Annotated in this window: 55 protein-coding genes, 2 tRNA genes, 1 rRNA gene and 1 pseudogene; 45 read left to right on the top strand and 14 right to left on the bottom strand. The window is 71.0% G+C overall.

Going from position 1 to position 55,236, the window contains the following annotated elements; translation table 11 throughout:
• Positions 1–87, top strand: a 5S ribosomal RNA gene (gene rrf, locus ACIA8R_RS35955); the annotation flags it as partial.
• Between the two features lie 126 nt (positions 88–213).
• On the opposite strand, the gene ACIA8R_RS35960 is transcribed toward rrf, so the two are convergent.
• Positions 214–1,047, bottom strand: coding sequence for a carbohydrate-binding protein (locus ACIA8R_RS35960; protein ID WP_357698935.1), 834 nt, complete (start codon positions 1,045–1,047; stop codon positions 214–216).
• A gap of 155 nt (positions 1,048–1,202) precedes the next feature.
• Between ACIA8R_RS35960 and ACIA8R_RS35965 the strand changes: the two genes are divergently transcribed.
• The 19 genes from ACIA8R_RS35965 (at position 1,203) to ACIA8R_RS36055 (ending at position 24,544) form a co-directional block, all read left to right on the top strand.
• The gene (locus ACIA8R_RS35965) at positions 1,203–2,528 is read left to right on the top strand and encodes a bifunctional folylpolyglutamate synthase/dihydrofolate synthase (RefSeq protein WP_397042240.1); all 1,326 of its coding nucleotides are present in this window, start codon (positions 1,203–1,205) and stop codon (positions 2,526–2,528) included.
• Positions 2,525–2,866, top strand: a complete 342-nt coding sequence (locus ACIA8R_RS35970; RefSeq protein WP_357698931.1) for a DUF4233 domain-containing protein — start codon at positions 2,525–2,527, stop codon at positions 2,864–2,866. Before ACIA8R_RS35965 ends, ACIA8R_RS35970 begins: the two co-directional genes overlap by 4 nt.
• Before the next feature lie 77 nt (positions 2,867–2,943).
• A complete protein-coding gene (locus ACIA8R_RS35975) occupies positions 2,944–4,449 on the top strand; it encodes a hypothetical protein (RefSeq protein ID WP_397042241.1) in 1,506 nt (501 codons plus the stop codon).
• Positions 4,450–4,676: 227 nt separating this feature from the next.
• Entirely contained in the window at positions 4,677–5,087 is a 411-nt protein-coding gene (gene ndk / locus ACIA8R_RS35980) for a nucleoside-diphosphate kinase (protein WP_364091034.1), read from the top strand.
• Positions 5,088–5,358: 271 nt separating this feature from the next.
• A complete protein-coding gene (locus ACIA8R_RS35985) occupies positions 5,359–6,390 on the top strand; it encodes a rod shape-determining protein (protein WP_352358052.1) in 1,032 nt (343 codons plus the stop codon).
• Positions 6,390–7,268: a rod shape-determining protein MreC gene (gene mreC / locus ACIA8R_RS35990; RefSeq protein WP_357698926.1), complete on the top strand. Its 879-nt coding sequence runs from the start codon at positions 6,390–6,392 to the stop codon at positions 7,266–7,268. The genes ACIA8R_RS35985 and mreC overlap by 1 nt, the downstream gene beginning before the upstream one ends.
• Positions 7,269–7,358: 90 nt before the next feature.
• The gene (gene mreD, locus ACIA8R_RS35995; protein ID WP_397042242.1) at positions 7,359–7,823 is read left to right on the top strand and encodes a rod shape-determining protein MreD; all 465 of its coding nucleotides are present in this window, start codon (positions 7,359–7,361) and stop codon (positions 7,821–7,823) included.
• A complete protein-coding gene (mrdA, locus tag ACIA8R_RS36000) occupies positions 7,820–9,868 on the top strand; it encodes a penicillin-binding protein 2 (RefSeq protein WP_357698922.1) in 2,049 nt (682 codons plus the stop codon). Before mreD ends, mrdA begins: the two co-directional genes overlap by 4 nt.
• The gene (gene rodA, locus ACIA8R_RS36005; protein ID WP_397042243.1) at positions 9,865–11,028 is read left to right on the top strand and encodes a rod shape-determining protein RodA; all 1,164 of its coding nucleotides are present in this window, start codon (positions 9,865–9,867) and stop codon (positions 11,026–11,028) included. Before mrdA ends, rodA begins: the two co-directional genes overlap by 4 nt.
• 80 nt (positions 11,029–11,108) lie before the next feature.
• Complete coding sequence (locus tag ACIA8R_RS36010) at positions 11,109–13,019, top strand: TIGR03960 family B12-binding radical SAM protein (RefSeq protein WP_357698919.1); 1,911 nt, start codon at positions 11,109–11,111, stop codon at positions 13,017–13,019.
• A gap of 152 nt (positions 13,020–13,171) precedes the next feature.
• Positions 13,172–13,924: a TIGR03936 family radical SAM-associated protein gene (locus ACIA8R_RS36015; protein WP_357698917.1), complete on the top strand. Its 753-nt coding sequence runs from the start codon at positions 13,172–13,174 to the stop codon at positions 13,922–13,924.
• 144 nt (positions 13,925–14,068) lie between these two features.
• Complete coding sequence (locus ACIA8R_RS36020; RefSeq protein WP_397042244.1) at positions 14,069–17,203, top strand: Rne/Rng family ribonuclease; 3,135 nt, start codon at positions 14,069–14,071, stop codon at positions 17,201–17,203.
• A 208-nt stretch (positions 17,204–17,411) separates the two neighbouring features.
• Positions 17,412–17,714: a 50S ribosomal protein L21 gene (gene rplU / locus ACIA8R_RS36025; RefSeq protein ID WP_357698913.1), complete on the top strand. Its 303-nt coding sequence runs from the start codon at positions 17,412–17,414 to the stop codon at positions 17,712–17,714.
• Between the two features lie 15 nt (positions 17,715–17,729).
• A complete protein-coding gene (rpmA, locus tag ACIA8R_RS36030; RefSeq protein WP_012893687.1) occupies positions 17,730–17,987 on the top strand; it encodes a 50S ribosomal protein L27 in 258 nt (85 codons plus the stop codon).
• A gap of 135 nt (positions 17,988–18,122) precedes the next feature.
• Positions 18,123–19,475 carry a GTPase ObgE gene (gene obgE, locus ACIA8R_RS36035; RefSeq protein ID WP_397042245.1) on the top strand — a complete coding sequence of 451 codons (1,353 nt, stop codon included), beginning with the start codon at positions 18,123–18,125 and terminating at the stop codon, positions 19,473–19,475.
• Between the two features lie 295 nt (positions 19,476–19,770).
• Positions 19,771–20,892: a glutamate 5-kinase gene (gene proB / locus ACIA8R_RS36040; RefSeq protein ID WP_357698909.1), complete on the top strand. Its 1,122-nt coding sequence runs from the start codon at positions 19,771–19,773 to the stop codon at positions 20,890–20,892.
• A 10-nt stretch (positions 20,893–20,902) separates the two neighbouring features.
• The gene (locus ACIA8R_RS36045; RefSeq protein WP_397042246.1) at positions 20,903–22,186 is read left to right on the top strand and encodes a glutamate-5-semialdehyde dehydrogenase; all 1,284 of its coding nucleotides are present in this window, start codon (positions 20,903–20,905) and stop codon (positions 22,184–22,186) included.
• A gap of 50 nt (positions 22,187–22,236) precedes the next feature.
• Positions 22,237–22,413: a hypothetical protein gene (locus ACIA8R_RS36050; protein WP_357698905.1), complete on the top strand. Its 177-nt coding sequence runs from the start codon at positions 22,237–22,239 to the stop codon at positions 22,411–22,413.
• A 91-nt stretch (positions 22,414–22,504) separates the two neighbouring features.
• Complete coding sequence (locus ACIA8R_RS36055) at positions 22,505–24,544, top strand: serine/threonine protein kinase (protein WP_397042247.1); 2,040 nt, start codon at positions 22,505–22,507, stop codon at positions 24,542–24,544.
• 21 nt (positions 24,545–24,565) lie between these two features.
• Here the strand turns inward: ACIA8R_RS36055 and ACIA8R_RS36060 are convergent, their stop codons facing one another.
• Positions 24,566–25,597: a M48 family metallopeptidase gene (locus tag ACIA8R_RS36060; protein ID WP_357698901.1), complete on the bottom strand. Its 1,032-nt coding sequence runs from the start codon at positions 25,595–25,597 to the stop codon at positions 24,566–24,568.
• Between the two features lie 87 nt (positions 25,598–25,684).
• Here ACIA8R_RS36060 and nadD point away from each other — a divergent pair, with 87 nt between their 5' ends.
• The 3 genes from nadD to ACIA8R_RS36075 all read left to right on the top strand — a co-directional run bounded on the left by nadD (position 25,685) and on the right by ACIA8R_RS36075 (position 27,415).
• Positions 25,685–26,302, top strand: coding sequence for a nicotinate-nucleotide adenylyltransferase (gene nadD / locus ACIA8R_RS36065; protein ID WP_357698899.1), 618 nt, complete (start codon positions 25,685–25,687; stop codon positions 26,300–26,302).
• A 91-nt stretch (positions 26,303–26,393) separates the two neighbouring features.
• Positions 26,394–26,789 (top strand): ribosome silencing factor, encoded by a 396-nt coding sequence (gene rsfS, locus ACIA8R_RS36070; protein WP_357698897.1) that lies wholly within the window; start codon positions 26,394–26,396, stop codon positions 26,787–26,789.
• A complete protein-coding gene (locus ACIA8R_RS36075) occupies positions 26,786–27,415 on the top strand; it encodes a histidine phosphatase family protein (RefSeq protein ID WP_357698895.1) in 630 nt (209 codons plus the stop codon). The genes rsfS and ACIA8R_RS36075 overlap by 4 nt, the downstream gene beginning before the upstream one ends.
• 9 nt (positions 27,416–27,424) lie before the next feature.
• Here ACIA8R_RS36075 and ACIA8R_RS36080 read toward each other — a convergent pair whose 3' ends face one another.
• Complete coding sequence (locus tag ACIA8R_RS36080; RefSeq protein ID WP_397042248.1) at positions 27,425–28,612, bottom strand: FAD-dependent monooxygenase; 1,188 nt, start codon at positions 28,610–28,612, stop codon at positions 27,425–27,427.
• Between the two features lie 154 nt (positions 28,613–28,766).
• Here ACIA8R_RS36080 and ACIA8R_RS36085 point away from each other — a divergent pair, with 154 nt between their 5' ends.
• Entirely contained in the window at positions 28,767–29,678 is a 912-nt protein-coding gene (locus ACIA8R_RS36085; protein WP_364091000.1) for a TetR/AcrR family transcriptional regulator C-terminal domain-containing protein, read from the top strand.
• Positions 29,679–29,744: 66 nt separating this feature from the next.
• Positions 29,745–29,817 (top strand) — tRNA-Ala (locus ACIA8R_RS36090).
• Positions 29,818–29,901: 84 nt separating this feature from the next.
• Here the strand turns inward: ACIA8R_RS36090 and ACIA8R_RS36095 are convergent.
• Together ACIA8R_RS36095 and ACIA8R_RS36100 are read right to left on the bottom strand one after the other, a co-directional pair.
• Entirely contained in the window at positions 29,902–31,200 is a 1,299-nt protein-coding gene (locus tag ACIA8R_RS36095) for a PHB depolymerase family esterase (protein ID WP_397042249.1), read from the bottom strand.
• Positions 31,201–31,322: 122 nt separating this feature from the next.
• Complete coding sequence (locus ACIA8R_RS36100; protein ID WP_364090994.1) at positions 31,323–32,294, bottom strand: YafY family protein; 972 nt, start codon at positions 32,292–32,294, stop codon at positions 31,323–31,325.
• A gap of 46 nt (positions 32,295–32,340) precedes the next feature.
• Between ACIA8R_RS36100 and ACIA8R_RS36105 the strand changes: the two genes are divergently transcribed.
• Entirely contained in the window at positions 32,341–32,796 is a 456-nt protein-coding gene (locus ACIA8R_RS36105) for a hypothetical protein (RefSeq protein ID WP_357698885.1), read from the top strand.
• A gap of 20 nt (positions 32,797–32,816) precedes the next feature.
• Here the strand turns inward: ACIA8R_RS36105 and ACIA8R_RS36110 are convergent, their stop codons facing one another.
• From ACIA8R_RS36110 to ACIA8R_RS36125, 4 genes are all read right to left on the bottom strand, one after another.
• Complete coding sequence (locus ACIA8R_RS36110) at positions 32,817–33,095, bottom strand: hypothetical protein (RefSeq protein WP_357698882.1); 279 nt, start codon at positions 33,093–33,095, stop codon at positions 32,817–32,819.
• 84 nt (positions 33,096–33,179) lie between these two features.
• On the bottom strand, positions 33,180–33,653 hold the full coding sequence (locus tag ACIA8R_RS36115) for a hypothetical protein (RefSeq protein ID WP_397042250.1): 474 nt from the start codon (positions 33,651–33,653) through the stop codon (positions 33,180–33,182).
• 50 nt (positions 33,654–33,703) lie between these two features.
• Complete coding sequence (gene nhaA, locus ACIA8R_RS36120) at positions 33,704–35,500, bottom strand: Na+/H+ antiporter NhaA (protein ID WP_397042251.1); 1,797 nt, start codon at positions 35,498–35,500, stop codon at positions 33,704–33,706.
• 102 nt (positions 35,501–35,602) lie between these two features.
• The gene (locus tag ACIA8R_RS36125) at positions 35,603–36,973 is read right to left on the bottom strand and encodes a Dyp-type peroxidase (protein WP_364090984.1); all 1,371 of its coding nucleotides are present in this window, start codon (positions 36,971–36,973) and stop codon (positions 35,603–35,605) included.
• Between the two features lie 141 nt (positions 36,974–37,114).
• Here ACIA8R_RS36125 and ACIA8R_RS36130 point away from each other — a divergent pair, with 141 nt between their 5' ends.
• Together ACIA8R_RS36130 and ACIA8R_RS36135 are read left to right on the top strand one after the other, a co-directional pair.
• A complete protein-coding gene (locus tag ACIA8R_RS36130; RefSeq protein ID WP_397042252.1) occupies positions 37,115–37,714 on the top strand; it encodes a TetR/AcrR family transcriptional regulator in 600 nt (199 codons plus the stop codon).
• A gap of 41 nt (positions 37,715–37,755) precedes the next feature.
• A complete protein-coding gene (locus tag ACIA8R_RS36135; protein WP_357698870.1) occupies positions 37,756–38,136 on the top strand; it encodes a hypothetical protein in 381 nt (126 codons plus the stop codon).
• On the opposite strand, the gene ACIA8R_RS36140 is transcribed toward ACIA8R_RS36135, so the two are convergent.
• Complete coding sequence (locus ACIA8R_RS36140) at positions 38,112–38,606, bottom strand: DUF523 domain-containing protein (protein ID WP_357698868.1); 495 nt, start codon at positions 38,604–38,606, stop codon at positions 38,112–38,114. The two genes, ACIA8R_RS36135 and ACIA8R_RS36140, sit on opposite strands and share 25 nt — an antisense overlap.
• A complete protein-coding gene (locus ACIA8R_RS36145; protein WP_397042253.1) occupies positions 38,576–39,931 on the bottom strand; it encodes a DHA2 family efflux MFS transporter permease subunit in 1,356 nt (451 codons plus the stop codon). Before ACIA8R_RS36145 ends, ACIA8R_RS36140 begins: the two co-directional genes overlap by 31 nt.
• 42 nt (positions 39,932–39,973) lie before the next feature.
• Here ACIA8R_RS36145 and ACIA8R_RS36150 point away from each other — a divergent pair, with 42 nt between their 5' ends.
• From ACIA8R_RS36150 to ACIA8R_RS36175, 6 genes are all read left to right on the top strand, one after another.
• The gene (locus ACIA8R_RS36150; protein ID WP_364090971.1) at positions 39,974–40,663 is read left to right on the top strand and encodes a TetR/AcrR family transcriptional regulator C-terminal domain-containing protein; all 690 of its coding nucleotides are present in this window, start codon (positions 39,974–39,976) and stop codon (positions 40,661–40,663) included.
• Positions 40,664–40,674: 11 nt separating this feature from the next.
• Positions 40,675–41,037, top strand: coding sequence for a hypothetical protein (locus tag ACIA8R_RS36155; protein ID WP_364090968.1), 363 nt, complete (start codon positions 40,675–40,677; stop codon positions 41,035–41,037).
• Complete coding sequence (locus ACIA8R_RS36160) at positions 41,034–41,411, top strand: hypothetical protein (RefSeq protein ID WP_397042254.1); 378 nt, start codon at positions 41,034–41,036, stop codon at positions 41,409–41,411. Before ACIA8R_RS36155 ends, ACIA8R_RS36160 begins: the two co-directional genes overlap by 4 nt.
• Positions 41,412–41,442: 31 nt before the next feature.
• Positions 41,443–42,060, top strand: coding sequence for an SRPBCC family protein (locus tag ACIA8R_RS36165; RefSeq protein WP_364090962.1), 618 nt, complete (start codon positions 41,443–41,445; stop codon positions 42,058–42,060).
• 111 nt (positions 42,061–42,171) lie between these two features.
• A complete protein-coding gene (locus ACIA8R_RS36170; protein WP_397042255.1) occupies positions 42,172–43,422 on the top strand; it encodes a CynX/NimT family MFS transporter in 1,251 nt (416 codons plus the stop codon).
• Positions 43,419–44,240, top strand: a complete 822-nt coding sequence (locus tag ACIA8R_RS36175; RefSeq protein WP_397042256.1) for a metal-dependent hydrolase — start codon at positions 43,419–43,421, stop codon at positions 44,238–44,240. Before ACIA8R_RS36170 ends, ACIA8R_RS36175 begins: the two co-directional genes overlap by 4 nt.
• A gap of 40 nt (positions 44,241–44,280) precedes the next feature.
• Here the strand turns inward: ACIA8R_RS36175 and ACIA8R_RS36180 are convergent, their stop codons facing one another.
• Positions 44,281–45,021, bottom strand: a complete 741-nt coding sequence (locus tag ACIA8R_RS36180; protein WP_364090959.1) for a dienelactone hydrolase family protein — start codon at positions 45,019–45,021, stop codon at positions 44,281–44,283.
• Positions 45,022–45,070: 49 nt separating this feature from the next.
• On the opposite strand from ACIA8R_RS36180, the gene ACIA8R_RS36185 reads away from it, so the two are divergent.
• The 6 genes and pseudogenes from ACIA8R_RS36185 (at position 45,071) to ACIA8R_RS36210 (ending at position 47,454) form a co-directional block, all read left to right on the top strand.
• The gene (locus ACIA8R_RS36185) at positions 45,071–45,490 is read left to right on the top strand and encodes a MarR family transcriptional regulator (RefSeq protein ID WP_364090956.1); all 420 of its coding nucleotides are present in this window, start codon (positions 45,071–45,073) and stop codon (positions 45,488–45,490) included.
• 50 nt (positions 45,491–45,540) lie between these two features.
• Positions 45,541–45,756 carry a helix-turn-helix domain-containing protein gene (locus tag ACIA8R_RS36190; protein WP_357698841.1) on the top strand — a complete coding sequence of 72 codons (216 nt, stop codon included), beginning with the start codon at positions 45,541–45,543 and terminating at the stop codon, positions 45,754–45,756.
• Positions 45,757–45,759: 3 nt separating this feature from the next.
• Entirely contained in the window at positions 45,760–46,290 is a 531-nt protein-coding gene (locus tag ACIA8R_RS36195) for a Clp protease N-terminal domain-containing protein (RefSeq protein WP_364090951.1), read from the top strand.
• Positions 46,291–46,395: 105 nt separating this feature from the next.
• A tRNA-Ala gene (locus ACIA8R_RS36200) sits at positions 46,396–46,468 on the top strand.
• A gap of 49 nt (positions 46,469–46,517) precedes the next feature.
• Positions 46,518–46,979 (top strand): annotated as a pseudogene (locus ACIA8R_RS36205) (LuxR C-terminal-related transcriptional regulator); the annotation flags it as partial.
• Positions 46,980–47,007: 28 nt separating this feature from the next.
• Positions 47,008–47,454 carry a MarR family winged helix-turn-helix transcriptional regulator gene (locus ACIA8R_RS36210; protein WP_397042257.1) on the top strand — a complete coding sequence of 149 codons (447 nt, stop codon included), beginning with the start codon at positions 47,008–47,010 and terminating at the stop codon, positions 47,452–47,454.
• Here the strand turns inward: ACIA8R_RS36210 and ACIA8R_RS36215 are convergent.
• Together ACIA8R_RS36215 and ACIA8R_RS36220 are read right to left on the bottom strand one after the other, a co-directional pair.
• Entirely contained in the window at positions 47,451–48,923 is a 1,473-nt protein-coding gene (locus ACIA8R_RS36215; RefSeq protein ID WP_397042258.1) for a pyridoxal-dependent decarboxylase, read from the bottom strand. The two genes, ACIA8R_RS36210 and ACIA8R_RS36215, sit on opposite strands and share 4 nt — an antisense overlap.
• Before the next feature lie 88 nt (positions 48,924–49,011).
• Entirely contained in the window at positions 49,012–49,197 is a 186-nt protein-coding gene (locus ACIA8R_RS36220; protein ID WP_352326433.1) for a DUF4236 domain-containing protein, read from the bottom strand.
• Between the two features lie 218 nt (positions 49,198–49,415).
• Between ACIA8R_RS36220 and ACIA8R_RS36225 the strand changes: the two genes are divergently transcribed.
• From ACIA8R_RS36225 to yjfF, 5 genes are all read left to right on the top strand, one after another.
• Complete coding sequence (locus ACIA8R_RS36225) at positions 49,416–50,165, top strand: metallophosphoesterase (protein ID WP_397042259.1); 750 nt, start codon at positions 49,416–49,418, stop codon at positions 50,163–50,165.
• 440 nt (positions 50,166–50,605) lie between these two features.
• Entirely contained in the window at positions 50,606–51,577 is a 972-nt protein-coding gene (locus ACIA8R_RS36230) for an ABC transporter substrate-binding protein (RefSeq protein ID WP_364090938.1), read from the top strand.
• A gap of 52 nt (positions 51,578–51,629) precedes the next feature.
• Positions 51,630–53,138, top strand: a complete 1,509-nt coding sequence (locus tag ACIA8R_RS36235) for a sugar ABC transporter ATP-binding protein (protein WP_397042260.1) — start codon at positions 51,630–51,632, stop codon at positions 53,136–53,138.
• Positions 53,138–54,151, top strand: coding sequence for an ABC transporter permease (locus ACIA8R_RS36240; RefSeq protein ID WP_397042261.1), 1,014 nt, complete (start codon positions 53,138–53,140; stop codon positions 54,149–54,151). Before ACIA8R_RS36235 ends, ACIA8R_RS36240 begins: the two co-directional genes overlap by 1 nt.
• Positions 54,151–55,131 carry a galactofuranose ABC transporter, permease protein YjfF gene (yjfF, locus tag ACIA8R_RS36245; RefSeq protein WP_397042262.1) on the top strand — a complete coding sequence of 327 codons (981 nt, stop codon included), beginning with the start codon at positions 54,151–54,153 and terminating at the stop codon, positions 55,129–55,131. Before ACIA8R_RS36240 ends, yjfF begins: the two co-directional genes overlap by 1 nt.
• Positions 55,132–55,236 lie beyond the last annotated feature (105 nt).

Raw genomic sequence — 55,236 nt, forward strand, 5'->3', positions numbered from 1 at the left:
GGTTACATTCCGAACCCGGAAGTTAAGCTTCTCTGCGCCGATGGTACTGCACTCGGGAGGGTGTGGGAGAGTAGGTCACCGCCGGACAATCTTTCGAAGAAGGCCCCACACGGTTGTGTGGGGCCTTCTTTGCGTTCTCTGGCATGGAAGCACGAACGAGGGCCACCCCCAGCAGCCGGGGTGGCCCTTTTTTGCGTTCGGGGACCAGTGGGGTCAGACGCGCTGCCACAGGGCCGGGACGTTGGACGGCTCCCAGCCGGCCTGTGACGTGTGCCCCTGCAGGCACCGGTACGTCTGCCCGCCGTACGTCACCTGGTCACCCGCCTGGTAGGTCACCCCAACCTTCCAGGTTCCGCCGCCCGGAGGCGGGCTCGTCGTGGGCGTGGGAGTAGGCGTCTGCGTGGGGGGCACGCCCTGGACGTTCAGCACGAAGTCGAACGTCGCCTCCTTCCCCGTGCCGACTGGACGGACGTTCATGAGGAGTCTCGGGTCGTAGATCGAGTCGGTGTTGTTGCGCGGCTCGCCGGGGAAGTAGAGCTGCGTGGTGAGGATCCCTCGGCCAGGAGCCTGCGCCTTGACGTGGATGTGCCTGGTACGACCGGGGTAGAGGCCGGGCACGATGGTGGTGAGCTTGTAGGCGCCCTGGGCGTTCGTGTACTGGTGCCCACGGAAGTTGTACGTGACGTTGTCGTAGTTGCCGTTGGTGTCCGCCTGCCAGAAGTCGAGCAGCACGTTCGCCAGCGGCTGACAGGAGGTGCCGAACACGTATCCGCTCACCGTCAGCGGGGTCCCCGAGCCGGGGAGGGTCGAGCGCTGGGGGGAGTTCGGCTTGAAGTAGGGGCCCTCGGTCTGCGAGATCGTCAGATCGTCGCCGTCGTCGCAGAACGGGGTGGGCTCAAGCTCCTGGCCGCTCCCGACCATGGTGCGGGCCAGGGCCGGCACCTCGCCGATCAGGAACGGGACCGGTGTCGCTATGAGAGCCGCTTTGAACAGCGCTTTTCTGGTGATTCCGCGCTGCCTTTCCTCGCGAGTGTTCTCGCCTTCCACGATGGCCTCCTTGAAAGCGCCTGCTGGGGGGTAGAGCAGGCTGTTCTCCAAGGTGGCACCCGCCGGGAGAGGTGAGTACCCTCCAATTTTCTATACGATTCACGATATGTTTGCCCCGCGTCCAGAGCGCTTCGCGTGGTCAGTAGGGTTGAGGGGTGGATTATCGTGCGGTTGAACGCGCCATCCTGGAGCGGGGCGTCGAGTGGGATTTCGAGCCGACGCTCGACAGGGTCGCCGCCCTCCTGGACCTGCTCGGCTCGCCTCAGCGGGCGTACCCGGTCATACACATCGCCGGCACCAACGGCAAGACGAGCACGGCGCGGCTGACCGAGGCGCTGCTGCGGGAGCGCAACCTGAGGGTGGGGCGGTTCACCAGCCCGCACCTCGTCACCGTGCGCGAGCGCATCACGGTCGACGGTGAGCCGCTGAGCGAGGAGCGCTTCGCCGAGGTCTACGAGGAGATCCTGCCCTACGTCGAGCTGGCCGACGCGCAGGGGCACCGGCGCATCCAGTTCTTCGAGCTGCTGACGGCCATGGCGTTCGCGGCGTTCGCCGACACGCCGGTCGACGTCGCGGTGATCGAGGCGGGCATGGGCGGGTCGTGGGACGCGACGAACGTCGCGGACGGGCTGGTGTCGGTCATCACGCCCATCTCCCTCGATCACATGGATCGTCTGGGGCCTGACATCCCGAGCATCGCCGGGGAGAAGGCCGGGATCATCAAGCCGGGTGCCACGACCGTGCTCGCTCAGCAGGAGCTGGGCGCGGCCGAGGTGCTGATGCGGCGTGCGGCCGAGGTCGGCGCGGTCGTGGCGCGCGAGGGGCTGGAGTTCGGCGTGCTCGGCCGAGAGATGGCGATGGGCGGGCAGCTGCTCACGCTGCGCGGGCTCAAGGGCGTCTACGACGAGGTCTACCTGCCGCTCTACGGCAGTTACCAGGCCAGCAACGCGGTCTGCGCGCTGGCCGCCGTCGAGGCGCTGACCGGCGGCGACGACCCCCTCGACGTCGATCTGGTACGCCAGGCGTTCGCTCAGGCGGCCTCGCCCGGCCGGTTGGAGGTCGTGCGGCGCACCCCCACGGTGGTGATCGACGCCGCGCACAACCCCGGCGGGCTGGAGGCGAGTCTGGAGGCGCTGCACGAGGCGTTCGACTTCGCCAAGGTGATCGGCGTGGTCGCGGTCATGCGTGACAAGGATATCGAGACCCTGCTGGACCTGCTGGAGCCGATGGTCGACGAGATCGTGGTGACGACCAACTCATCGCCCAGGTCGTTGTCGGCGCAGGAGCTCGCCGCGCTGGCTGTGCCGCTGTTCGGTGAGGACCGCGTGCACGTCGTCGAGCGGCTCGACGAGGCCATCGACAGGGGCATCGGCATCGCGGACGCCGAAGGGGAGTTCAGCGGGACCGGGGTGCTCATCACCGGTTCGGTGGTTACGGCGGGAGATGCCCGGCATCTGCTGAAGGCGGATGGTGTGAGATGAATTTCGAGGTTACGCCGGGCATGCGCAGGCTCGGCGCGAGCGTGCTCGGCATGGAGGCCATCGTGGCCGGGCTCGTCACGCCGGTCGCGATCACCGTGGGCGGTGTCGCCCCCGCGCTCGCCGTCACCGTGGGCATCGGGCTCGCGGTGCTGTGCGTGGTCGCCGCGGGCCTGCTCAAACGGCCCTTCGGGTACGTCATGGGCAGTGTCGTCCAGGTGCTGGCGATCGCCACGGGCTTCGTCGTGTCCACCATGTTCTTCCTCGGCGCGATCTTCGCCGCACTGTGGATCACCGCGATTATCGTCGCTCGCCGTGTCGAGGGCGTGACTTCCCGCTAAAGTCGGCCTACATGGCCGTCCCCCCAAATCAACGGTCGCCGCATTCGGCTGGCCTCAGACGTTCATGGCTGCTCGACGTGGTGCTCGGGCTGCTCGTCCTCGTGGCGCTGCCGTTGGCGATCGTCGCGATCCCCAACACGTTGTCCGTGGTCGCCGACCTGCTGCCGGGTGAGTTCGACCAGATCGGGCTGAGTCGTACGCACGGGCTGGCGCTGCCCGCCCTGATGCTGACCGTGCCGCTCGCGGCCGTCGCGTTACGGCGGATGAAGGTGGCCCACGTGCTGGTCGCGGGGCTCGCGCTGGTGGCGGTGGCCGACGCGGCGGGCGGATACGCGGCTTCCGAACTGGTCGTCGGTGTCGTACGCGTGCTGCGCGGCATTGGTGGCGGCCTGATCGTCCCGGCCACGCTGGTGGCGGTCTGGGACCGTACACCCGCGTTGCGGGGCCTGTGGGCCGGGGTGTTCGGCGTCAGCCTGCTGGAGGCTCAGGCGTTCGCGCTCTGGCCGCTGGTCGACGTGACGAGCTGGAAGGTCACGTTGCAGCCCTACCCGATGGCCACCGGGGTCGGGCTGGCGCTGGCGGCGGCGTACCTGGTGGTCTGGAGGCTCGCCGGGCGATGGCCCGCGCCCGCGCCGGACGCCCGGGAGTGCAGCCGGCTGCTGCTCGCGGCGGTGCCCGCGGCGGGCACCGCGGTCGTGGCGATCAGCACGGCGAGCGCGGGGTGGGGGGTCGTCCCGGTGATCCTGCTGGCCGGGCTGGCGATCGCCGGGCTGCTGGCGCTCGGCTCGATCGGGCGGTCGGAGAACCGCACGTACGCGTACACGATGGTGGCTGTCGGGGTGGTGCTACTGCCGAGCACGGCGCAGGTCACGCTGGTGGAGATGGGCGGTCTGGGCGGGCCGGGGCTGCGCGGGCTGTGGACGCCGTTCGGCGTGGCGGCGGTGCTCGCGGTCGTCGCCGGGGTGGGCGTGCGGATGTTCGCCAAGGGCGTGGGCCGGTTCGCGGCGCCGCTCGGGCTGTTGGCGATGGTGGTCGGCCTGTGCTCGGTGCGGCTGGTCGTGCCGTCGGCCGACGGGCTCGTGCTGGCGGTGCCGTTCACGCTGCTGGCGGTGGGGGCGACGGTCGCGGTGACGGCCACGCTCGGCGAGGTCGGGATCGGGGCGGCCGCGTTCGGGTTGTCGTTGTGCTTCGCGGGGGTGCTCGCGGGCTACCTGCTGGGCACCGGCGTGCAGATGTGGATGCTGGAGGGCGTCGGGTCGCGCCAGGAACTGGTCGACAGCTTCGTGGGCGCGTTGCACTGGTGGGCGTTGATCGGCGGGTTCCTGCTGGTGGGCGTCATCGTGCTGGCGGCGGTGATGGGGCGGCGGCCGTCCAGGGAGGAGGAACCGCCGTCCGGCGGCGAACTGGCAGAGGTCGCGGTCGGGGCCGGCCGGGGCAGCGAGGCGGCGGCGGAGGAGCCGGTCAGGACGTGGGGATCGGTCGTTCCCGAAGGTTCTCCCGCGCCTGAGGAGGACGAGCCGGGCGAGCCCGTTCCCGCGGTGCCGCCGCAGTCACCCTCGCCCGAGGACGGCGAGCGGTCCTGAGGGCCTGGCGTGCGCATGTCAGGTCGCCTGCCTCGCACCTGTGGTGGCGGGGCGGTCCTGACACTCCTCGCCCGCGCGCGTCGTGCCTGTGGCGTCGAGGGTGGGGGCGTGGACGGTAAGCTGAGCGACGGCTATGGCGACGCGAGGGCCCGTGCCCCGCGAGCGCCCTCGTGGTCAGGCCAGGCGCCTGTAGCCGCGACCCGAATCTGTTCAAAGGAGAACCACACGTGTCCGAGCGCACTCTTGTCCTGATCAAGCCCGACGGGGTGAAGCGTGGCCTCATCGGTGACGTGATCGCCCGCGTGGAGCGCAAGGGCCTCAAGGTCGTGGCGATGGACCTGCGCACCCTCGACGCCGACACCGCCAAGACGCACTACGCCGAGCACGCCGAGAGGCCGTTCTTCGGCGAGCTGGTCGACTTCATCACGTCGGCGCCGCTCGTGGCCATGGTCCTTGAGGGCCCGCGCGCCATCGAGGCCTTCCGTGCGCTCGCCGGCGCCACCGACCCGGTCAAGTCCGCCCCCGGCACGATCCGCGGCGACCACGCCCTGGAGATCGGCGAGAACGTCGTCCACGGCTCCGACTCGCCCGAGTCCGCGGCCAGGGAGATCAAGATCTTCTTCCCCGACCGCTTCTAGCAGTCAGCTTCACCCACGCGCCCGCCGGCTTCACGCCGTGCGGGCGCGTCTTTTTGTCGGCGGCACGTTGTAGCGTTCCAAGTCTGGCAGGCGCTGACGTAGTTGATCCGGTCGTGTGGGTGCAATTCGGGCAAAATCCAGGTTGAGGTAGGGGCTGGAGATTTTTGTGGAGCGCGAGGGCTCATTGCGCTCACTGGTGGGTACGTCACGTTACGATTCGAATTCGATCCGTAGTCATTCGCGAACGACGATACGGAGGGCTCCGTTCCCCATGGGCAGCAAGCTCGCGTTTCTCGGCCGTGACATGGCGGTCGATCTGGGCACCGCCAACACGTTGGTATACGTGCGTGGCCGGGGCATCGTGCTCAATGAGCCGTCAGTCGTAGCGATCAACACCACCACAGGCAAGATCGTGGCGGTGGGCATCGAGGCCAAGCGAATGATCGGTCGTACGCCCGGCAACATCGTCGCGGTCCGCCCGCTGAAGGACGGCGTGATCGCCGACTTCGACGTCACCGAACGGATGTTGCGCTACTTCATCCAACGAGTGCACAGACGACGCCATTTCGCCAAGCCACGCATCATCATCGCCGTGCCGAGCGGCATCACCAGCGTCGAGCAGCGCGCGGTGAAGGAAGCCGGCTACCAGGCAGGCGCAAGGAAGGTCTACATCGTCGAGGAGCCGATGGCCGCCGCCATCGGGGCCGGGCTCCCGGTGCACGAACCCACCGGGAACATGGTGGTCGACATCGGCGGCGGCACCACCGAGGTGGCCATCATCTCGATGGGCGGCGTGGTCACCAGCCAGTCGATCAGGATCGGCGGCGACGAGCTCGACCAGGCAGTGATCACGTTCGCCAAGAAGGAGTTCTCGCTGATGCTCGGCGAGCGCACCGCCGAGGAGATCAAGATGGCGATCGGCTCGGCCTGCCCCAACGGTGAGGAGTCCCACGCCGAGGTGCGCGGGCGCGACCTGATCAGCGGGCTGCCCAAGACGATCATCGTGTCGAGCGAGGAGATCCGCAAGGCCACCGAGGAGCCGGTCAACGCGATCGTCGACGCGGTGAAGACCACCCTCGACAAGTGCCCGCCCGAGCTGTCGGGCGACATCATGGACCGCGGGATCGCCCTGACCGGCGGCGGCGCCCTGCTCAAGGGCCTCGACGAGCGGGTCAAGGCCGAGACCGGCATGCCCGTCCACCTGGTGGAGAACGCCCTCGACTCGGTCGCCATCGGGTCGGGCAAGTGCGCGGAGGAGTTCGAGGCCCTGCAGCAGGTCCTGGTTCCGGAGTCGCGGCACTGATGAGAGACTCGCGCCGGGCCCGGCTGATCCTGGGAGTGCTGCTGATGGCGGCGCTGGTCGTCCTGACCATCGACCATCGTGCGGGCGACAGCTCACCGCTGCGCCCGCTGCGCTCGGCGGGATCCTGGGTGTTCGGCGCGGCGGAGCGGTTCGGCGGGGGCGTGGTGCGTCCCGTCGGCGGCTTCCTGCACGCCCTGGCCAGCGCGCCCAGCGCGCAGCGGCACATCGAGCAGCTCCAGGCGGAGAACGCCAGGCTGCGTGCCGGTCTGTCCTCCAGCACGCTCGACGCCACCCGGTCGGCTGAGCTCAAGAAGCTGCTCGGCCTTTCGGGCACCGGCGGCTACAAGGTGGTCACGGCCAATGTGGTTGCCAGGCGCGGGCAGCCAGGGTTCGAGGACAGCGTGCAGATCGACGTGGGCACGGGCGACGGGGTGCGTACCGACATGACGGTGCTCAACGGTGACGGGCTGGTCGGCCGGGTCATCCAGGCCTCGGCCACCACCTCGACCGTGGTGCTGCTCAGCGACCCCGCCTCGGCCGCCGGGGGGCGGTTGGAGGGCGGGCAGGAGATCGGCGTGGTGCACGGCGTGGGCGAGAACGGGCGGCTCGTGCAGTTCAGGCTGCTCGACTCGACGGCGCCGATGGAGCGGGGCGGCCGCATCGTCAGCTTCGGTTCCAAGAACGGGCGGCCGTACGTACCGGGGGTGCCGATCGGGGTGATCGAACGCGTCGAGTCCACGCCCGGGGAGCTGACCCGGATCGCCTACGCCAGGCCGTTCGCCGACCTGACGGCGCTCGACGTGGTCGGGGTGGTCGTCGAAGGGCCCAAGCGGGACCCGCGTGACGCGGTGCTGCCGGCCAAGGAGGGGGCGCGGTGACCGGCGACGGCACGGCCTCCGACGGGGCCGCTGCTGATGTGGTGATCGGGGGATGAGTGGCGTGCTGCTTTCGGCGGGGACGGAGGCGCGGTGATCGGGGCGATGGTCGTGGTGCTGGCGGTGCTGGCGCAGGTCATGCTGGTCAACCGGCTGCCGTTGCCGGCGGGCGGCGCGCCTGACCTGGTGCTGCTGGCGGTGGTGGGCGTGACGCTGGACCGTGGGCCGGTGGCGGGGGCGATGGTCGGATTCTTCTCGGGGCTGCTGGTGGACCTCATGCCGCCGACGGCGCATCTGATGGGCCAGTACGCGTTCGTGCTGGCGGTGGTGGGTTACGTGGCGGGGCGCGGCGCGGGCGGGCCGGCGACGACCGTCGTGCTGTGCGTGCTGATCGCGCCGCTGGTGGCCGTCGGGGTGGCCGGGCTGATCTCCGATCCGCGGGTGTCGCTGTCGACCTTGACCCAGCAGGTGCCCGTCACCGTTCTCTACACGCTCATCGTGGCGCCGGTGGTGATCTGGCTGGCCACCCGGGGGAGACAGCCGAGGTACTCGACATGATCCGCATGCGTGCCAGATTGCTGGTGCTGCACGTCCTGGTGGTGGTGCTGCTCGTCGTGCTGGCCGTACGGCTGTGGCAGGTGCAGGTGGTGCGCGGCCAGGAGTTCGTGACCAGGGCGATGGAGACCAGGACGCGCACGGTGATCGTGCCCGCGGTGCGGGGGCAGATCCTCGACTCCTCGGGGCGTCCGCTGGTGCGCAACAGGACGGCGCTGGTCGTGTCCGTGGACAGGACGAAGCTGAACAGGATGCCGGGCGGGGGGATGAGCGTGCTGCGCAGGCTCTCCGCGGTGCTCGACCGGCCGGTCAAGGACCTGCGGCAGCGCATCACGCCGTGCGGTCCGGGGGTGGGCAAGCCGTGCTGGACGGGGTCGCCGTACCAGCCGGTTCCGCTGGACGAGAAGGTGGACACGCGCGAGGCGTTGCAGATCCTGGAGCGGCAGGAGGAGTTCCCCGGGGTCACCGCCGAGATCCATTCCGTCCGGCAGTACCCGGGGGGCCGGGCCGGGGCGCAGATGCTGGGTTACCTGCAGCCGGTGACCGAGGCGGAGCTGGAGAAGCGCGAAGGGCTCAAGGCCAGTTTCTCCGGCGTCGACCTGGCGGGGCGCGACGGCATCGAGTACGTCTACGACGACGCGCTGCGCGGCAAGTCGGGGCTGCGCAGGGTGCAGGTCGACCGGATGGGCAAGGCCCTCGGGGTCGAGGAGCAGGTGCAGCCGGTCGCCGGAGACCATCTGGTGACCAGCATCGACGCGCGGGTGCAGGCGGTGACGGAGAAGGCGCTCGCGCACGCGATGCAGAGCGCGCCAGGGGCGGACGGCGGCGCCGCGGTGGTCCTGGACGCGCGTTCCGGGCGGGTCGTGTCGGTGGCCAGCGCACCGGGGTACGACCCGGAGATCTGGGCCGGGGGCATCTCGGCCAAGGGTTACCAATGGCTGCTGTCGGACAAGTCGGGCAAGCCGCTGGTGTCGCGGGCGATCAACGGGCAGTTCGCGCCCGGTTCGACGTTCAAGGTGTCGTCGGTGTCGGCGATGTTGCGGGCCGGGTATCCGATCAACGGCACGTACGACTGCCCTGGGGCGTACATGGTGGGCGACCGGTCCTTCAGCAACTTCCGGGGGATCGGCCTCGGGCAGATGAACCTGCACACGGCGCTGGTCAAGTCGTGCGACACGATCTTCTACCGGGCGGCGTACGAGCAGTACCTGAAGGACGGCGGGCGCAACCCGAAGAAGCGTACGAAGGAAGTGTTCGCCAACACCGCCAGGGCTTTCGGGTTCGGCCATGCGACCGGGGTCGACCTGCCGGGCGAGTCCTCCGGGCGCATCCCCGACCGGGCCTGGAAGAAGGACATGTGGAACCGGACCAGCGCGACGAGCTGCGAGCGGTCACGCAAGGGGTATCCGGAGGAGAAGGACCGGGCGCGGGCCGACTTCCTCAAACGCCTGGCGCTGGAGAACTGCACCGAGGGTTTCCTGCTGCGTCCCGGTGACTCGGCCAACTTCGCCATCGGGCAGGGCGACGTCCTGGTGACGCCGATGCAGCTCGCGCGGGCCTACATGGCGCTGGTGAGCGACGGCAAGGTCCGCAGCCCGCGCATCGGGTGGGCGCAGGTGCGGCCGGACGGCAAGGTGGTCAAGACCATCGACGTGCCGGTGGTCGGCAAACTGCCGATCAGCGACAAGGAACGCCTCTACATCAAGAACGCGCTGAGCCAGGTGCCCTCCGACGGCACCGCGGCAGGGGCGTTCACCGGCTTCCCCATGGACAAGGTGCGCATCGGCGGCAAGACCGGTACCGCGGAGGTGTGGGGCAAGAAGGACACCTCGTGGTTCGCGTCGTTCGCGCCCACCAACAATCCGCAGTTCGTGGTGGTCGTCATGGTGTCGCAGGGCGGCATGGGCGCCTCGACCGCGGCGCCGGCCGCACGTGAGATCTACGAGGGCATCTACGGCTTCAAGGGCGAGCCTGCCGCGGTGCCCGGGGGCAGGCTGCCGACCAAGCTGCCGAAGTTCGCGCCGGACGGGACGGTGATCCACCAATGACGCGCGCCATGGCGCAGCGGCGGCCCTCGCTCCTCCAGCGGGCGATCGGCGAGCACTCGGTGGTGCGGCGCATGGACGGGCTGATGCTCGTCGCCGTGGCCGGTCTGTGCCTGATCGGCACCCTGCTGGTGTGGTCCTCGACCCGCACGTGGGCGCCCGGGGCCACCGGGCTGGTGAAGAAACACCTGCTCAACGAGGTCATCGGCGTGACACTGTGCGCCGTGGTGGCGATGGTGGACCATCGGGCGATGCGGGCGTACGCGCCGTTGGTGTTCCTGGTGTCGCTGGTGGGCCTGGCGCTGGTGATCACGCCGCTGGGGGCGACGATCAACGGGTCGCACTCGTGGATCCTGCTCGGGGGCGGGTTCGCGGTGCAGCCGTCGGAGTTCGCCAAGGTCGGGCTGCTGCTGATCATCGCGATGCTGCTGGCCCAGCCCGCCGAGGGCAGCGACCGGCCGCGCGGCCTGGACATCACGCTGGCCCTGATCGCGGCGGGCATCACGATGGGGCTGGTGATGCTGCAGCCCGACCTCGGCACCGCGCTCGTGCTCGCCGTGATCACGGCGGCGGGGCTGGTGATCGGGGGCGTGCGCAAGCGGTGGATCGTGGCGCTGGTGCTCGTGGCGGCGGCCGGGGTGTTCAGCGTGTTCTACTTCAACCTGCTGGAGCCGTACCAGGTGGCGCGGTTCACCGCGTTCGTCGATCCGAAGGTGGATCCGCGCGGGGTGGGCTACAACAGCACGCAGTCGCTGATCGCGATCGGCTCGGGGCAGCTGCTGGGCAAGGGGCTCTTCGGCGGCGGGCAGACGACCGGCCGGTTCGTGCCCGAGCAGCACACCGACTTCATCTTCACGGTGGCGGGGGAGGAGTTCGGGTTCATCGGGTCGGTCACCGTGGTGCTGCTGCTCGGCGTGGTGCTGCTGCGCGGGCTGAAGGTCGCCCGGCACTGCGACGACCGGTTCGGCACGCTGGTCGCGGGCATGATCGTGTGCTGGTTCGCGTTCCAGACGTTCATCAATGTCGGGATGACGATCGGGATCATGCCGATCACCGGACTGCCGCTGCCCTTCGTGTCGTACGGCGGCACCGCCACGTTCGCGAATCTCATGGCGGTCGGGCTGCTTCTGGCCATCAGGGTGCGGCGGCAGTCGTTCAGCTAGAAGAAAGGGCGGGCCGTCCGACCGGCGCGTTGGTGTCCGGCCGGACCTGTCACCGTCCGCGCGCCGCTACCCTGGAAGGTATGCCTGTCGAGTCGATATTCCACCGCCTGGAAGCGCTGCTGCCCAAGGTGCAGAAGCCCATCCAGTACGTCGGGGGTGAGCTCAACTCGACCGTCAAGGACTGGGACTCCGCCGACGTACGGTGGGCGCTGATGTACCCGGACGCCTACGAGGTCGGGCTGCCCAACCAGGGCGTGGCGATTCTCTACGAGATCCTCAACGAGCTGCCCCGCACCCTGGCCGAGCGCACCTACGCGGTCTGGCCGGACCTTGAGGCGCTCATGCGGGCCGAGGGCGTGCCGCAGTTCACCGTCGACGCGCACCGGCCGGTGCGCGCCTTCGACGTGCTCGGCCTGTCGTTCTCGACCGAGCTGGGCTACACCAACATGCTGACCGCGCTCGATCTCGCCGGGATCCCGCTCAGGGCCGTCGACCGGGGTGAGGACGACCCGATCGTGCTCGCCGGCGGTCACGCGGCCTTCAACCCCGAGCCGATCGCCGACTTCCTCGACGCGGCCGTGCTCGGCGACGGCGAGCAGATCTCGATCGCCATCTCCGAGGTCATCCGTGAGTGGAAGGCCGAGGGGCGTCCCGGCGGGCGCGACGAGCTGCTGATGCGGCTCGCCGAGTCCGGCGGCGTCTACGTGCCGAAGTTCTACGACGTCGACTACCACCCCGACGGGCGCATCAAGCGGGTCGCGCCCAACAGGTCCGAGGTGCCGTGGCGGGTGCACAAGCACACGGTGATGGACCTCGACGAGTGGCCCTATCCGAAGAAGCCGCTGGTGCCGCTGGCCGAGACGGTGCACGAGCGGTTCAGCGTGGAGATCTTCCGCGGCTGCACGCGCGGGTGCCGCTTCTGCCAGGCGGGCATGATCACTCGTCCGGTGCGGGAGCGGTCGATCACCACGATCGGCGCCATGGTGGACAACGGCATCAAGGAGTCCGGCTTCAACGAGGTCGGCCTGCTGTCGCTGTCCTCGGCCGACCACTCCGAGATCGGCGAGGTCGCCAAGGGCCTGGCCGACCGCTACGAAGGCACCAACACCTCGCTGTCCCTGCCCTCGACCAGGGTCGACGCGTTCAACATCGACCTGGCCAACGAGTTCTCCAGGAACGGCAGGCGCTCGGGTCTCACGTTCGCCCCCGAGGGCGGCTCCGAGCGCATGCGCAAGGTGATCAACAAGATGGTCACCGAGGAAGACCTCATCCGCACGGTCACCACCGCCTACTCGCAGGGCTGGCGGCAGGTGAAGCTCTACTTCATGTGCGGCCTGCCCACCGAGCAGGACGAAGACGTGCTCGGCATCGCCGACCTGGCCAAGAAGGTCATCCAGGCGGGTCGCGAGGCCACCGGTAGCCGTGACATCCGCTGCACCGTCTCCATCGGCGGGTTCGTGCCCAAGCCGCACACCCCGTTCCAGTGGGCCGGGCAGGCCGACCACGAGACCGTCGACAGGCGGCTCAAGGCGCTGCGCGACTCGCTGCGCGGCGACAAGCAGTACGGCCGGGCCATCGGCTTCCGCTACCACGACGGCAAACCGTCCATCGTGGAGGGCCTGCTCTCGCGGGGCGACCGCAGGGTCGGCGCGGTGATCAGGGCCGTCTGGGAGGACGGCGGCCGGTTCGACGGCTGGAGCGAGCACTTCTCCTACGACAGGTGGATGCAGGCCGCCGAGAAGGCGGGCGTCGACGTCGACTGGTACACCACCCGCGAGCGGGCCGAGAACGAGGTGCTTCCGTGGGACCACCTCGACGCCGGGCTCGACCGCGAATGGCTGTGGCAGGACTGGCAGGAGGCCGTGTCCGGCGGTGAGGTCGAAGACTGCCGCTGGACCCCGTGTTACGACTGCGGGGTCTGTCCCACCATGGGCACCGAGATCCAGATAGGCCCGACAGGGCGCAAGCTCCTTCCTCTCACCGTGGTCTAGCGCGCTCAGTGGGCGAGCCGTGTCACGGCGTACACGGACACGTGTCGCGGCGGCTTATCCTGGGAGTAGGAACTCTTACAAGGGAAGGACGCAAAGCTCTGAAACCTGTTCCCGACGGGCCTCCGCCCGCGCCTACGGTGCAGCGCCTTCGCGTGCGTTACGCCAAGCGCGGCCGCCTGCGCTTCACCAGTCACCGCGACATCTCGCGGGCCGTCGAGAGGGCGGTCCGTCGTGCCGGTATTCCGGTGGCCTACAGCGCGGGCTTCTCGCCCCACCCGAAGATCTCCTACGCGGGCGCAGCGCCGACCGGCGTCGCCAGCGAGGCCGAATACCTCGAGATCGGTGTCACCACGTTGTGTGACCCCGAGCAGGTCAAGTCCAGCCTGGACGCGTCGCTGCCGCCCGGTCTCGATGTGGTCGACGTCGTGGAGGCGGGCCCAGGGGGGCTGGCCGACCGACTGGAGGTCTCCGACTGGGAGGTACGCCTGCCCGGCGCCGATCGCGAGCTCGCCCAAGTGGCGGTGGAGAAATTCCTCGCGGCGGGCACCGTGGAGGTCGAGCGCCTCACCAAGAAGGGTCCCCGGCGCTTCGACGCGCGGGAGGCCGTCCTGGGGCTCGTGGTGTCCGAGGGAACAGACAGAACTGCAGCTCAGGTGCCAGGACAGACGTGTGTCATACTGCGCATGGTTGTTCGGCACATGACGCCTGCCGTTCGACCCGATGATGTGCTCACAGGGCTGCGCCTTGTGGCCGACTTCGCGCCGCCGGTCCCCCCCGAGGTGACCAGGCTGGCGCAGGGGCCGCTCGACGCCGGTACCGGTGCGCTTGCCGACCCGCTCGGCCCTGACCGCGAGACGACGCGCGGCGGCGAGGCGGGACCGGCGGGTGAGCACGTCGTCGGCTAAGGAGGTGCCCTGCGTGAGCGGGGCGCCACCGCTGACAGGACTTGGCGCCCGCGCCTCCTTCCCGGAGGCGGGGGCGGACAACGAGACACGATGGCTCCTGCGCGGCGCGGCGACGCGCCCGGGAGCTGACGGGAGAGCGCCCGCATGCTCGACAATGAGCCCAACGCCGGGGCCACTGGCCCTGACGGGGAGACAACTGAACAGCCCAAGGTGACCAGGCGCCGCCGCTCCGCGAGCCGCCCGGCGGGTCCCCCGCCGGAGCTGCCGGAGGAGCCGGCCGCCGCCGCCCCGATCACGGTCGCGGCCGCACAGGCCGCGCCGTCGGTTGCCGACGTGCAACCGGTGCAGACCAACGCCGTGCAGCGCGCGGCCGGTGAGCCCGCCCCCGACGCGGGGCGCGGCAGGAGAACCCGGGCCCGCGCGGCGGCGCCCGCAGCCGAGGCCGGAGCCGCCCAGGGCGTTCAGGCACAGCCCGGCGCGCCCGAGGGCGCCGCGGCTGGAGCCGGTGCCCTTGCGGCCGGTACGCCCGAAGGTGTCGCGTCCGGAGCCGTCGTGCCTGAGGGGCCGGCTCCGCAGCAGGCCGAGAGCCCTGCCGCTACGCAGGCCGGCACGTCGGCCGAGCCCGTCGTGGCGCCCGTCGTCGACCGGCGGGAAGCCGCCGAGCGGACGGCCGGCGCGGCCGAGCCGGTCGTGGCGCCCGTGCTGCAGAGCCCGGAGGCCGAGAGCCTGGCGTACGCGGGCGGTCCGGCCGAAGCCGGCGAGGTGGCCAGTGTGGTCGAGGCGGCCGTGGCTGACGCCGTGGTCGACGCCGCCGACATGCCCGAGGAGAAGCCCAAGAGGGCCACGCGCACGCGGTCCACCGCGACCACGACGCGCCGCCGTACGACGAAGAAGGCCGAGCCGGAGGTCGCGGGAGCGCTCCCGGAGGAGGAGGCCGAGGCGCCGAAGCGGCGGCGTACGCGGAAGAAGGCCGAAGAGGTCGTCGTGGAGGCGCCGGCGGGCGCCGACGTCGAGGTCGTCGCGACGCCCTCCGACGTCGAGGTGGCCGTCACCGTGCCCGAGGCCGCCGAGGCGGCCGACGAGGACATCCTGGAGATCCTGCCCGAGGACGAGCCGCTCGACGACGAGCCCGCCGGTGAGGACCTCGACGAGGAGGTCGACCGGCCGAGCCTGCTCGCCGACCCCTTCGGGCTGAGCGCGCGCAGGACGGACGAGCCGGGCACGGCGTTCCAGCGTCCCGCGGCCATCTTCGCGCCGCTGTTCCAGGCCCCCGACCCCACCCAGGGCAAGCCCGCGGTGATCCGGCGGCCCGAGCCCGAGCCCGAGCCGGAGCCCGAGGAGGTCGAGGAGCTCCTCGACGAGACCCTCGTCGAGGACGAGGGTGAGATCGACACCTCCGACGAGCAGGAGGAGGAGGGCGGCGGTCGCCGTCGCCGCCGCCGCCGCGGAGGCAGGGGCCGCGGCAAGTCGCGCGAGCGTGACGAGGGCGAGGAAGGCGAGGAAGGCGACGAGGAGGCCGACGAGGACCAGGGCGAGGAGGGCCAGGAGGAAGAGGCCGCCGGCTCGCGTCGTCGTCGCCGCCGTCGCCGCCGCGGCACCGAGGAGACCCTGGAGCCCTCCAGCGACGACCCGCCGAACACGGTGGTGCGCATCCGCGCGCCGCGTTCCGGCCGCGCCGCCTCCCTGGTGACCGCCACCGACGGCGTGCAGAGCGTGCGCGGCTCGACCCGCCTGGAGGCCAAGAAGCAGCGCCGCCGTGAGGGGCGCGAGCTCGGCCGCAGGCGTCCGCCGATCATCACGGAGTCGGAGTTCCTGGCTCGCCGCGAGTCCGTCGACCGCATGATGGTGGTGCGCCGCCACGGCGACCGTACGCAGATCGCGGTCCTCGAGGACGGCGTGCTCGTCGAGCACTACGTCAACCGCGAGGCCAGCCAGTCCTACGTCGGCAACGTCTACCTGGGCAAGGTCCAGAACGTGCTGCCGTCGATGGAGGCCGCGTTCGTGGACATCGGCAAGGGGCGCAACGCCGTCCTGTACGCCGGTGAGGTGAACTTCGACACCGCCGGGCTGGAGGGACAGCCCAAGCGGATCGAGGCGGCGCTGAAGTCCGGCCAGTCGGTGCTGGTGCAGGTCACCAAGGACCCGATCGGCCACAAGGGCGCCCGGCTCACCTCGCAGATCAGCCTGCCCGGCCGTTACCTGGTGTACGTGCCGGACGGGTCGATGACCGGCATCAGTCGCAAGCTGCCCGACAAGGAACGCACCCGGCTCAAGAGCATCCTCAAGAAGGTCATGCCGGAGAACGCCGGTGTGATCGTCCGTACCGCGGCCGAGGGCGCCTCCGAGGACGAGCTGGCCCGCGACGTGGCCCGGCTGTCGGCCCAGTGGGAGAACATCCAGAAGAAGGCCAAGTCGGCCAGCCCGCCCGAGCTGCTGTCGGCCGAGCCCGACCTGACCATCCGGGTCGTGCGCGACGTGTTCAACGAGGACTTCACCTCGCTGGTCGTGCAGGGCGAGGACGCCTGGGACACCGTCGACGAGTACGTCAAGTATGTCGCGCCGCACCTGGCCGAGCGCCTGTCGCGCTGGGACACCGGGCAGGGCGACGTGTTCGAGTCGTACCGGATCGACGAGCAGCTGGGCAAGGCGCTGGAGCGCAAGGTGTGGCTGCCGAGCGGCGGCTCGCTGGTGATCGACCGTACCGAGGCGATGACCGTCGTCGACGTCAACACCGGCAAGTTCACCGGCCAGGGCGGCAACCTCGAGGAGACCGTCACCAGGAACAACCTGGAGGCGGCCGAGGAGATCGTGCGCCAGCTGCGGCTGCGGGACATCGGCGGCATCATCGTGATCGACTTCATCGACATGGTGCTGGAGTCCAACCGCGACCTGGTGCTGCGGCGGCTGCTGGAGTGCCTGGCGCGCGACAGGACCAAGCACCAGGTCGCCGAGGTGACTTCGCTGGGCCTGGTGCAGATGACGCGTAAGCGGGTCGGCCAGGGGCTGCTGGAGGCGTTCTCGACGCCTTGTGAGTGCTGCAACGGGCGTGGGCTGATCGTCTCGACCGAGCCGGTCGAGGCCAAGCCCGAGCCGCGTGGTACGCAGGGCAAGATGGCGATCGAGAAGGCGGTCTCGGACAAGGTTTCCGCGGCCAAGGACTCCGCCAGCCGTGATACCGTGACCGGTGCGCTTGATGACGTCCCGGCTGAGGACGACCAGGCCAGCCAGACTTCCGGCAGAGGGCGGCGACGCTCCCGCCGAGCCAAGTCCGCCGAGTAGCTTCGGCAGGCTTCCGACGATCCGTCCGGTTCGCCTAGGGCACCGTAAAGCGGTACCCTGGTGAATCGGTGCGTCAGGTGACGTGCCCTGTTGGCGCGCTTACTCGGTTCGTCGGTTTGAGACAGGCCGAATGATAGGCGCAGCATTCGGCGGCCGCCTCGATGCGGGGCGGCTGAGGTCAACAGCGAGTCAGTAGAAGGGTTCCGCGGTGTACGCGATCGTTCGTTGCGGCGGCAGGCAGCAGAAGGTCTCCGTCGGTGACGTCCTCGAGGTGGACAAGGTCGCCGGCGAGGTCGGCTCTTCGGTTACGCTGCCGACGGTGCTCGTCGTCAACGACGGCGATGTGACCACCGAGGCGGGCAAGTTCACGGTCAACGCCGAGATCCTCGGTGAGACCAAGGGCCCGAAGATCCGCATTCTCAAGTACAAGAACAAGACCGGTTACAAGAAGCGCCAGGGTCACCGTCAGCGGTACACCCAGGTGAAGATCACCGGTATCGACCAGGCCTGATCGGGAGTTTGAGAGATGGCACACAAGAAGGGCGCGTCGTCCACCCGGAACGGCCGTGACTCCAATGCTCAGCGCCTGGGCGTCAAGCGCTTCGGCGGCCAGCTGGTGAACGCGGGCGAGATCATCGTTCGCCAGCGCGGCACCCACTTCCACCCCGGCGACAACGTCGGCCGCGGTGGCGATGACACGCTGTTCGCGCTGGCCGCCGGCCACGTGCAGTTCGGCGTCAAGCGCGGTCGTCGCGCCGTCAGCATCGTTCCCGTCGCGGAGTAATCAGCTTCGCTTCGGTGTTGCTTCAAGGGGTGGATCGCCTGTCGATCCACCCCTTAGGCGTTTTCTGGGGCCCTGCGGGGGCGCCCTGTTGTAGTTGATCTTGTATGCCCTGGTGGGCTGATGGAGGAGAGCTGGATGCCGGACTTCGTGGACCAGGTGGTCCTGCACGTCAAGGCCGGTGACGGGGGGAACGGGTGTGCCTCCATCCACCGGGAGAAGTTCAAGCCGCTCGGCGGCCCCGACGGAGGGAACGGCGGCCGCGGTGGCGACGTGATCCTTGAGGTCGATCCCAACACCGCGACGCTGCTGGACTACCACCGCCGTCCCCACCGCAGCGCCGACAACGGCAAGCAGGGGCAGGGCTCCAACCGCGACGGCGCCAACGGCGACGACGTGATCCTCGTCGTCCCGAACGGGACCGTGGTGAAGGACGCCGGCACGGGTGAGGTGCTGGTGGACCTCGTGGGAGCCGGCACCCGGTACGTCATCGCCCAGGGCGGCCACGGCGGGCTCGGCAACGCCGCGCTGGCCACATCCAGGCGCAAGGCGCCCGGGTTCGCGCTGCTCGGGGAGCCCGGTGACGGGCTCGACGTCATGCTGGAGCTCAAGAGCGTCGCCGACGTGGCGCTGGTCGGGTTCCCCAGCGCGGGCAAGTCGTCGCTGATCGCGGCGCTGAGCGCGGCCAAGCCGAAGATCGCGGACTACCCGTTCACCACGCTCATCCCCAACCTGGGGGTCGTGACGGCCGGCGAGAACGTGTTCACCGTCGCCGACGTGCCCGGCCTGATCCCGGGGGCCTCGCAGGGCAAGGGGCTCGGGCACGAGTTCCTCCGCCACGTCGAGCGTTGCGACATGCTCGTGCACGTCATCGACTGCGCGACCATGGAGCCGGGACGCGACCCGATCAGCGACTACGAGGTGATCGAGGCCGAGCTGCGGGCGTACGGGAAGCTTGAGGACCGGCCGCGGATGATCGTGCTGAACAAGGCCGACGTGCCCGACGCGCGGGAACTGGCCGACATGGTCAGGGCCGAGTTCGAGGAGCGGGGGCTGCAGGTCTTCGTCATCTCGGCGGCCACGCACGACGGGCTGCGGGAGCTCACGTACGCGATGGGCGAGTGGGTGGCGGCGGCCAGGGCCAACAAGCCGGTCGAGGAGCCCACCCGACTGGTGATCAGGCCCAAGCAGCTCGGTGAGGCCGGGTTCAAGGTGCGGCGGGTCAACGAGAACATGTTCCAGGTCACCGGTGAGAAGCCGGAGCGGTGGATCCGGCAGACCGACTTCAGCAACGACGAGGCCGTCGGTTACCTGGCCGATCGGCTCGAACGGCTCGGTGTGGAAGAAGAACTGGTCAAAGCGGGCGCCATGGCCGGGGCCGAGGTGGTCATCGGGCCGATGGAGGGCGGGTACGTCTTCGACTGGCAGCCGACGCTCAGCGCGGAGTCGGTGCGGCAGGGGCCGCGTGGCTCGGACAACCGTCTGGGGTAGACAGCGGCGCGGCTTGGACGACCGTCTGGGGTAGACAGCGGCGCGGCTTGGACGACCGTCTGGGGTAGACAGCGGCGCGGCTCGGACGGCCGTCTGAGGTTGACAGCCGCCTGGTGGTCGCGCCGCCGTCCGGTGACGGTCCCGCTGCGGTGCGGCGGTGGCGGGACGGCGGTGCAGTGGCGGTCGGACCGTGGTGGTGTGGGCGGTCGGCAGTGGTGCGGGCGGTCGGTCGTGGGGTTCTGCCTGGGGTGAAGGGGGCCTGGGGTGGGGGGCGGGCTCGGATAGGCTGCCAGGCGTGCGGGAACAGATCAGCTCAGCGTCGAGGGTCGTCGTCAAGGTCGGCTCCTCCTCGCTCACCACCCCCCAGGGCATGATCGACGTCGACCGGGTTGACGCCCTCGTCGACGTCCTGGCGGCGCGGCGGCGTGCCGGGACGCAGATCGTGCTGGTCTCCTCGGGAGCGATCGCGGCGGGCCTCGGCCCGCTGGGGTTGTCGGCGCGACCACGCGACCTGGCCACCCAGCAGGCGGCCGCCTCCGTCGGCCAGGGGGTGTTGGTCGCGCGCTACACCTCCTCCTTCGCCCGCTACGGCCTGCGCGTCGGCCAGGTGCTGCTGACCGCCGACGACATGATGCGCCGCGCCCACCACGCCAACGCCCAGCGCACCCTGGCCCGGCTGCTGGAGCTGGGCATCGTGCCGATCGTCAACGAGAACGACACGGTCGCGACCGACGAGATCAGGTTCGGCGACAACGACCGGCTCGCGGCGCTGGTCTCCCATCTGACCCACGCCGACGCGCTGGTGCTGCTGTCCGACGTCGACGCCCTCTACGACGGCCCGCCGAGCCGGGCGGGCTCGCGCCGGCTGGCCGAGGTCCGCGGCCCCGAGGACCTGGTCGGCGTCGAGCTGGGCAGGAACGGCGCGGCGGTCGGCACCGGCGGCATGGTGACCAAGGTCCAGGCGGCCAGGATCGCCACGGGCGCGGGCGTGCCGGTCGTGCTCACCGCCGCCGCCCACGCAGCCCAGGCGCTCGCCGGGGCCGACATCGGCACCTACTTCCACCCCGGCGGCCGGCACCCCGGCACGCGGCTGCTGTGGCTCGCCCACGCCACCACCGGGCGCGGCCGGCTGCACCTCGACCAGGGGGCGGTCGAGGCGATCGTGGGCCGCCGCAAGTCGCTGCTGCCCGCCGGCGTGACGTCCGTGGAGGGCGAGTTCGCCGCGGGCGACCCCGTCGACCTGTGTGCTCCGCAGGGCGGGGTGGTGGCGCGCGGCCTGGTCAACTTCGACGCCGCCGAGATCCCCGGGCTGCTCGGACGCTCAACGAGAGAGCTGGCCAGCACGCTCGGTCCGGAATATGAACGCGAGCTGATTCACCGGGACGACATCGTCATACTGGAAGGCCATCACCAGTGAGGAGCACGCGATGTCCGAGGAGTTCCTGAAGGTCGCCCGCGCGGCACGAGAGGCCGCCGCCGAGCTGGCCCCGCTGCCGCGGGCGCCGAAGGACCGGGCGTTGCGGGTGATCGCCGACGCCCTGGTCGCGCACGCGGCGGAGATCGTCGAGGCCAACGCCGATGATGTCGAGCGGGCGCGGGCCCAGGGCACGTCCGAGGCGATGGTCGACCGGCTGCGGCTCGACGAGGCCAGGATCGGGGCCATCGCCGAGGCCGTGCGGGAGGTGGCCGACCTGCCCGACCCGGTCGGCGAGGTCGTCCGGGGGAGCACGCTGCCCAATGGGCTGGAGCTGCGGCAGGTCAGGGTGCCGCTGGGCGTGATCGGGATCATCTACGAGGGGCGTCCCAACGTCACGGTCGACGCCGCCGCGCTCTGCCTCAAGAGCGGCAACGCGGTGCTGCTGAGGGGCTCGTCGAGCGCCTACTCCTCCAACACGGCGCTGGTGCGGATCATGCAGGACGCGCTCGCCGGCACCCAGGTGCCCGCCGGCGCGGTGCAGCTCGTGCCGGGCCGGACGCGCGACTCGGTCAAGGAGCTGATGCGCGCCCGCGGGCTGGTCGACGTGCTGATCCCGCGCGGCGGCGCGGCGCTGATCAACTCGGTGGTCGAGGAGTCCACGGTGCCGGTGATCGAGACCGGCGTCGGCAACTGCCACGTCTACGTCGACGCGGAGGCCGATCTCGACCTGGCCGTGCAGATCCTGGTCAACTCCAAGGCGCAGCGGCCGTCGGTGTGCAACGCGGCCGAGACGTTCCTCGTGCACGAGGGGGTCGCCGACGCGTTCGTGCCCAGGGCGCTGCGGGCGCTGGCCGAGGCGGGGGTGACCGTCCACGGTGACGAGCGGATCGCCGGTTTCGGGGAGGTCGTGCCGGTCACCGAGGACGACTTCTTCACCGAATACCTGTCACTCGACATCGCCGCCGCCGTCGTCGGCTCGCTGGAGGACGCCGTCGCCCACATCCGGCGCTACGGCTCCGGGCACACCGACGCGATCGTCACCCGGTCGCAGCGGGCCGCCCGCCGCTTCGTCGCGCTCGTCGACTCGGCGGCCGTGGCGGTGAACGCTTCGACCAGGTTCACCGACGGGGGCGAGTTCGGGTTCGGCGCGGAGATCGGCATCTCCACGCAGAAGCTGCACGCGCGCGGGCCGATGGGCCTGCCGGAGCTGACCTCCACCAAGTGGGTCTACACAGGAGAAGGGCATCTGCGCACGTCAGAAGGCACCGTGGTGCCCGGCCCGGCTTGCGGTTAGTCGGCGTGTCGGGCTGACCGGTGGCCCGCGGCCTGGGTTGACTGGGTGTCATGGAAATTGTCGTCGCCCTTGTCTTCTCCGCCGCGGTGCTGTTCGGCGCCGACCGCCTGCTGCTCTGGCTGGAGCGCCGTGGTCACGTCAACTGGCGCAGGAAGGGGCGCAAGGCCCTGTCCGAGGAACCCACGGCCGAGTTCGACAGCATGCTCTCCGACCGTTCACACCGATAAAGGTTCAACGGCTCCGGCGCGCCGCGGACGTCAACTGTCGTCCCAGCGCTAGGGTTGTGTCCCTTATGGGCGCGCCGGGCGGGGAGGGACGGTGAGCAAGCTCGGCAAGGTCGGGCCGTACAGCCTGGTCGAGCGGCTCGGCCGAGGAGGGATGGGCGAGGTCTACCTCGCCACCACCCGCCGTGGCGAGCAGGTCGCACTCAAGGTCCTCCACGACCTGACCGAGGACGAGATGTCCCGGGTCAGGCTGGAACGTGAGGTGCGCGCGCTGCGCAGGGTCGAGAGCCCCTACGTGGCCAAGGTGCTCGACGCCGATCTGAGCTGTGCCCGGCCGTACCTGGTCATGGAGCACATCGAGGGCGTCACGCTGCTGGAGCGCGTACGCCAGAGCGGGCCGCTCGACCTGGGGCAGCTCGTGCACATGGCGCAGGGCATCGCGGCGGCGCTGGCCATCATCCACGCGGCCGGGGTCGTGCACCGTGACCTGAAGCCGGGCAACATCATCATGGGCACCGAGGGGCCGGTCCTCATCGACTTCGGCATCGCGCAGGTGCTCGACGCGACCAGGCTCACCATGACCGGCACGTTCCTCGGCACGCCCGGCTACACCGCGCCGGAGATCTTCGCCGACGAGCAGGTCGACTCGCCCGCCGACGTGCACGCCTGGGCGGCCACCGTGGCGTTCTCGGCGACCGGGCGGCCCACGTTCGGGCGCGGCACGGCCGAGGCGCAGATGTACGCGGTGCTGAACGGGCAGGCCGACCTCAAGGGCGTGCCGGTGGCGCTGCTGCCGCTGGTGCGGGCCGCGCTCAACCGGGAGCCCGGCAAGCGGCCCACCGCCGCGCTGCTGGCCGACCGGCTCTCCCGGCTGGCCAAGGCCACCAGCGGCCCCGACGGCGACGCGCCCGCGGCCGCCGAGGAGGCGTCCAGGGGCGAGAGGGAGCGGAGCCGGGCGAACGGCGCGGCGGCCGAGATCCCCGCGCCACGCGGCCGGACCGGCACGGAGGGCAAGACGCCCGTGCCGCGCGGCCGTACGGGCACGGAGGGCAAGACGCCCGTGCCGCGCACGCGTACCGGCGTGGACGGGAAGCCGCCCGTACCCAGGAACCGGACCGAGCCGCCGGCGGCGAGGAGCCGGGCCGAAGGCGCCGCCTCGGGCACGCGCCCCAGGCCGGGCACGGACGGCGCGGCCCCCGGATCGCGCACCAGGACGGGCGCCGACGGCTCGACCCCCGGCTCCCGCGCCAGAACCGCAGCGGACGGAGCGCGCGCGAGGACCGGCGCCGAAGCCACCCCCGGGCCCCGCGCCAGGACGGGAACGGAAGGCACCCGCGCCAGGACGGGCACCGACGGCTCGACTCCCGGCCCCCGCGCCAGAACCGCAGCGGACGGAACGCGCGCCAGGACCGGCGCCGACGGGACGCGGGTCAGGGCCGACGGCGCGGTTCCGCCGCCGAGGGGCAGGACCGGCACCGACGGCAAGGCCGCCGCGTCCCGGTCCAGGACCGGCGCGGAGCCCAAGACGGGCCCGCGCGCGCGGGCGACGGCGGCCGTGCGGAGCAGGTCACAGGACGGCGGCCGGCGGGGCAGGCTCAGGGCCGAGTCGCCGACCACGCTGCCCGCGGGCAACACCGCTCTGCTGCTGCTCGCGGTGCTGGCGGTGCCGTGCGTGGTGACGTCGGTGATCTGGCCGATCGCCTCCATCGCCATCACCACGGCGTTCGTGGTGCTGACCAGGACGCTCTGGATGAGTCATTGGCTGGTCAGGAAGCGCAGCGCGCGTCGCATGCGGATCGCGCTGCGCGTGTTGCTGTTCCCGTTCGCGCTGACCGGGGCGGCGGCGACCGCCGTGGTGTGGCCGGGGGTGCCCGTCGCGGTGGCGTCGGGCGGCGCGCTCTGGGTGACCGGGGGCGGTCAGATCGACTCCGACTGGTGGCAGCAGCCGGCGCCCGTGACGGTCGCGGCGGTGGTGTTCGGCATGTTGTGCGGCGGTATCACCGGGCGCGAGATCGAGCGGATCGGCGGCAAGCTGCCGGAGTTGCGCAGGGAAGGGCTACGCGCACTGGCCGTGCTGGGCGGGTTCGTCGCCCTGTGCGCGGCCGCCGTGCGCGCGATCGCCCTTCTGCTGTAGACGGCGAGGACGGCCGGCCGGTCAGCCCTGGCCGCCGTCGCGGCGCGAGAAGCGGTTGAAGATGCGCTCGCCCGCGTTCACCGCCCCTTCGGCCACGTCGCGCAGCACGCCGATGAACGGGTCCTGCGACTGCGACCAGGAGGCGCGGTAGGACTCGGCCGCCGCCTTGATCTCGTCGGTCACCCGTGCGTTGGCGTCGTCCTCGCGGCGCGGGTAGTCGCCGCCGATGATGCGGTCGTACTCGCCGCTGCGCTGCCACTTGTCGAGCTCGGCCACGCGCACCACGGCGAACGGGTGGGTGGTGCCGAGCAGGTTGAGCACCTTGAGGAAGCCGTCACGCAGGTCGCCCGCGGTGTCGTACTCCTGGTACTGCGCCAGGAACGCCTCGATGTTCATCTCGTGGGTGTAGGCGCCGCCGGCGAGCTTCATCAGCGCGCGCTTGGCCGAGTCGGGGTTCTGGGCGGTCAGCAGGCCGCCGCGGTCGGAGGAGAGCTCCGACTTGCGATACCACTCCTCCAGGCCCGCGACGATCGCGCGCAACCCGATGTAGCCGAGCGGGATCCAGGCGACGCGCGTGGCGAGGCGGGTGAGGATGTCGAGCATCGTCCGGTAGACCGCGTGACCCGACAGGATGTGGGAGGTCTCGTGGCCGATGACGAAGCGCTGCTCCTCTTCGTCCATGAGGTTGAGCAGGCCGGTGGTGACGACGATGAACGGGTCGTCGAAGCCGATGGCCTTGGCCTGGACCTGCGGGTCCTGCTGGACGTAGATCTCCGGGATGCGGTGCAGGTCGAGGGTGTAGGCGGCGTCGCGGCCCATGTCGTACAGCGCACGGAACTGGGTCTCGCTGACGCGCACGGACGACGCCAGATACATCAGGCGAAGTCGGCGCTCACTTACAAGGCCGGACATCTGCTTGAGAACCGTGTCGAACCCACTCAACTTACGCAGAGCGACCAGGGCGGACCGGTCTGCGGGGTGTTCGTAGGCACGGGACGAGATGCCGGGCAGTTGGACGCGGTTGCGGTCCGGGGTGGTCGTCATGCCCGGCATGCTACGTCCGCAACGGAGGGGATGCGCGGACATCACCAAGGGGGGTGCCATCATGTTCGGGTACCACGTCCACGTAAGGTCCGATTCATGATGAACGCGCCTGGTATCCAGGGGAAGCGGCGGGTAGGTGTGATGGGTGGGACGTTCGATCCCATCCACCACGGCCACCTGGTCGCAGCAAGCGAGGTCGCCCATCACTTCGACCTCGACGAGGTCGTGTTCGTGCCGACCGGGCGGCCGTACCAGAAGTCCGGACGCGAGGTGTCGGCCCCCGAGGACCGCTATCTGATGACGGTCATCGCGACGGCCTCCAACCCCCGCTTCTCCGTGAGCCGGGTCGACGTGGACCGCCCCGGCCCCACCTTCACCATTGACACATTGCGCGACATCTCCACCGTTTACGGCCCGCAGGTGGACCTGTACTTCATCACCGGCGCCGACGCGCTCGGCGCGATCCTCGGCTGGCAGGACGCCGACGAGCTGTTCGAGCTGGCGCACTTCGTGGGCTGCACGCGTCCGGGGCACACGTTGCACGATCCGGGGCTGCCCGAGGGCAGGGTGACGCTCCTGGAGATTCCCGCGCTGGCCATCTCCTCGTCGGAGTGCCGTCAGCGGGTGTCCAAGGGGGAGCCGATCTGGTATCTGGTACCCGACGGAATCGTGCAGTACATCAACAAACGAGGGTTGTATCACGGGGAAGGCTGAAGCTCTCCGTGCCGTGGGTGAGGGGTTTCGGCCTGGAAGGGTACCCTCGGTATATGGGCATGCTGCCGACACAGGAGGACAGACCCGCATCGTGACCGCATCCGACAGATCCGTTCAGCTCGTCCAGATCGCCGCCGAGGCCGCGGCCGACAAGCTGGCCGATGACATCCTCGCCTATGACGTGAGCGAGCAGCTCGTCATCACCGACGCCTTCCTGCTCTGCTCAGCCACGAACGACCGCCAGGTCCGCGCCATCGTCGACGAGATCGAAGACCGGCTGCGCACCGAGGCCGACGCCAAGCCCGTGCGCCGCGAGGGCGAGCGCGAGGGCCGCTGGGTGCTGCTCGACTTCATCGACATCGTCGTGCACGTCCAGCATGAGGAAGACCGCACGTTCTACGCGCTCGAGCGCCTGTGGAAGGACTGCCCGGCCATCAGCCTGCCGGAGAGCGTCATGCTCGCCAACATGCAGCGGGCCCGCAGTTGAGCAGGCGGATCGTCTGCCTCCGCCACGGACAGACCCTGTGGAACGTGGAGCACCGCTTCCAGGGGCATTCCGACATCCCGCTCGACGAGACCGGCGTCGCGCAGGCGGCCAGGGCGGCCTCGCTGCTGGCCTCGCTGCGGCCCACCCTCATCGTCTCCTCCGACCTCCAGCGCGCCCATGACACGGCCCTGGCGCTCGGGCGGCTCGTCGGGCTCGACGTGAGCGTCGACAAGGACTTCCGCGAACGCGGCGGCGGTCAGTGGGAGGGGCTGACGCGCGACGAGATCGCCGCGCGCTGGCCCGAGGAGTACGTCGCCTGGGAGGCCCCCGACGGCGAACCCGTCTCCGAGGTCGCGGTCCGGGTGGCGACCTCCATGCGCAAGTGGGCGTCCCGGCTCGACGACGACGGGCTCCTGGTCGTCGCCTCGCACGGCGCCGCGCTGCGCCTCGGCATCTGCGAGCTGCTCGGCCTGCCCGAGGAGCTGTGGCCGACGCTGGGCGGGCTGGGCAACTGCTCCTGGTCGGTCCTGCAGGAGGGCCGTCAGGGCTGGCGGCTGCTCGAACACAACGCGGGCACCCTTCCCGAGCCCATCAGCAGCGACGACCGCCCCGAAGCGGTCGTGTAGCCGACCGGCTCAGGCCGGCCGCGCGGGGCGGCGGGCGCCCTGCCGGGTGTGCTCCGGCAGCGTGATGGCGCTCGCGGCCTTCTCCGTCATCCGCTTCACCATGCCCTTGCCCGGCAGGTACGGCAGCATGCGCATCAGCTGGTTCCGCCGCCAGATCCGCGACCGCGTGCCCGGCACAAGGTATTTGTCGGCCCCCTCGGCCTGCTTCTGGCACACCTGGACGTACGGCCTCATCCGCCGTTCGTAGGCGTCGAACGCGGCCGCATGGTCGTCGGGGGCGGCGGCCAGCTCGGCGGCCAGCACGTACGCCCCGACCACCCCGAGCCCGGTGCCCATGCCGCCGGGGCCGGGGGCGTACCCGGCGTCGCCGACCAGCGCCACCCGGCCGGACGACAGGCGGGGCAGGACGACCTGGGCGGCCTGCCAGAAGAAGAAGTCCTCGGCTGTCTCCATGGCCGCCACCAGCGACGGCACCTGCCAGCCCACTCCCCGGAACACCCGCGCGATCAGGGCCCGCTGCGCCGCCTGGTCGCGGTGGTCGAGGTCGAGCGGGGGTGTGGCGAAGTCGAGCGCCGCCCTGGTGTGTCCGTTCGTCCTGACAATGGTGGCGCAGCGGCCCGGCACGTTGTGCATCAGGCCGTCATGGTCCAGGCCGTACGTGCCGGGGACGGAGAAGATCGCGCCGTAGAAGCCGAGATGGCGCAGGGGAGTGGCGGGGAAGGCCAGCTCGCGTACCTTGCTGCGGATGCCGTCCGCGCCCACGACCAGGTCGAACGTGCGGGGCGCGGCCTTTTCGAAGGTGACGTGCACGCCGTCGGGGCGTTCGGTCATGGAGGTGATCGAGTCGTCGAAGAGGCGTTCGGCGGGGGCGGCCTCGTTCAGGATGCGGGTCAGGTCGCCGCGCAGGATCTCCACCTCGCCGCTGAACACCTCGGACGGCAGCCCGGCCAGCCGTCTGCCGTCGCCGTCGACGATGGCGATGTCGCCCATTCCGGTCTGGGCGGCCCTGATCGTGTCCAGCACGCCCATGCGCCTGAGGACCTCCAGTTGCGGGACGCCGCGGAAGTCGACGGCCTGGCCGCCGGTGCGCAGGGCGGGGGCGCGCTCGACGACGGTCGGCCGGAACCCGTGACGGGCCAGCCAGTGGGCGAGCGTGGGCCCGGCGACGCCGCCGCCGGAGATGAGTACGGCCTTCACGGTGGCCTCCCTTGATAGTGCGCTCTGTACGTTGTACGCGTACCGTAGGTTCGGGTTTCGGAGCAGGCAAGAGGGGCGCCCGGCGCACTAGTGCGGCGGTGAGGTGCCGTCAGGGGTGCCGCGCCTGGTGCACTAGTGCGGGAAAGGGGTGGCCGTGGACCGGCCCGTCCATCTGCGCATCGCGGACGAACTGCGCGATCGCATCACCGGCGGCGACCTGGCCCCGGGGGACCGGGTGCCGTCGACCCGGGAGATCATCCGGGAGTGGGGGGTGGCGATGGCCACCGCGACCAAGGCCCTGGGCAGGCTGCGCGAGGACGGGCTCACCCGGGCCGTGCCGGGCGTCGGGACCGTCGTCGCCGGGCCCGTACGGCGGGCCGCGCAGGACCTCACCCGGCAGCGCATCGTGCGCCAGGCGGTCGCGGTCGCCGACCGGGAGGGGCTGGCCGCCGTGTCGATGCGCCGGCTGGCCGCCGACCTCGACGTCTCGGCCATGTCCCTGTACCGGCACGTGGCGGGCAAGGACGAGCTCGTCCTGCTCATGACGGACGCCGTCCATGGCGAGGAGCCGCCCGCGGGGCAGGTGCCGCGTGGCTGGCGTCCGCAGCTGGAGCTGGAGGTCAGGCAGTTGTGGCGGGTGCATCTGCGGCATCCGTGGCTGGCTCAGGCGGTCTCGCTGACCCGGCCGCAGTTCGTACCGCATGGCATGGCGCACACCGAGCGGCTGCTGCGCGCCCTGGACGGGCTCGGCCTCGACGCGGGCACCATGCTGCACGCCGTCGTGGCGCTGGTGAACTTCATCCGGGGCAACGCCGTCAGCTTGGAGGCGGAGTTGCAGGCGCGTACCGAGACCGGGGTCACCGAGGACGAGTGGATGAGCGAGCACGAGGGAGAACTGGGGGAACTGCTCAGCTCCGGGGCCTATCCCACGTTGGCCAAGGTCGTCACCGCGCCCGGCCTCGAACTGGACCTGGATTCCGTCTTCGAGTTCGGGCTGCGCAGGCAGCTCGACGGGCTCGCCGTGCTGGTGGCACGGGCGCAAGCGGGACGGCGGTCGGGCGATTAGGCGAAAGGGCGCGGATGGCTATATGCTCTCGGAGCGCCGCAACGGGTGGACCCGAAGCGGTGACCAGGGGCTATGGCGCAGTTGGTAGCGCGCCTCCATGGCATGGAGGAGGTCTGGGGTTCGAATCCCCATAGCTCCACACAGTTTCTTTCCCTGGTTCGAGTGGCCTTCAAGGGCCGAACCCGGTGGGGCTCGGCCCTTGAACGGCTCCCAGGACGAACGGTCAGTTACAGGGGCTGTTGTTCAGCGTGAAGGTGGCGGGCGCGTTCGTGTTGCCGGTGTGCGTCGCCTGGAATCCGAACGACGTCGACGCGCCGGGCGCGAGTGTCGCGTTGTAGGCGACGTTCCTGGCGGTGACCTGGCCGGCCGCGGGGGAGACCGTGGCGTTCCAGGCCGAGGTGACGGTCTGGCCCGGGGGCAGCGTGAAGCCCAGCGCCCATGACGACAGGGTCGAGGCGCCGGTGTTGGTGATCGTGACGGCCGCCGTCAGGCCCGTGTTCCAGGCGTTGGTGGTGTAGGAGACGCGACAGGCGCCCGGCGGGCTCGTGGTCGGCGTGGGCGTGGGCGTCGGGGTGGGCGTCGGGGTCGGGGTCGGGCCGCCGGTGGTCAGGCCGAGGAAGGCGACGGCGGCCGCGGCCATCCCGCCGGTGGGCAGGCTGTGCCCGACGCCCTGGACGCTCACCGCCTCGACCTGGGCGGTCGTTCCCGTGCCGCCGTACCTGGTCCTGGTCCAGCCGGGCTGGGGCTGGTCGGTGAGGCTCGGGGTCTGGGTCAGGCCGTGGACGTTCGTCCACTGCTTGATCTCCTCCTGGAAGTTCGGGTAGCGCAGGGTGGAGTCCTCGGTGCCGTGCCACACCTGCATGCGCGGGCGAGCGCCGGTGTAGCCGGGGTAGGCGGCTCGTACCAGGTCACCCCATTGCTGCGGGGTCTTGGTGATCTGGCCGTTCGCGCACGCGCTGTTCCAGCTCGAACCGTCGGTGGTGGCGAAGCAGCCGAACGGCACGCCCATGAACGCCGCCCCTGCCTGGAACACGTCCGGATAGTCGCCCAGCAGCACGTTCGTCATCATGCCGCCGGAGGAGGCGCCGGTCACGTACGTGCGGGCGGGGTCGGTGGCGTACCGCTGCTGGACGTACCGGACCATGGACACGATGCCGACGGGGTCACTGCCGCCGTCGTGCCGCAGCGCCTGCGGGGAGGAGACGTCGAAGCAGGAGCCGCTCCTGGTCGCCGACGGGTAGATCACGATGAACTTGTAGCGGTCGGCGAGCGAGGCGAACTCGGTGCCCGAGTAGAAGGCGGGGCCGGAGCCGGTGCAGTAGTGCACGGCGACCAGCACCGGCGGACGGGTTCCGACGCCGTCGGGGACGTACAGGTGCATGCGCAGGTTCGTCGGGTTGGTGCCGAAGCCGGTCACCTCGGTGAGCTGCGCCGAGGCGGCCGGAGGAGCGGTGATCAGGCCCGCGACGGCGAGCGCCGCGATGGCGATCACGGCGCCTGCCAGTCGAGCTCTCAGGTTCATCGGGTTCCTCTCGTTCGCCTGAAATATTGCGAGTATGAAGAGAAACTTTCGGCGTGACAACGGCCGGTCCCTCGGCGGGGCTCTGACCTGCGCGGCCCGAGAAGGGGGCGTGAAAGTTTCCGTCAGGCGTAGCGCCGGGCCAGCTCCGCCGCCGCCGCGCCCAGGGCCTCGCGCAGCGCGGCCGGGGACAGCACCTCGGCGTCGGTGCCCAGTCGCAGGAACTCACCGAGCGCGTGCTCCATCGACTCGATCGGCACGGTGACCCGCGTCCAGCCCTCGGCGTCCGGCGGCTCGGCGGTCTCCCGCGCCGCCGCGGCGACGCCGGGCGTCATGAGGTCGGGCAGGCGTTCCAGGCCACGTGGCGACAGCCGGACCACCGCCTCGCCGCGCCTCAGCCTGGCCTCGAACTCGGCCAGGTAGCCCTGCCAGTAATCCGCCAGGCAGAAGCCCTCGGGCCTGGCGAACGTGCCGGGGAGTGCGTGCAGGTCGAGGATCTGGGAGACGCGGTAGGTGCGTACGTGCTCGCCGCAGCGCGCCACCAGGTACCACCGGCCCGCCTTGACCACCAGCCCGTACGGCTCCAGCCGCCGCTCCACCTCCTGGGGCGCCTTCCACCTCCGGTAGGTGACCTGGACGGGCCGCTCGTTCCACACGGCGTCGGCCACGGCGGGCAGGTAGGTGACCGGTTCGGCGTCGCGGTACCAGGAGGGCGCGTCGAGGTGGAAGCGCTCCTGGATGCGGCCCGCGCGGTCGCGCAGCTCGACAGGGAGCGCGGCCATCAGCTTGAGCTGGGCCGCGGTCACCACCGCGCCGAGGCCCAGCTCGGCCGCCGGGCCCGGCAGCCCGGCCAGGAACAACGACTCGGCCTCGTCGGTGGTCAGCCCGGTGAGCCGGGTGCGGTAGCCGGCGAGGAGCTGGTAGCCGCCGTTGGGCCCGGCGTCGCCGTAGAGGGGGATGCCGGCGGTGTGTAGGGACTCCATGTCGCGGTAGATGGTGCGTACGGAGACCTCCAGGCGCTCGGCCAGGTCGTGGGCCGTCATGCGGCCGCGCGTCTGCAACAGCAGCAGGATCGAGACCAGGCGGGAGGCGCGCACGGTCACTGACACTACATGTCAGTGACCCGGCCGTACGTTCGCTCACATGAACGACTTCGATTTCCTCGCAGGCACCTGGGACGTCCTGAACCGCAGGCTCGTCAAGCCGCTGTCCGGCAGCGACGAGTGGGACGAGTTCCCCGGCCGGTCGGTCGCGACCCGGCACTTCGACGGCGCGGCCAGCGTCGACGAGATCGCCTTCCCGACCAAGGGATGGCACGGGATGACCGTACGCGTCCACCACCCCCGGACGGGGCAGTGGTCGATCTACTGGGCCAGCAGCGCGAGCGGCACGCTGGACACCCGGCCTATGGTGGGCGCGTTCACCGGGAACCGGGGCGAGTTCCACGGCGAGGAGACCCACGAGGGCCGGCCGGTGCGCTGCCGGTTCCTCTGGACCGTCGTGGACGAGCACCGGGCCAGGTGGGAGCAGTCGTTCTCGGCGGACGAGGGCGAGACCTGGGAGACCAACTGGACGATGGACTTCACCCGCACGTCCTGACCCGGAGCTTCATGCGGGCCTCAGGGCGCCTGGCCGCGCACCCACAGGACCGTGCCCACGGCCAGCACCGCGACCAGCAGCAGGAGCCCGCCCACCAGGATCACCCACCGCCAGGCCGACTTCGGGGGCGGCGTGGGCTCGTACAGGGGGACGTCGGGGAGCATGTCCGGGGTGTAGGGCAGGCTCTGCGTGTACGGCGCGTCCGGCGGGCCCTGCGGGGGCAGGGACGTCTGCTCCGGATGGGGGACGCGGTGGATGACGGTCTGGTTCGGATCCGGCTCCTGCGGCTCTCGCTTCATGATCCCCTCAGACGCGGCGCTGGAGGTGGGTTACGCCGACATTGTCATACTTGCCGGTGAAATGCCGTCCAGACGTCGGAAGGCTCAGTAACCGCTCTGATCGCCCCCGGGAGGCTGCGGCGGCTGCCAACCGGCCTGAGGACCGGGCTGGGGACCCGCCTGAGGACCGGCCTGGGGGCCCGGCTGGGGGGCGGGCTGCTGGTACGGCTGGTGGTACTGCTGCGGGGGCTGCTGCCAGCCGGCCGGGGGCTGCTGCGGCGCGTTCCGGCGCGCGACGACGGCCCAGATCAGCAGTCCGATGCCGACCAGGTGGAAGAGCGAGGAGATGAGGTACGCGAACGGCAGGACGGCCATCATGCTGCTGCCGTACGACTCGATCAGCATCTGCGTCAGCAGGCTCAGCACGAGGTTGATCAGCGTGCCGATCAGCAGCAGCCCGCATCCCGACATGCCGAGGACGGCCGCGCGGCCCACGTGCCGCCTGTTCATCCCGATCATGACGACGCCCACGACGAGCAGCAGGGCGGTCAGGAGGGTGGGGAGCAGATTCGTGAGCATGTTGAGGAAACTCATTGGGCGACTCCAGCCAGAAGGGGACTCGGGCGACGTTACGGGGATTCGCGCAGTTCTTCCACCGCGCGGCTGATCGACTGCAGGTCCAGGCCGCCCTTGTGACGGCGGCCGTTCAGGAACAGCGTGGGGGTGCCGCGTACGCCGCTCTCCTTGCCGGACGCCTCGTCGAGCGCGATGCGTGAGGTGTGCCCGGCCACGTCCCCCCAGGGGTCGGCGTCGAGTTCGGCGGCGTAGTGTTCGAGGTCGGCGTCGGTGAGGAAGCGCTGGTTGTCGTAGAGGATGTCGTGCATCTCCCAGAACCGCCCCTGGTCGGCGGCGGCCTCGGCGACGATCGCGGCGGACGCGGCCCGGGGATGCAACGACCGGATCGGGAAATGCCGGAAGACGAGCCGTACGTCGGGGTTCTTGCGCAGGATCTCGCCCAGGACCGGGTGGAGACGGCCGCAGTAGGGGCACTCGAAGTCGCCGTACTCGACGATGGTCACCTTCGCGTTCGCCGGGCCCCGCACGTGATCCTCCGGGCCGACCGGGACGGACAGCACGTCGGGCAGCTCCTCGTCGGGCTCGGCCTCGGGAGGCGCGCAGACGCCACCACGGTCCCAGGCCATCCGGAAGATCACCCAGCCCATCGCGGCGGACAGCAGCGACCCGGCCAGGATGCCGATCTTTGCCTGGCTCTGGACGGCCGGGTCGTCGAAGGCCAGGTCGACGATGAACAGCGCCACCGTGAACCCGATCCCGGAGACCGCCGCGCCGCCCAGCAACTGCCCCCACACCAGGTTCCCGGGCAGGATGCCCCAGCCGAGCCGCAGCGGCAGCCACGTGCCGAGCGAGATCCCGGCGAACTTGCCGAGCAGCAGCCCCAGCGCGATCCCGAGGGAGATGGGCGAGGTCAGGGCCGCCCGCAGGGTCTCGCCGTCGAGCCGCACCCCGGCGTTGGCCAGCGCGAACACCGGCACGATCACGTAGCTGCTCCACGGATGCAGGCGGAGCTGGAGCCGTTCGTTGACCGAGACGGCCCGCTGGACGCGCCGCGTGGCCTCCCTGGCCGCCCGCGCGCTCGGCTCGGTGGTGAACTCCTGGACGGCCTCGCCCGCGAGCAGCAACTTCTGGTCGCTGGGCGCGTAGACGAAGACGAGGACGCCGAGCGCGATGCCGACGAGCGTCGGGTGGATGCCGCTCTCCAGCGTCGCGACCCACAACCCGAACCCGAGCGCGATGTACGCCGGCGCCCGCCAGATCTTCAGCCGGCGCAGCAGCACGATCGCCGCCAGCAGCACGACGGCCACCACGAGCGCGGTGAGCTGCAGGCTCGTCGTGTAGAAGATGGCGATGATCATGATGGCCAGCACGTCGTCCACGATGGCCAGCGTCAGCAGGAACGCCCGCAGCGGGTCGGGACAACGCGCGCCGACGACGGCCAGCACGCCCAGCACGAACGCGGTGTCGGTGGCGATGGGCACGCCCCACCCGCCCGCGCCGGGGCCGCCGAGGTTGAGCGCGAGGTAGACGGCGGCGGGCACGAGCATGCCGCCGAGGGCGGCCACGGCCGGCACGGCGATCAGCCGCCGGTCCCGCAGCTGCCCGAGGCGCACCTCGTAGGAGACCTCCAGGCCGATCACGAAGAAGAACACGCTCATCAGGCCGTCGTTGACCCAGTGGCGCAGGTCGAGGGAGAACTCCGCGTCGCCGAACGAGATGCCCATGGGCAGGTGCCAGAACGCCTCGTAGGTGCCGGACCACGGCGAGTTGGCCCAGAGCATGGCCAGGGCGGTGGCCACGAGCAGCACGCTCGTGCTGCCCGCCTCTGTCTTGAAGAACGCCCGCAACATCGTCAGATCTCCCCCCGGAGATCCGATCTTAGAACCCCGCCCCGACAAGAGCCGGAGCGGTGGGTGGCCCAGCGGGGGGGGCGTCCCCGCCGGGCCCGGGTGTCACAGGTTGCGGAGGTAGGCCAGGGACGGCGCGAAGAAGTACTCGCCGCCCTTCATCGTGATCGTCTGGGTGACCTGGGCCTGGAGGGACGACGGCTCGGCCCGGCCCCACACCTTCGGCCAGCTCACCTTGACGTCACGGGCTCCCTGCCCGATGACCGGGTCGTGGCCGGTCGCCGGGTTCTGGAAGTCCTCGTTGTTCGCCCAGCTCTGCTGCGTGAACTCGAACTGGGCGAGCAGGCTGCTGTTGAAGGCCATGAACAGCAGGCCGACCTCACCGCTCGGGCGGGTGCGGGGCGGGGAGTCGTCCCAGGGGTCGTCGGTGCGGTCGCCGTACGTCTGGCCCCGGCGGGCCATGAGGACCTCGCGGCCGAACGATCGCGGGTTCGTCTTCCTGATGTGCCCGCTGAAGGGGCACTTCGAGCCCGGGTCGTCGTCGAAGGTGAAGTCGTTGGCCACCGGGCCGCCGCCCGGCTTGGCCTTGAGCGTGACGGGGGTGCCGTCCTTGAAGCGGCCGACGAGCATGGCGCCCGCCCGGTCGCGGTCGGCGCCGAGCAGGCCGAGGGCGTCGGCCAGGTCCTGCTCGATCTCCTTGAACGCCCGTACGTTCTGCTCCAGCTTCCTGAAGACCAGGTAGCTGCCGAAGTGCCGCTGCGGGTGCGGCGCGAAGGGGTCGGCGACCAGGATGTTGGAGAGCGGGAAGGCGGGGTCCCAGTGCTCCTTCGGCTCCTTGTCCACCTCGTCCTTCACGAACAGCGGCTGGCTGCGGCCGTCCACGTACCCGAAGTGCTCGATGCCGTCGCCGGCCGGGTTGCGCATGCCGTGGCCGGTCTCCTCGCCGAGCAGTCGCGCGCTGGCGGGCAACTCGCCCAAAATCTCCTCGCGCAGCTCCTCGACCCGGTCCTGGCGGGCGTCGCCGATGAGGATGACGGCGTGGATCTCCCGCTGGTAGGCGGGCTCCCACTCGGTCACCGGCGGGTCGTCCACCTCGGCGACGCGCCGCTTCATGCCGTCGCGGAACACCTTGTCGCCGAACTTGCGCACGTCCTCGACGGAGTGGCCGAGGTCGCGGTAGCCGGCCTTGCTGATGCCGATGCCGACGTACGGAGTGCCGCGCCGGCCGTTCGCGCCGAACTCGCGCACCTCCTCAAGATGGCGGCGCGCGGACTTCATCTTCGTGACGGCGATGTGCCGCAGGAACGCCTTTCCCGCGGCGACGTCGTTGAACCTGACGAACAGCACGGACAGATGCTCGCGCACGTGCGCGCGGAGAATGTTGGGCTGGAGATTGTCCAGCATCTCCTTGGTGTCCGCGTCGAGCGTGGCCGAATCCCAGGCCAGGGGTTGTGCGTTGTTCAGGTCGACAGTCATTGTCGCCGAATCCTTTCCCCGTTTCGAAATGATCCGGGCCCCCTTGCACCTGTACGACTCCTGGGAATGCGAGAAAGTTTCCGTTTTATCGGGTCGGTTCGATTTCCCGATCAAACCTGGCGGACCGTACATAATGACCGAATGAAGAACCGGGGCTGGGGACGTTCCAGCGGCACCCGCGACACCCTGCTGCGCGCCGCCCGCGAGGTCTTCCTGGCCAAGGGGTACGCCGAGGCCACGGTCGCCGACATCGTCGAGACCTCGGGCATCAGCGTCGGCAGCCTGTACCACCACTTCGGCGGCAAGCCGGGCCTGTTCCTCGCCCTGTGGGAGCAGTTCATGCGCGACCAGGAGGAACGCACCTCCCGCGCGGCCAAGGCCACCGGGGGCGCCGGCGAGGAACGGTTCCTGGCCGGCGCCCGCGCCTACCTGGAAGGCTCGTGGGAGCAGCGCGACGTGGCCCGGCTGTTCCTGGAGAACGACGGCCCGGCCGAGTTCACCACGTTGCGCAGGCAGCGCGGCTGGGAGTGGATCGGCGGCAACAAGCGGCTGCTCGGCCTGGCGGACACGCCGGAGAGCAACGTGCTGGTGGCCCTGCTGACCACCGTGATGGGCGAGGCCGGGCGCGGGGTGGCGGCCTGCGAGTCCGACGACGACGCCCAGGTGACGATCGACGAGGTGATCCGGATCGTCCGGCGCATGCTGGCTACCACGGGCGGCGTACCGCGGCCTTCTCCCTGAGGACGATTCCGCCCGGCCCCGGCGGTGCGAGCGTGGAGCCCATGGACGCACTGCGCAAAGCCCTCGGCGCGCTCTCGCTGGTCTACGCGCTGATCTTCTTCGGGGCCGCGCTGCTGCACGCGGGCATCCCGCTCGGCCCGATGTCCCAGCCGGTCGTGCCGCCCGCGGTGGTCGTGGAGACGTTGTGCGCCCTGGGCCTGCTGGCCGGCGGCTCCGGCGCCCTGTCCCGCCGCCCGTGGGCCTGGGACGGCCTGGTCTACACCCACGCGGGGGCCCTGGGCGGCGTGCTGATCGGCATCCTGGCGCTGGCCCTGCGGCCGTCGGCGGCCACGACGCTGAGCACCTGGTTCCACGACACGATGGCGGTCCTGCTCGCCGCCGGCCTGGCGGGGGCCTTCTACGCCTCCAGGTCGCGCAGGTAGCCGGCCGCCTCGGGAAGCTGCTCCTCGGTGAACACGCGGACGCCGTGCGCTTCGAGCAGGGCGGTGGTCACCCCCTGGCCGGGCACCCGCCGTCCGCCGAAGGTGCCGTCGTAGACGGCCAGCGCGCCGCACGAGGGGCTGCCCTCCTTGAGCACGGCGAGCCGGACCCCGGCCGAGCGAGCGGCCTCCAGCGCGGCCCGCGCCCCCGCCACGAACTCGGCCGTCACGTCGGAGCCGTCGCTCGCCAGCACGCGCGCCGCGCCGGACAGCACGGCCGCCCCGCCCGCGCCGCCCTCGATCTCGGCCGCCGGGCGCGGAACGGGCAGCCCGCCCGTCACCTCGGGGCAGACCACCACCAGCCGCCCTTCCTCCCGCCAGCGCGCGAGCAGGGCGTCGGCGCTGGTCTTCGCGCCGCCGTCGTAGCGGACGCGGCGGCCCATCAGGCAGGCGCTGACGAGGATTCTCTGCACGTCCCCGATCCTATGAGCACGATCGGCACCAGCGAGACGGCGGCCAGGACGACCGCGCAGCCGAACGCGTACGCGTACGGCCGCTCCACCCCCGCCCTGGTGAACGCCTGCGTCAGCACGGTCAGCAGGGCGACGCCGAACGGCGCGGCCAGGCGTACGGCGATCGTGCTCAGCGTGGTCGCGGCGGGGAGGGCGGCGCGGTCCAGCGTGGTGAACGCCGCCGCCATCACCGACGTGGACACCAGCCCGTGCCCCAGCCCGAGTACGAACACCGGCACGAACCCGCCGAAGAGCGCGAACGCCGCGATCCCCAGCACGGCGACCACCACCCCCGCCGCGCCGACGCCGCGCGGCCCCCTGCTGTCGGTGAGCCGGCCCGCCAGCGGCATGGTGATCGCCGCCCCGACGCCCATCGGCGCCAGCAGCAGCCCGGCGTCCAGCGCGCCGCCGCCCTCGGCGAACTGGCTGTAGAGCGGCACGAGCACGGTGACGCCGAACGCGGCCGCCGAGTAGCACGCCATCGCGAGCACCGCCGAGGCGAACCTGCGGTCGCCGAACAGCCGCAGGTCCACCAGGGCGTCCGGCCGCCGCAGCGCCCGCACCGCGAACGCGGCCACCAGCGCGAGGCCGCCCCACAACGTCGGATACGGCGGAGCGGCGCCGGCGCCCACCTCGGCCAGGCCGTGGACGAGCGCGGCCAGGCCGGGGGAGAGCAGCGCGAGCCCGGTGACGTCGAGCCGCCGCCGGTCCGTGCCCGGCTCGCGCGGCACCAGGGCCAGCGCCGCCACCAGCGCCGCGGCTCCCACCGGCAGGTTCACCAGGAACATCCAGCGCCAGCCGAGCCCCTCCACGATCACCCCGCCGAGCACGGGCCCGAGGACGGGCGCCAGCATCGCCGGCACCGAGATCATCGCCATCGCGCGGCCCATGCGCTCCCGGCCGGCGGCCTGGGCCAGCATCGTCTGCCCGCCCGGCAGCAGCAGGCCCCCGCCCAGCCCCTGGAGCGCGCGGAAGGCGATGAGGCTGCCGATCGACCAGGCCGCGGAGCTGAGCGCGGACCCGGCGGCGAACAGCACGAGCGAGACCAGCCACACCCGCCGCGCGCCGAAGCGGCCGACCGCCCAGCCGGTGACCGGCACGGTCATCGCCAGGGCCAGCAGGTAGCCGGTGACCACCCATTGCATGGTGGCGGGGGTCGCGCCGAAGTCGCGCGACAGGGTGCCGAGGGCGACGTTGACGATCGTCGTGTCGAGCATCGTCATGATCACGCCGAGCAGTACGACCAGGGTGGTCGCCCGGAAGGAGCTTCGTACGCTGTATCGCATGTCGTACACCGTATCAGTTTCGTACGGTGTAGCATCAGGGGCATGAGTTCCGTGTGGTCGCGTCCGGGGCCGCCCCGGCGTCCGGCGCTGACCAGGGAGGCGGTCGTGGCCGCGGCCGTGGGGGTCGCCGACGCCGAGGGGCTGGGCGCGGTCTCGATCCGCCGGGTGGCCGCCGAGCTGGGCGCGCGCACGATGACGCTGTACTCCTACATCGAGCGCAAGGAGGACCTGCTCGCCCTGATGGCCGACGAGATCGCGGCCGAGGTGCTGGTCGAGGAGCCGCTGCCGGCCGACTGGCGGGCGGCGCTGCTGCTGCTGGCCGGGCGGGAACGCGAGGTCGTGCGCCGCCACCCGTGGCGGGTCGAGCTGATCTCCCAGCGCGTCGCCGTCGGGCCCAACGGGCTGCGGCACGTCGAGCAGAAGTTGTCGGCCTTCGACGGGCTCGGGGTCGACCGGCTGCGGGCCTGGCGCTATCTCGCGGCGTTCAACGACTACATGACGGGGTTCGTGGTCAGGGAGGCGCTGGAGCGGGGGCAGCCCCGGCAGGGCGGCGTCAACGAGGCCGAGCGGGCGGCCGTGGCCGAGCCGTACATCAGGGAGCTGATCGAGAACGGCGAGTTCCCCAGGCTGGCGCCGATGATCGAGCAGGGTGTGGCCGGGGCCGACGACAACTTCGAGCGCGGCCTGTCGTGGGTGCTGGACGGAATCGAGGGCGACCTGCACGGGCGCTAACCTGTGTCCCGATGAACACCACCGTCGCCACGATCGTCATCGTCGGCTCACTGCTGCTCATGCTGGCCAGCCTGGTCGTCGCCGTCCGCAACCGTCCCATGGGCATGGTCCTGCTGGTCGGCTTCGCCGTGCTGGAGGTGGCGATCCTGGTGCAGGCCGGGTTCGTGATCGCGGCGGTGTCCGGCGGCGAGGGGCCGCCGGAGAAGGCCACGCTGTTCGGGTACATCGGCGGCCAGGTCCTGATCCCGCCCGCCGGGGTGTTCCTCGCGCTGGCCGAGCGCAGCCGGTGGGGCACGGCGATCCTGGTCGTGGCCGGGTTCGCGATCGCGGTGATGAACGCGCGGCTGCTGCAGATCTGGCAGGGCGTGGCGTGACCGCCCCGATCGGCACCGGCCCGGGGCGCGCGCTGGTCGCCGTCTACGGGCTGTTCTCGCTGGCGGCGGGCGCGCGGGCGGCCGTGCAGATCGCCACCAGGTTCGGCGAGGCGCCGCTGGCCTACTCGCTGTCGGCCTTCGCCGCGCTGGTCTACCTCGTGCTCACCGTGGCCCTCGTGCGCGGCGCCCGCCGGCTCGCGCTGGGCGCGCTCGTCATCGAGCTGGCCGGCGTGCTGGTGATCGGCACCGCGAGCCTGGTCGACCCGGCGGCCTTCCCCGACGCCACAGTGTGGTCGTCGTACGGCAAGGGCTACCTGTTCATCCCGCTCGTGCTGCCCTTCGTGGGCCTCTACTGGCTGCTGCGCAGGCGTTAACGCCCGCCGTGCGCGGGCAGTGACAGACCCCATGAGCACGATCGAGCACTCAGTAGACGTCAACGTCCCGATCCGCGTGGCCTACAACCAGTGGACCCAGTTCGAGAGCTTCCCCGAGTTCATGGAGGGCGTGGAGTCCGTCAAGCAGATCTCCGACACGCTCACCGAGTGGGTGGTCGAGATCGCCGGGGTCCGCCGCGAGTTCCAGGCCGAGATCACCGAGCAGCACCCCGACGAGCGCGTGGCCTGGCGCGGCACGGACTCGCCGCACCACGCGGGCGTCGTCACCTTCCACCGCATCGACGCCGACACCACCAAGGTCACCCTCCAGATGGAGTACGACCCCGAGGGCGTCGTCGAGACCGTCGGCGACGCGCTGCAGATCGTCCGGCTGCGCATCAGGAACGACATGGAACGGTTCAAGTCGTTCATCGAGTCGCGCGGCGGCGAGACGGGCGGCTGGCGCGGCGACGTCCCCGGCGCCCACCAGCACCAGCACGAGCACGGCTCCACGTACGGCGACAGCGGCGCGCCGGTCCCGCCCGGCACGGTCGGCGGCGGCGACTACCCGCCCGGCGGCACCCTGCCGCCTCCCGGGCCGGTCCCCCCGCGCAACCAGCCCCCGGAGGGCCCGAGCCCGGTCCTGTAGGGCCATCTCCCCTTGAGATCATCAGCCCCCGCCCCGGGGGCTTTCTCATGTCCAGGAATAAAGGGACATTTCGGTCCTGTTAAGGTGGTGATTCGTCCCATGATTTGATGAGTGGAGGACCTTCCCAGCATGAGCGTGCTCGCCCAAGAGGCCCGTGGCAGAACAGGCAGAACCGCCCCCCTGGCCTGGCTTCTCGTGCTGGGGATCGTTCTCGCCGCGCTCAACCTGCGCACGGCCGTCACCAGCGTAGGACCGCTGCTCGACCAGCTCGCCGGGGCCCTCGGCATGAGCAGCGTCGGCACCGGCCTGCTCACCACGCTGCCCGTGCTGGCCTTCGCCGGCGTCGGCGCGATCACTCCCACGCTGGCCCGGCGGATCGGCGAGCACCGGCTGCTGCTGCTCGCGCTGGTCACGCTCGGCACCGGCATCCTGGTCAGGTCGCTGGTGGGGTCGGCCCCGGTGTTCCTGCTGAGCAGCGCGGTGGCGCTGTCCGGCGGCGCCGTGGGCAACGTGCTCATCCCGACGCTGATCAAGCGTCACTTCCCCGGACGTACCGGGATCATGACCACCGTCTACACCACGGCCCTGGCGGCGGGCACCATGCTGGCCGCCGCCGCGACCGTGCCGATCGAGCGCGCGTCGGGGGACTGGCACATCGCGCTCGGCGTGTGGGCGGCCCTGGCCGCCGTGGCCGCCATTCCGTGGCTTGCGCTGCTGCGCAGTGAGCCGGAGCGGGACACGGGCAGGCGGGACGCGGGCATCTCGACCCTGCTCAGGAGCAAGCTCGCCTGGATGGTGGCGGTCTACTTCGGCACCCAGTCGATGATCGCCTACATCATGTTCGGCTGGCTCGCCACGATCCTCACCGACGGGGGATACACCTCCTCGCAGGCCGGGCTCATCCTCGGCGTGTTCACCGCCCTGAACATCCCGGTCTCGATCCTGGTGCCCACGATCGCCGCGCGCTTCCGTGACCAGCGGCCGGTCGTCGTGGGGCTGGTCGTGTTCTACGCGATCGGCTTCCTCGGGCTGTGGTTCGCGGCCGCCTCGACCGCCATGGTGTGGGTGGTGTTCGTGGCGGTCGGCATGGGGTCGTTCCCGCTGGCGCTGATGATGCTGGGGCTGCGCACCCGTACGGCGGAGTCCACGGCCGCGCTGTCGGCCTTCGGGCAGAGCGCCGGATATCTCATCGCCGGCGCCGGTCCGCTGCTGGTCGGCGTGATCTACCAGATGACCGGCGGCTGGGAGCTGACGTACGCCCTGCTCTTCGGCGTGATCGTCGTCCAGCTCTTCACCGGCCTGTACGCCGGCCGTGACCGCTACCTGGAGGACGAGCGCGCCCCTGCCACAATGACCAGGTGAGATCCACTGTCGTCACCTTCCCCAACGGCCACGTCAGCGGCCGTTCCCCGATTGTCGGGGCCGTGCCGGTGGGGGACCGGCACGGCCTCGTCACTGCCGAGACGCCGTTCCATCCCCTTGACCACACCTGGCCCGACCAGCCCGCCGATCGGGGGACGCTCGGCGAGCTGCCGGTCGTCGACTGCGTGACAGGGGCCCAGTCGAACGACGGTGAGATCTTCGTCGGCGAGTCCATCCCCGTCCGGCGGGGCACCGAGGGCTGGGAGTGGCTGGTCGTCCACGTCACGGAGACCCCGTTGCCCGTCGGCACGGAGGTGGCTCTGGAGGTGGACGCGGGGTACCGGGCGGCGCTCTCGGCCGGCCACACCGCCTGCCACCTGGCCGCGCTGGCGCTCAACGCGGCGCTCGCGGACAGGTGGCGCAAGGAGGTGCGGCTGGACCGGCTCGGCAATCCCGACTTCGACCAGACGGCGATCACCTCCTCGCGCATCGTGCCGCACGGCAGCGTGGACGAGTACCGCCTCGGCAAGTCGCTGCGCAAGAAGGGCTTCTCCGCCGACGACCTGGACCTGACCGAGCTGGCCCGGCGGGTGAACGAACGGCTCCGGACGTGGGTGGCGGCCCGTGCGCCGGTCCGGCTGGACGTGCCGGGGCCCGGTCTGACCGCGTTGCGCACCTGGCACTGCTCGCTGCCCGAGGGCGAGGTGTCGATCCCGTGCGGGGGCACGCACGTGCGCGACACGGGGGAGCTGGGCACGGTCGAGGTCGCGTTCTCGCTCGAAGAAGCCGCCCTGACCATGCGCACCACCTGCGGGTGACCTCGCACCGGCGGCCCTGACCGCGCGCGGCTCCTGCGGCTCAGGCTCTGGCGGCCAGGAAGGTGAGCACCCGCCGCCACGCGTCGGCGCAGACCGCCTCGTGCTCCTCGTGGGCCTCGTCGAAGAACCCGTGCGGGGCGCCCGGGTAGACGACGATCTCGTGCTCGATCCCGGCCCCGGTCAGCGCGTCCCCGAACTCCGTCACCTGCTCGGCCGGGATGCCCTCGTCGGCCCCGCCGAACAGGCCGAGGATCGGCGCGCCCAGCTCGGCCGCGTGCTGGGTGGGCCCGGGGCCGTACGGGCCGGCGATCCCCGGCGCGCCGTAGAACCCGATCACGCCGGCGAACCCGAACCCGGGCGCCGAGGCGAAGAACGCGTTCCGCCCGCCCATGCAGAACCCGAGCGCCACGGCCGGCCCGCCCAGGCGCCCGGCCGCGGCCCGCAGGTCGGCCTGGATGTTCTCCCTGGTCAGCTTGGGGATGTGGGCCATGACCTGGAACGACTCGCCCCGGTCGTCGTCGGCGGCGGTCCGGCCGTAGTAGTCGATGGCGACGGCCGGGTGCCCCTGCTCGGCCAGCCGTACGGCGAGCTGCTTGTAGAAGCCGTGCAGGCCGCGGACGTCGGGGAGGATCACGACGCCGGGGCCGCTCACCCGGTCGGGACGGGATTCGTAGGCGGCGAACGACGTGCCGTCGGCGGAGGTCAGGCGGAGGTCGGCGGATCGGGTGCCGGTGATCGGCGGCTGTGGGCGCGGTGGGGCGGCGTCGTTGTCGTAGCACATAGTGCCGGGAAACTACCAAAGCTGGATTGATAAAGCTAGACTTGGTTTCGTGCTAGCCAAGGATCTGCGGATCTCGGTCGGGCGGCTCGCCCGCCGCATCCGGCAGCTTTACACCAACGCCTCCGGCGACGACGTCTCCTTCACCGAGCTCGCCGTGCTCTCCCGCCTCGACCGGGACGGGCCCCACACCTCGGCCCAGCTCGCGCACCTGGAACGCATCACCGCCCAGGCGATCGGCACCGTCCTGGGCGGCCTCCACCAGCGGGGCATGGTGGCCCGCGAGCCCGACCCCGCCGACCGGCGACGGGTGATCACCGCGATCACCGGCTCCGGCCGCGCCGCGCTGGACAGTCGCGAACAGGTGATCACCGAACGCCTGGCCGCGGCCGTCGACTCCCTCACCCCGGACGAGCGTGACCGCCTCGCCGCCGCCCTGCCCGTCCTCGTCGACCTGGCCGAACGCCTCTGAGGCGTCAGCATGTGTTGACAAATGAGCGTCTGTCAGCACATGCTGACGCCATGGACGTCACCGAACTGGCCGAGGCGGCCTCCGACCGCGACCCCGGAACGGGCCTGGCCGCCGTCGCCGCGCTCAGGGCCCTGTTGGAGGAGCTGGAGGCCGTCCACGTCACCAACGCCCGCGCGGCGGGGTGGTCGTGGGAGCAGATCGCCGGCGCGCTGGGGGTCCGGCGGCAGTCCGCACATCGCAAGCACGCCCGCAGAACGGGGAGGTAGCAGGTGTTCGACAGGTTCACAGAAGGCGCCCGACGGGCGGTGGTCCGGGCCGGGATGCTCGCGCTCGACGCCCACCGCGACACGCTCGGCGCCGACCTCCTGCTGCTGGGGGTGGCCGAGGTGCGGCCGTTCTCGCTGTCGTCGTTCACCGCCTCCGGCGCCGACCTGCGCACCCGGATCGACCTGGGCGACGCGCGGGAGCTGCTGGCCACCCTCGGCATCGATCTCGACGAGGTGCGCCGCCGTACCAGGGCGGGGGCGGACGCGCCCGAGCGGTGGGTCCTGCGCAGGTCCCGGCTGCGCCCGCTGCGCGTGACCCTGGACGGGCCGCTGGGCGGCATCCCGCTGGCCATGCACGCCAGGAAGGTGATCGAGGTGGCCATGTGGAAGCCGGGACCGGTCACCGGCGAACGACTGCTGTGGGGCCTGCTGGCCGACGGCGCGAACGGCGCCGGCCGCCTGCTGCGCGAGGCCGGGGTCGACGTGGCCGCGCTGGCCGGGGAGGCGGGCATCCCGGTCCGCCGCGCCGCCTGACGCGCTCCCTTCCGGGCGGGCCGGAGACCTCCTCCGGTCCGCCCGGGACGCGGGATCCGGCGTGACGCGAGGGCTCCGGAAGTCCGATACACTTGGTGATCGCAAGGGGCTATGGCGCAGTTGGTAGCGCGCCTCCATGGCATGGAGGAGGTCTGGGGTTCGAATCCCCATAGCTCCACAGAAATTCAGGCGGCGTCCGCAAGGGCGCCGCCTTTTTCGTTCCCGTGCGCCGGCTGCTGGCGTCCGCCGACGCGCCGAAGGTGATCGTCCTGACCACCTTCGACCTGGACGAGTACGCCTTCGCCGCACTCCGGGCCGGAGCCTCGGGGTTCCTGCTCAAGGACGCCCCGGCCGAGGAGCTGCTGGCCGCGGTGCGGACCGTCCACCGGGGGGACGCGGTGATCGCGCCCTCGACCACCCGCCGCCTGCTCGACCACGTCGCCCCGCACCTTCCGGCCGCCGGGCCGGACCCGCTGACCGACCGCGAGCGTGAGGTGTTGCGGCACATCGCCTGGGGGGAGACGAACGCCGAGATCGCGGGCTCGCTGTTCCTGTCCGAGGGGACCGTCAAGACGCACGTCGGCCGCATCCTGGGCAAGCTCGGCCTGCGCGACCGGGTCCAGGCGGTCATCTGGGCCTACGAGCACGGCCTGAACCGCCACCCCAGAAGCGAATCATTCATCTTATGAATGATGTATTGCCGCTACCATTGCGGATGTGGATGAAGCCAAGCCGGTGTCGGTGGCGGGGACGATGGCCTTCAGGATCGGGACGCTCGGCGCGATCGTCACCGAGCGGTTCACGGCCGCGATCGTCCCGCTCGATCTCAAGCCCAAGCACGTCGGCCTGATGACCCTGCTGGAGGCGCGCGGCGCGGCCTCGCAGCTCGACGTCGCCAGGGCCATGGGCGTCGCGCCGAGCCTGGTGGTGACGCTGGCCGACCACCTCGAACGGCTCGGCGCGATCTCACGGGTGCGCGACCCCGACGACCGGCGGCGTCAGGTCCTCGACCTCACCGACGACGGGCGCGCGCTGCTGGGCCGGTGCCTGGAGGTGACGCTGGAGCTCGACGCGGAGCTGACCGGCGGGCTCGGCCCGGGGGACCGGGCCGTGCTCGCCAAGGTCCTCGGCGCCCTGGCCACGCAGGCCGGGCTGCCGATCTAGCCGTTCCGGGCGGTGTGCCGGGTCAGGGCGGCGTGTTCCCGGCCGATGTCGGCCCAGGCCTGGTCGACGTGGCGGCGTTCGGTGGCGGGGCCGCCGATGGCCATGCGGAGCACGATCCGGTCGCCGATCCTGGTGTGCGTGAGGTAGAGGGAGCCGCCCGCGTTCAGGGTCTCCATCAGGCGCAGCGTGGCCGCGTCGGCGTCGGCGGGTGACAGGCCGGGCCAGCGGGGGCGGAAGCAGACCAGGCCGAGCGGGTGCGGCTCGTGCAGCTCGAAGGCCGGGTCGGCGGCGATCCGGGCGGCCAGGTCCTGGGCCAGGGAGACGCCCTTGCGGATGTGGGCGCGCAGGCCCTCGGCGCCGTACCAGCGGATCATCGACCACAGTTTGAGCGCTCTGAAGCGGCGGCCCAGCGGGATCTGCCAGTCGCGGTAGTCGACCACCGAGCCGGTCGAGGTCGCGGCGTTGCGCAGGTATTCGGGCAGGATCGACATCGCGCCGAGCAAGGGGGCGCGGTCGGCCGTCCACAGCACGGTGCAGTCGAAGTTGGTCAGCAGCCATTTGTGCGGGTTGGTGGAGTAGGTGTCGGCGTACTTGGCCACGCCGTCGTTGAGCATCCGGAACTCGGGGCAGACGGCGGCGACCCCGGCGTAGGCCGCGTCCACGTGCAGCCACACGCCGTGCTCGCGGCACACCTTGCCGATCTCGGGCACCGGGTCGACGGCCGCCGTGGAGGTGGTGCCGACGGTGGCGCAGACCATGGCCGGCACCGCGCCGTCCGCCTTGTCGGCCGCGATCAGCTCGCGCAGGCGCCCGGGGTCCATGGCCAGCGTCCGGGGGTTCACGTCGACCACCCGTACGCCGTCGGAGCCCAGGCCGGCGACGCGGGCGGCCTTCTCCAGCGAGGAGTGCGTCTGCGACGAGACGTAGATCGTGTACCGCTCGGCGATCCCCGTGCGCCCGGCCCGGCCGCCGCTCGCCCGGTGCAGGGCGGCGAGCAGCGCGACCAGGCAGGCGCTCGACGCGGAGTCCTGGATCACGCCGCCGCCGCGCGCGTCGGTCCTGAAGTGGGCGGGCAGGCCGAGCAGGCTCGCCAGCCAGTCCACCACCACGGTCTCCAGCTCGGTGCAGGCCGGGCTGGTGACCCACAGCATGCCCTGCACGCCGAGCCCGCTGGAGAGCAGGTCGCCGAGGATGGCCGGGCCGCTGGCGTTGGAGGGGTAGTAGGCGAAGAAGGACGGGTGCTGCCAGTGGGTGATCCCGGGCAGCAGGATCGTGTTCAGGTCGTCCAGGACGGCCTCGAACGGCTCGCCGTGCTCGGGCGGCTCCGCGGGCAACGCGCTGCGGATCTCTCCAGGCTCGGCCCGCGATCTGACCGGACGGGACTCGATGCCCGCCATGTAGTCGGCGATCCAGTCGACGACCTGCCTGCCGTGGCGGCGGAACTCCTCCGGGCTCATATGGGCGTTCATGCCTACAGATCATCATCCGTCCGGCGTCCCGGGAAGACGGGAACGGGCCGGAGGCCGCTCGCCTCCGGCCCGTCGTTCCGGCGGGGGATCAGCGCCCGCTGAGCGTCTTGCGCCAGTGGAAGCCGCCGGGCAGATTGACCGACAGCGTACGGCGGCCGTCGGCGGTACGCGTCACCCTGAACAGCCGGTTGCCCCAGCTGTGTCCAACGCCGCCGCGGGACAGGTTCAGCCGGACCGGGCCCAGCTTGATCGTCTTGCGGTAGCTCCAGCTCATCGGACTCCTCCATCGAGGTCGTGAGAGCCCGTCAACTACCCGAGAAGCCCGCATTTATCGGGATTTTCCGCGCCCGGGACGCTGCGATCCCCGAACGCCCAGGTCACGACTCCGGACGCGCCGAGCCACTGGTCTCGCGTTTCAGCACGGAACTGGATCTTACGACCACTTCGGCAGGCGGCTAGCGTCGAGGACGTATCCCGAAAGGACTTCTCGTCATGCTCGCGATCGCCCATCTCAGCGACATCCACATCGGCGGCTCGGACCGGTCCGTCGAGCGCGCCGACGCCGTCATGCGTTACCTGGACGCCCTCCCGTACGACCTCGACGCGGTGCTCGTCAGCGGCGACATCGCCGACCACGGGCTGGCCGAGGAGTACGAGCAGGCGCGCAAGCTGCTGACCTCGCGCCACCCGGTCCTGGTGTGCCCCGGCAACCACGACGTCCGGGAGGAGTTCCGCCGGGTGCTGCTCGGCGAGCCGGCCGCGTCCGGGCCGGTCAACCGGGTCCACCGCACGGACGGGGCCGTCTACGTGGTGTGCGACTCCTCCATCCCCGGCCAGGACGCGGGCGACCTGGACGACGAGACGCTGGCCTGGCTCGACGGCGTGCTCGCCGGGGAACGCGACCTGCCGGTGCTCGTGGCCTTCCACCACCCGCCCGTCACGCTGCACTCGGCGGTCGACACGATCATGCTGGAGCGTCCGGAACGCCTCGCGGACCTGCTGGCCGGGCATCCGGGCGTGACCGCCGTGCTGGTCGGCCACGCCCACACGGCGGCGGCCACCACGTTCGCGGGACGTCCGCTGCTCGTGGCCCCGGGCGTGGTGTCCACGCTGAGGCTGCCGTGGGAGGGCGCCACGACGCTGGCCGGCTGCGCCGACTACGCGCTGCCGCCGGGGCTCGTCTTCCACGTCCTGGACGACGACGGCCGGATCACCACCCACCATCGCGTCGTGCCGGTCTGAGGCGTACGGCGGCGGGCGGGCCGGGAGGCCGTGGGCTTCCCGGCACCGGGACGGATCGCTGCATATGGGCGCTCCTCGGGCAAGAGGCTGTTAGCGCTACCAGGAGAAGTGAGCGCTCACAGAGGCAATCGGCGCCACGTTAGGGACCGGACACCCCTGGAGTCAAGGGGTGTCCGGCGTGACGTGACCGTAATGAAGGGGGCCCTTGACGGGGGTGCTTGTTAACGTTCACAGTCATGGCCAAGCCGGGAAAGGAGCGGTCGCGGGGTCGGTCCGGGACCGTCTCCTCCCGGTCGCGGCCGAGGAGGCGAGGTGGCGTCCCGCGGTCGCCGGCCCGCGAGACGGGCGCGGCCCGACGGGACCGCGCAGGCCCCCGAGACAGGAAGGCGCAGGCGGCCGGCCTCGGCTGTTAGCGCTCACATGAGAAGGGAACCCCCCACGTGTTAAAGAGGATCTCGGCGCTGGTGCTCGCCGGGCTCACCGCGATGTCGGTGGCGAGCTGCGGCGGAGGCAGCGGCGGCAGCGGCGGCGGCGGCTCGATCACCATGGGCTTCGCCCAGGTCGGCGCGGAGAGCGGCTGGCGCACCGCGAACACCAAGTCCGTCCAGGACTCGGCCAAGACCGCGGGCGTGACGCTCAAGTTCTCCGACGCCCAGCAGAAGCAGGAGAACCAGATCAAGGCCATCCGCTCCTACATCCAGCAGAAGGTGGACGTGATCGCCTTCTCGCCGGTGGTGGAGTCCGGCTGGGACACGGTGCTCAAGGAGGCCAAGGACGCGAAGATCCCGGTCATCCTGACCGACCGCGCCGTCGACTCCAAGGACACCTCCCTCTACAAGACCTTCCTCGGCTCGGACTTCGTCGAGGAGGGCAAGAAGGCCGGTCAGTGGCTGGTGGAGGAGTACAAGGACGTCAAGGACCCGGTGAACATCGTCGAGCTCCAGGGCACCACCGGATCGGCCCCCGCCAACGACCGCAAGGCCGGGTTCGCCCAGGTCATCGGCGCGGACCCGAAGTTCAAGGTCGTCGCCTCGCAGACCGGCGACTTCACCAGGGCCAAGGGCAAGGAGGTCATGGAGGCCTTCCTGAAGTCCACCCCGGACATCGACGTGCTGTACGCCCACAACGACGACATGGGCCTGGGCGCGATCGAGGCCATCGAGGGCGCCGGCAAGGTGCCCGGCAAGGACATCAAGATCATCACCGTCGACGCCGTCAAGGACGGCATGCAGGCCCTGGCCGACGGGAAGATCAACTACATCGTCGAGTGCTCGCCGCTGCTCGGCCCGCAGCTCATGGACCTGGCCAAGAAGGTCGTCAAGGGCGAGCAGGTGCCGGCCCGCGTGGTGACCGAGGAGACCACGTTCACGCAGGAGCAGGCCAAGCAGGTCCTGTCCAGCCGTCAGTACTGATCGCACGGGGCCGGGCCCGGAGCCCGGCCCCTTCAGGCGGAAGGGGAGGCGCATGGCCGCACCCGTGCCGGTCCTGACGATGAACGGGATCGGCAAACAGTTTCCCGGGGTCAAGGCCCTGGACGGCGTGGACCTGCGGCTGCTGCCCGGCGAGGTGCACGCGCTCATGGGCGAGAACGGCGCGGGCAAGTCCACCCTGATCAAGGTGCTCACCGGCGTGCATCCCGCCGACTCGGGCACGATCGAGCTGGGCGGCCGGCCCGTCGCCTTCGCCGGCCCGGGCGAGGCGCAACAGGGCGGCATCAGCACGGTCTACCAGGAGGTCAACCTCTGCCCGAACCTGTCGGTGGCCGAGAACATCTTCATCGGCCGCGAGCCGCGCAGGTTCGGGCGCATCGACTGGAAACGCGTACGGGCCAGGGCCGGCGAGCTGCTGACCAGGCTGGACCTGAGCATCGACGTCTCGGCGCCGCTGTCGGCGTACTCGCCGGCGGTGCAGCAGATGGTGGCGATCGCGCGGGCGGTCGACATCGAGGCACGGGTGCTGATCCTGGACGAGCCCACCTCCAGCCTGGACGCCGACGAGGTGCGGCAGCTCTTCCGGGTGATGCGGCGGCTCAAGGAGGAAGGCATCGCCATCCTCTTCGTCTCCCACTTTCTCGACCAGATCTACGAAATTTCGGACCGTATGACGATCCTGCGCAACGGACGGCTCGTCGGCGAGTACCTGACCCGCGAGCTGTCCCAGATCGAGCTGGTCGCCAAGATGATCGGACAGGAGCTGGCCGCCCTCGAACGCCTGCACGGCGAGGCCAAGGTCTTCGACCGCCCGCTGGTCGAGGCGCGCGGACTGGGCCGGGCCGGGGCCGTCGAGCCGTTCTCGCTCACCATCCACGAGGGCGAGGTCGTGGGCCTGGCCGGGCTGCTCGGCTCGGGGCGCACCGAGGTCGCGCGGCTGCTGTTCGGGGCCGACCACGCCGGCGGCGGCGAGCTGGCCGTCGGCGGCGCGCCCGTCGCGCTGCGCACCCCGCGCGCGGCGATGAACCACAAGATCGCCTTCTGCTCGGAGAACCGCAAGGAGGACGGCCTGATCCCCGACCTCACCGTGCGCGAGAACATCATCCTGGCGCTCCAGGCCACCCGGGGCTGGACCAGGCCCGTGCCCCGCGAGCAGCAGGACGAGCTGGTCGGCCGGTACGTCAAGGCCCTGCGGATCAGCCCGCCCAACCCCGAGCACCTGGTCCGGAACCTGAGCGGCGGCAACCAGCAGAAGGTGCTGCTGGCGCGCTGGCTCATCCTGGAGCCCCGGCTGCTCATCCTCGACGAGCCCACCCGGGGCATCGACGTCGGGGCCAAGACCGAGATCCAGCGCCTGGTCGCCGAGCTGTCGGACGGCGGCATGGCGGTGCTGTTCATCTCCGCCGAGCTGGAGGAGGTGCTGCGGCTCAGCCACAAGGTCGGGGTGCTGCGCGACCGGCGGCTGGTGGCCGAGCTGCCCAACGACGACGCCCTGACCACGGACGTGCTGATGGAGACGATCGCGAGCGGAGGGCGGGCCTGATGCGGCGGCTGCTGTGGCCGGTGGCGGTGCTCGCGCTGTTGCTGGCCCTGAACGTGTTCTTCACCCCCAGCTTCTTCTCCGTCCAGGTCAGGGACGGCCACCTGTACGGCAGCCTGATCGACATCCTGCGCTTCGGCGCGCCGCTGATCCTGGTCTCGCTCGGCATGACGCTGGTCATCGCGACCGGCGGCATCGACCTGTCGGTGGGCTCGGTGGTGGCGATCTCGGGCGCGCTGGCCTGCCTGCGGATCAGCGAGGACGCCGGCGTGCTCGCCGCCGTGGCGCCGGCGCTCGGGCTGTGCCTGGTGCTCGGCGCCTGGAACGGGTTCCTGGTCGCGCAGGCGGGCATCCAGCCGATCATCGCCACGCTGATCCTCATGGTGGCCGGGCGCGGCCTGGCCCAGCTCATCACCGACGGGCAGATCATCACGGTCAACAGCCCGGCGTACAAGCTGATCGGCGGCGGGTATCTGCTGGCGGTGCCGTTCGGGGTGCTGCTGGTGCTGGCGGTGCTGGCCGTCACCGCGTTCCTGACCCGGCGGCTGGCGCTGGGCCTGCTGATCGAGTCGGTCGGCGGGAACGGCGAGGCCAGCAGGCTCGCGGGCATCAGGTCGCGGGGGATCGTCATCATGGTCTACGCCTTCGCCGCCCTGTGCGCGGGCATCGCCGGGCTCATGATCAGCTCGAACGTCTCCAGCGCCGATGGCAACAACGCCGGCCTGTGGATCGAGCTGGACGCCATCCTGGCCGTGGTGATCGGCGGCACCTCGCTGGCCGGCGGGCGCTTCTCACTGGGCGGGACCGTGCTCGGCGCGCTCATCATCCAGACGCTGACCACGACGATCTACTCCATCGGCGTGCCGCCCGAGACGACCCTGCTGTTCAAGGCGCTGGTCGTGACGGCGGTCTGCCTGGTGCAGTCGCCGTCGTTCCGCACGAAGGCGTTGCGCCGGCGCGTCCGGAGCGCGCCGGCCGGCTCGGCCCCCGAGGAGAAAGTGCGGGTGACCCTGTGATGACCATGACCGTGGGCCGGGTCGCGTTGCCGGCCCGGTACCTGCCCGTTCTCGTGACGGCGTGCCTGTTCGTGGCGATGTTCGTCGTGGGCGGCGTCCGGTACGAGGGGTTCGCCGGCGGGCAGGTGGTGCTCAACGTCTTCATCGACAACGCGTTCCTGCTGGTGGTGGCGGTGGGGACGACGTTCGTGATCCTGACCGGGGGCATCGACCTGTCGGTGGGGTCGGTGGTGGCGCTGTCCACGATGATCTCGGCGTCGCTGATGTCGGGGCCGGGGTGGCCGCCGTACGTGGTGGTGCCGCTGGTGCTGGCCGTCGGGGCCGGGCTCGGGCTGGTGATGGGGTACATCGTGCACGCCTTCGACATCCAGCCGTTCGTCGTGACGCTGGCCGGGATGTTCCTGGCCCGGGGGCTGTGCTACACGATCGGCACGGAATCCATCCCGATCGAGGACCCGACGTTCACGGCGTTCGCGCAGACCAGGATCGACCTGGTCGCCGGTCTGTGGATCTCGCCGAGCGTGCTCGTCGCGGTGGCGGTGGTGCTGGTGGCGGCGTACGTGCTGCACTACACCCGGCTCGGCCGGGCCGTGTACGCGACGGGCGGCAACGAGCAGTCGGCGCTGCTCATGGGACTGCCGGTGGGACGGACGAAGATCACGGTCTACACGGTGAGCGGCCTGTGCTCGGCGCTCGGCGGCGTGCTGCTGTCGTTCTACATGCTCTCCGGCTACGGCCTGCACGCCGTGGGCATGGAGCTGGACGCCATCGCCGCCGTGGTGATCGGCGGCACGCTGCTCACGGGCGGCAGCGGCTTCCTGCTCGGCACGGTGCTCGGCGTGCTGGTGCTCGGTCTGATCCAGACGATCATCAGCTTCGAGGGCACGCTCAGCTCCTGGTGGACCAAGATCTTCATCGGTCTGCTGCTCTTCGTCTTCATCGTCCTGCAACGGCTCTTCAGTGCGCGCTCAAGGCGCTGACCTGCGAGGAGGCTGCCGCGAAAGTTACCTAAAGGTTTCCGTGAGGTTAGGTCCAACCGTTGACAGAGTCTTTGTTAGCGATAACAATCAGCGGGAACGAAGCGC

The organism is Nonomuraea sp. NPDC051191 (genome assembly GCF_044455665.1).
GTDB lineage: Bacteria > Actinomycetota > Actinomycetes > Streptosporangiales > Streptosporangiaceae > Nonomuraea.

What these genes read in the sequence shown, in the direction of transcription:
- ACIA8R_RS36235 (WP_397042260.1), top strand. Translation starts at nt 51,630, where the DNA reads ATGGCCGCACCCGTGCCGGTCCTGACGATGAACGGGATCGGCAAACAG.
- ACIA8R_RS35985 (WP_352358052.1), top strand. Translation starts at nt 5,359, where the DNA reads ATGGGCAGCAAGCTCGCGTTTCTCGGCCGTGACATGGCGGTCGATCTG.
- ACIA8R_RS36130 (WP_397042252.1), top strand. Translation starts at nt 37,115, where the DNA reads ATGAAGAACCGGGGCTGGGGACGTTCCAGCGGCACCCGCGACACCCTG.
- mrdA (WP_357698922.1), top strand. Translation starts at nt 7,820, where the DNA reads ATGATCCGCATGCGTGCCAGATTGCTGGTGCTGCACGTCCTGGTGGTG.
- ACIA8R_RS36010 (WP_357698919.1), top strand. Translation starts at nt 11,109, where the DNA reads ATGCCTGTCGAGTCGATATTCCACCGCCTGGAAGCGCTGCTGCCCAAG.
- rodA (WP_397042243.1), top strand. Translation starts at nt 9,865, where the DNA reads ATGACGCGCGCCATGGCGCAGCGGCGGCCCTCGCTCCTCCAGCGGGCG.
- ACIA8R_RS36180 (WP_364090959.1), bottom strand. Translation starts at nt 45,021, where the DNA reads ATGTGCTACGACAACGACGCCGCCCCACCGCGCCCACAGCCGCCGATC.
- ACIA8R_RS36060 (WP_357698901.1), bottom strand. Translation starts at nt 25,597, where the DNA reads ATGCCGGGCATGACGACCACCCCGGACCGCAACCGCGTCCAACTGCCC.
- yjfF (WP_397042262.1), top strand. Translation starts at nt 54,151, where the DNA reads ATGACCATGACCGTGGGCCGGGTCGCGTTGCCGGCCCGGTACCTGCCC.
- nhaA (WP_397042251.1), bottom strand. Translation starts at nt 35,500, where the DNA reads ATGTTGCGGGCGTTCTTCAAGACAGAGGCGGGCAGCACGAGCGTGCTG.
- ACIA8R_RS36050 (WP_357698905.1), top strand. Translation starts at nt 22,237, where the DNA reads ATGGAAATTGTCGTCGCCCTTGTCTTCTCCGCCGCGGTGCTGTTCGGC.
- ACIA8R_RS36125 (WP_364090984.1), bottom strand. Translation starts at nt 36,973, where the DNA reads ATGACTGTCGACCTGAACAACGCACAACCCCTGGCCTGGGATTCGGCC.
- ACIA8R_RS36225 (WP_397042259.1), top strand. Translation starts at nt 49,416, where the DNA reads ATGCTCGCGATCGCCCATCTCAGCGACATCCACATCGGCGGCTCGGAC.
- ACIA8R_RS36215 (WP_397042258.1), bottom strand. Translation starts at nt 48,923, where the DNA reads ATGAACGCCCATATGAGCCCGGAGGAGTTCCGCCGCCACGGCAGGCAG.
- ACIA8R_RS36105 (WP_357698885.1), top strand. Translation starts at nt 32,341, where the DNA reads ATGAACGACTTCGATTTCCTCGCAGGCACCTGGGACGTCCTGAACCGC.
- ACIA8R_RS36150 (WP_364090971.1), top strand. Translation starts at nt 39,974, where the DNA reads ATGAGTTCCGTGTGGTCGCGTCCGGGGCCGCCCCGGCGTCCGGCGCTG.
- ACIA8R_RS36020 (WP_397042244.1), top strand. Translation starts at nt 14,069, where the DNA reads ATGCTCGACAATGAGCCCAACGCCGGGGCCACTGGCCCTGACGGGGAG.
- ACIA8R_RS36110 (WP_357698882.1), bottom strand. Translation starts at nt 33,095, where the DNA reads ATGAAGCGAGAGCCGCAGGAGCCGGATCCGAACCAGACCGTCATCCAC.
- ACIA8R_RS36190 (WP_357698841.1), top strand. Translation starts at nt 45,541, where the DNA reads ATGGACGTCACCGAACTGGCCGAGGCGGCCTCCGACCGCGACCCCGGA.
- ACIA8R_RS35970 (WP_357698931.1), top strand. Translation starts at nt 2,525, where the DNA reads ATGAATTTCGAGGTTACGCCGGGCATGCGCAGGCTCGGCGCGAGCGTG.
- ACIA8R_RS36095 (WP_397042249.1), bottom strand. Translation starts at nt 31,200, where the DNA reads ATGAACCTGAGAGCTCGACTGGCAGGCGCCGTGATCGCCATCGCGGCG.
- ACIA8R_RS36240 (WP_397042261.1), top strand. Translation starts at nt 53,138, where the DNA reads ATGCGGCGGCTGCTGTGGCCGGTGGCGGTGCTCGCGCTGTTGCTGGCC.
- ACIA8R_RS36145 (WP_397042253.1), bottom strand. Translation starts at nt 39,931, where the DNA reads ATGCGATACAGCGTACGAAGCTCCTTCCGGGCGACCACCCTGGTCGTA.
- ACIA8R_RS36165 (WP_364090962.1), top strand. Translation starts at nt 41,443, where the DNA reads ATGAGCACGATCGAGCACTCAGTAGACGTCAACGTCCCGATCCGCGTG.
- ACIA8R_RS36220 (WP_352326433.1), bottom strand. Translation starts at nt 49,197, where the DNA reads ATGAGCTGGAGCTACCGCAAGACGATCAAGCTGGGCCCGGTCCGGCTG.
- obgE (WP_397042245.1), top strand. Translation starts at nt 18,123, where the DNA reads ATGCCGGACTTCGTGGACCAGGTGGTCCTGCACGTCAAGGCCGGTGAC.
- ACIA8R_RS36115 (WP_397042250.1), bottom strand. Translation starts at nt 33,653, where the DNA reads ATGCTCACGAATCTGCTCCCCACCCTCCTGACCGCCCTGCTGCTCGTC.
- nadD (WP_357698899.1), top strand. Translation starts at nt 25,685, where the DNA reads ATGATGAACGCGCCTGGTATCCAGGGGAAGCGGCGGGTAGGTGTGATG.
- ACIA8R_RS36045 (WP_397042246.1), top strand. Translation starts at nt 20,903, where the DNA reads ATGTCCGAGGAGTTCCTGAAGGTCGCCCGCGCGGCACGAGAGGCCGCC.
- ACIA8R_RS36135 (WP_357698870.1), top strand. Translation starts at nt 37,756, where the DNA reads ATGGACGCACTGCGCAAAGCCCTCGGCGCGCTCTCGCTGGTCTACGCG.
- mreC (WP_357698926.1), top strand. Translation starts at nt 6,390, where the DNA reads ATGAGAGACTCGCGCCGGGCCCGGCTGATCCTGGGAGTGCTGCTGATG.
- rpmA (WP_012893687.1), top strand. Translation starts at nt 17,730, where the DNA reads ATGGCACACAAGAAGGGCGCGTCGTCCACCCGGAACGGCCGTGACTCC.
- ACIA8R_RS36155 (WP_364090968.1), top strand. Translation starts at nt 40,675, where the DNA reads ATGAACACCACCGTCGCCACGATCGTCATCGTCGGCTCACTGCTGCTC.